Source organism: Pseudooceanicola sp., assembly GCF_029213205.1.
GTDB lineage: Bacteria > Pseudomonadota > Alphaproteobacteria > Rhodobacterales > Rhodobacteraceae > Pseudooceanicola.
The window spans coordinates 57,672-115,342 of the sequence record NZ_JARGNH010000010.1 but is presented as its reverse complement, the minus strand read 5'-3'; the positions used below and the strand labels follow the sequence as shown (position 1 = coordinate 115,342).

Below are 57,671 nucleotides of genomic sequence, written 5' to 3'. Positions count from 1 at the left end.
GTCCAGCCGCATGTTGCCGGAGGCTTCGAGGATCACCCGTCCGGCGGTCATTTCCACAGCTTTCACGAGGGTCTGGCTGTCCATGTTGTCCAGCAGAACGACATCCGCGCCGCCTTCGTCCAGCACCTCGGCCAGCTGGTCCAGCCGGTCGACCTCGATCTCGCAGCGAACCATGTGCGAGGCCTGCGCTTTAACCGCTCTCAGCACAGGGCGGATGCCCCCGGCGGCGGCGATGTGGTTGTCCTTGATCAGGATCGCGTCGGACAGGCTGAAGCGGTGGTTGAAGCCGCCGCCGTGCAGCACCGCCTGCTTCTCGACCAGTCGCAGGCCCGGCGTGGTCTTGCGGGTGCAAGTGATCCGGGTCTTCGTCCCCTCGGTCCGGGCCACGAAAGCGGCGGTCAGGGTGGCGATGCCAGACAGCCGCCCGGCGAAGTTCAACGCCACCCGTTCGGCGGAGAGGATCGATGCGGCGTTGCCGGTGATCTGCATCAGCAGATCGCCCGGAGCGATCGCATCGCCGTCCAGCTTGTGCGCGGTGGCCTCGAGCCTGGGATCGACCAGCCGGAAGGCCATCGCGGCGATCTGAAGGCCAGAGACGACGCCCGCCTCGCGCGCGTTCAGCCGCGCGGCGTAGGTCGTGCCGGCGGGGATGACGGTGCGGGTGGTGATATCGCCGTAGGTGCCCAGATCCTCCATCAGCGCGGCGCGGACCAGCGGTTCAAGGATCAGGTCGGGCAGGGGGTTTCGGGTCATGCCGGTTCCTCTTGGATGGTGGCGGCGCGGAGGGTCAGGGCGTCGGCGAGGGTGAGCCGTGATCGCGTGCCGATGTCACCCGCCGCATCGGGGTAGTCCGAGCGAAAATGCGCACCCCGGCTTTCGCGGCGCATCAGCGCGGCGGCGGCGATCAATGTCGCGGTGGCGGTCATGTTGCAGAGCGTTTCGCAATCCGGCTGGGCGGTTTCGATCCGGGCAATCTGCGCCAGCGTGCCGGACAGGCTCTGCGCGTCGCGGATCACGCCGACGCCCTCGGTCATGGACTGGCGCAGTTGCCTGACCAAGGTCGGGTTGGGAGCCTCGGCCATGGGAAGATCGGGCAGGTTCACCATCGGCGCGTCTTTCGGTGCGGGCAGTGCCGCGTCGATGGCCAAGGCGCAGCGACGCCCGTAAACCAGCGCCTCCAGCAGCCCGTTGGAAGCCAGCCGGTTGGCCCCGTGCAGCCCGGTCGAGGCGACCTCGCCGCAGGCCCAGAGCCCGGGGAGAGAGCTTTGCCCGGCCGCATCCGTGGCCACACCGCCCATGTGATAGTGCGCGGCGGCGGCCACCGGGATCGGCTGTGTCACGGGATCGAGTCCCGCCAGGCGGCAGGCGTCGGCAACGGCGGGGAAGTCGGTCAGGATCTTCGCACCAAGGGCTGTGCGGGTGTCGAGGGCGGGAGCCAACCCGGCCTTGGTCTGCGCGTAGACGGCGCGGGCCACGATGTCGCGTGGGGCAAGCTCGGCATCGGGATGCGCCGCCAGCATGAACCGCTCGCCGTTGCGGTTGATCAGCGTGGCCCCTTCGCCGCGCAGCGCTTCGGTCGCCAGCGGCGCGGGGTCGAGGCCGCAGGCCATGGCGGTCGGGTGGAACTGGACGAACTCCGCATCGGCAATCTCGGCGCCCGCGCGGGCAGCCATGCCGATGACCTGACCCCGGATGCGCGGCGGATTCGTGGTCAGGGCAAAGAGCCCGCCGGAGCCGCCACCCGCCAGCAGCACGGCGGCGCTGCGGAGGATGACACTCTCGCTTTGTTCATCATCTGCGCAGCGGGCGACGGCGACGCCGGTGATGCGCCCCTTCGAGACCTCGAGCCGGGTGGCCATCACCCCTTCGAGGACCTGGATATGAGCGGCCTCCTGCACCTGTCGGGTCAGGGCGCTCATGATCTCGGCGCCAGCCTGGTCGCCGCGCACACGGACCACGCGGGCAAAGGAATGCGCGGCCTCGCGTGACAGGACATAGGCCCCGCTGGCGATCCGGTCGAAGGGCGCGCCCAGACCGGTCAGATCGAGGATGTGCGCGCGCGCGTCCGCCGTGACCGACTGCGCGACGCGGTGATCCACCGTGCCCGCGCCGGCCAAGACCGTGTCGCGTGCATGGGCCTCGGCGCTGTCGGCCGGGTCCATCGCCGCCGCCACGCCGCCCTGCGCCCAGCTTGAGGAGGCCCCTTCGCCCAGGGCTTCGGGAGAGAGCATCAACACCGGGCGCGGGGCCAGTTTCAGCGCGGCATATTGCGCCGCAAGCCCCGCCCCGACGATGATGACGCGGGACGTTTCGATCGGGGTCATCGCCTCAGTCAGACATCTTGGCAGACAGGTCGATCATCCGCTGCACGGCAACGCGCGCCTTGTCCGCGACGGCTGGATCGACCTCTACCGCGCCCTCCATGGAGTGCAACGACCAGAGGACCTTCTCCAGCGTGATCTTCTTCATGAAGGGGCACATGTTGCAGGGCCCGACGAAATCCACATCCGGCAACGCGTCCGAGATGTTCGAGGCCATGGAGCATTCGGTCACCAGCATCGCTTTTTCGGGGCGCTGCTGCGTCACGTAGTCGATGATATCGCTGGTGGAGCCCGAAAAGTCGGCCTCTGCCACCACGTCGGGGGGGCATTCGGGATGGGCGATGATGCGGGTGCCGTGGTTCCACTCGCGGAAGTCCTTCAGGTCCTGCGCGGTGTATTGTTCATGCACGATGCAGGCGCCATCCCACCAGACGATCCGCTTTTCCGGCACCTGGTTGGCAATGTTCTGCGCCAGGTATTTGTCGGGCGTCATGATGACGGTGTCGCTATCGAGCCCGCGCACGATCTGCGCCGCGTTGGACGATGTGCAGCAGATGTCCGACACCGCCTTTACTGCCGCCGTGGTATTCACATAGGTCACCACCGGCGCGCCGGGGTATTTGGCGCGCATTTCTGCAACCCCCTCGGCCGTGATGCTTTCGGCGAGCGAACAGCCAGCCTCCATGTCGGGCATCAGCACGGTCTTGGAGGGGCTGAGGATCTTTGAGGTCTCGGCCATGAAATGCACGCCGCATTGCACAATCACATCCGCTTCGACCTTGGTCGCCTCGATCGCCAGTTGCAGGCTGTCGCCCACGACATCCGCGATGCCGTGATAGATTTCGGGGGTCATGTAATTGTGCGCCAGAATGACCGCGTTGCGCTCTTTCTTCAGCTTGTTGATCGCCGCGACATAGGGCGCAAAGATCGCCCAGTCCGGGGGCGAGACCACCCGGCTCATGTTGTCGTAGAGATGGGCGTTGGCTTCGGCGATTTCCATGGAGGGGGCGAGATCATAGTGATCGGCGAGTTCGGCGCGCAGCGCGATTTGGTCGAGCAAGGTGAGGATTCCTCAGGTTATTTCAAACCGCAACGGGTGTCGTCCGTCGGCGCTACGGCGCCCGGTGCGGTTGTGTAAGGCAAAGTATGACGTAAGGGCAAGTGTGCGCAGGTCATTGTTATTGTTGCCTGGCGGGTCTCTGCCGCCCAACGCTGCCCTTACCCCGGACGGATTCACCTCACGGCTGCTATGACAGGGATGCCAAGGGCGATATAGCCATTCATGATGACGATATGAACCTGGACCTCAGCGACCTGTCTGTCGAAGTCCCGCGCCATGAGCCGCTGGCCCCGCCGTTTCATACAGTGCATCCACGGCCCGGCAGTGGTTTGCATGCAAATCACGAGAGGGTTCGTTTCGACGCGGCTTCGTCGGTGGTCTCCGCTCCAGTTCTGCCAGATCGCGCGGTCGAGGTGTTTCGGGGCCCGCAGTGCTTCGTTTCTGGCCACGGCACCGGCAGTGACAATCTTCCACGGCGTCGCATTCTTGCGGTGCGGGATGACACCGAATTCGCCCGCGCCGACCTGCCTCCGGGCCCGGCCCGAGTGCCTTCGCGACATCCGAAATCAGACTGGCGGCCCAAAGAAATTGACGACTGCGACACTTTTTCGGAGTGGCGGGGCCGGACCTTTGAGGGATAGACTGCCGGCATGATCCGCGGAGCCCCACAGATCTTCATATCATGGCTTGCCATCGTGTTGATCACGGCGGTCAGCGTGTTTTCGGCTTCCGCGATGGCACCCGACCGCGGCGACCCGGCAGCGCTTCAGATCTCGCTGCTGACGGGGTCGGTGGATGACTTCTGTGGCGATGGCATAGACCCTGACCATCACTGCCCCTTCTGTCGTTTGCTCTCCGACACAGTGGCGCCGGAACCCGCCGGTTTTGCCGCGCTCTTTCGCCCCTTCGATGCCTGGCGGCAGTCTGCCGGGCTGTTGCGGGCGGCGCAGGCCCGGAATCGCAACCACGCGCCACGCGCGCCTCCCTTCATCGCCTGATCGCGCCCGGAAACGGGTTTTCAAAGACAGGCGCGGCCCTCTGGCCGCCAGTTTCGCAAGTCGCGGTGCGTCCGCATGCGTTCCTTGATGGAGAATGAAAATGTTCAAACCCTTCCTTTTTGCCGGTGCCTTGCTGACGCTCGCCGGCTCCGCCTTCGCCCATGCCACCCTCGATCAGAAAGAGGCCGCTGCCGGGTCCACGGTCAAGATCACCCTGCGGGTGCCGCATGGGTGCAATGGCGAGGCGACCCACACCGTTCGCCTGACCCTGCCGGATGGCTTTTACGCCGCCAAGCCGATGCCCAAACCCGGCTGGACCCTGAGCCTCGACACCGGCAACTACGCCACGCCCTATGACAATCACGGCACCAAGATGACCGAGGGCCTGCGCGAGGTGACCTGGTCCGGTGGCCATCTCGAAGACGATTGGTATGACGAGTTTTCGGTGCGCGGCACCTTTGGCGCCGATATCGCCGCCGATACGGTGATGTATTTTCCGGCCCTGCAGGAATGCGCCAATGGCGTCGCCGACTGGACCGACACCTCGGGGGCGAAGGGCGTGCCGAATCCCGCGCCGAAACTGGTGATAGTGGCCGGAACCTCAGGGCACCACGGGCATGGTGGACATGGCGGGCATGGTGGACATGGCGCCAACAAGGCGGCCGCCGATCACGCCATGGCCGCGCCGATCAAGGTTGGTGATCTCGAAATCTCTGGCGCCTTCGCGCGGGCCACCCTGCCGAATGCCCCTGTCGGCGGCGGCTTTCTCAGCGTCACCAACACCGGGACGACGGACGATCGGCTGATCGGCGCGTCGACGGCGGTTGCCGGTCATGTCGAGGTCCATGAAATGGCGATGGAGGGCGACGTGATGAAGATGCGGCAATTGCCCGACGGTCTGGCCATCCCCGCTGGCGCGACTGTGGTTCTGAAGCCCGGCGGCTATCACCTGATGCTGATGAAGCTGAAAGAACCGTTGGTCGAAGGCACCAGGATCCCCGTCACGTTGATGTTCGAAATGGCCGGACAGGTGGAAATCCCGATGTCGATCGGGGCGCCGAATGCGAAATCCGGGGCGGGTCATACCGGGCACGACCAGGGTGGCATGAAGCACGGCGACATGAAGATGGGGGATCACGGCAAGATGAAAGGCCATGGCGGCCATGGCAACATGGGCCGGTCTGATTGAGCCGCGCCATGACCTTGTCCCGCAAGCACGTCGCGTTCATCACACTCTGGGGGCTGGCAGTGCTGGCCCTCATCCTGGTCGCCTGGGTTCGGCTGATCGGGCCGATGTTTGCCCAGAGCCTGAGCGATACAATCGGGCCGGGCGAGTATCACCTGACCACGACCAAGGGCACCGCCTTTACCGAGGCAACGCTCAGGGGCCAGCCCTCGGCGGTCTTCTTTGGCTTTACCCATTGCCCCGAGGTCTGTCCGACCACCCTCGGCGACATTGCCACCTGGAAAGAAGAGCTGGGCGACACCGTTCCGCTGCGGGTCTTCTTTGTCACTGTCGACCCCGAACGCGACACCGTGGATCAGTTGCGTGACTATGTGTCCTGGGTGCCGGATGTGCAGGGCGTCTCAGGCCCACGCGAAGAGATCGACAAGGCGATCAAGGCCTTTCGGATCTACGCGCGCAAAGTGCCGCTTGAGGATGGCGATTACACGATGGATCATTCCGCCAACGTGTTGTTGTTTGACGACAAGGGCCGGTTTTTTGAGCCGATCGGCTATCAGGAAGACTATGACCGGGCGCTGGACAAGATTCGGCGCCTGAACGCCAGCTGAGGAACTGGCACCGACCATTCGGTTGCGCCTGGTCGGTGCCGCGCCGCGTGGAAAGCGCGACCTCTGAAAATCCCTATCCCGGAGTCAGGCGCAAGCCGCAGCTTTGCCCGGCCAGGATCCTGCCCTCGGGGTTCGGCAGCGCGAGCCGGACACCGAAGGTGCCGGTTGCCGCGTCGAGCACCGGGTCGATGACCTCAAGCGTGGCAGATGCAACGCCACCGGTTTCGAGCGTGACCTCGGCAATCTGGCCAACCGCGACATCGCGGCGGCGGGCGGCGGGCAGGTAGGCCTCGACGTTCAGCGGGTCGATCCGGGCCAGCACCATGATTGGCCCCTGTTCGTTATAAAGCTCGCCCGCCGACAACAGCGTGTCGGTCACCACCCCGTCAAAGGGTGCGCGGATGCGTTTGCGTTCACGGGCGGAAAGGGCGGCGGCCAGCTGCAGCTTGGCGACTTCCAGTTGGTAAATGGCTTCTTCTTCTTCCAGCCGGGCGGATTGGGCGGCCAGGATCGCCGCCTCCTGATCCGATTTTGGCACCAGATTGCGCTCGACCAGCGTCGTCAGGCGCTCGGCGTTCAATTCGGCCGCCGCGACCTTGGCGCGGGCCAGCCGCACCGCGATATCCGACCCGACCCTGAGCCGGGCCAGCGCGACCTGCGCATCCTCTTCGGTCGCCTCCAGTTCCGCCAGGATCTGATCGCGGCCGACCTTGTCGGCGCGTTCAACGTGAACCCGGGCAAGGACGCCCCGATCCGCCGCGCCGATCCGGGCGACCTCCTTGGCCTGGATCAGGCATTCGGTGATGGTTTGTGCAATTGTCCGATCAGGCAGCGCCGCGATTGCCAGGGACAGCGCAAAAGCAAGCCAAAGTGATAGAAAAAGTGATAGAATCGGAACACATTGTTTCATCTATGGATGTCTTCAACTGATTGCCTGAATGGGCCAGATCATGATACTTAGAATCAGTTATTACAAGAATTTCACAGGATCGACTTGGGGGACGCCAGCGTCTTTTCGGCCTGATCGAAGTCCTTTTTTCCCGTCGGCCTGTGAATGCAGGGGAAGACCTTGAGGGGGAACGTTATTCTCTGCGGCGTGATGTTCAGTCGCCGCGTCGCCACGTGACCCGCTCGGGCGAGCCACGGTTCGGTAAGGCTCCGGGCATTGCCCAGGGCGATCCCTTCGTGCGCTCGTACGCCACGTCTGATACCGCCCTCGGAACCCATCTGCGGCACCCGGTTTCCCGCCGGGTGATGATGGAGACTTTCGAGCCGCGGCTGCTGCTCTCAGCGGATCTGTTTCCGATTGCCGGGACCATCGCGGCGCCGGGCGAAGAAGACAGCTATCTCATCACCTTTGCCGAGCCGACCCGGGTCAGCTTTGACGCGCTCACCGAGTCCGAGCTGAGCTGGCGATTGCACGGACCGGGCGACATCGATGTCGGCAGCCCCCTGAACCAGGCCGACGGACGCAGCCGTACGGCGCCCGCGGTGCTGGATGTGGCGCGCGGCACTTACACGCTCAGCATTTTCGGGGCCGAGTCTCAGACCGGCGATTACGAATTTCGGCTGAACGATCTGTCGGACGATCCGGTCCTGCCGATGGGCACCCCCGAGGCGGTGGCGCTGGCGCGAGGGACCGAGGGGCTGGGCTATCAGTTCGACGCCCTGGCCGGGCAATATTTCGACTTGCAACTGACCGGTGTGAGCAATGCCAATGCCGGGTCGATCACACTGGTGTCGCCGAGCGGCCAGGTGATCACCAGCACGAATTTCGGCGGGCTGAGCACGGTGCTGAGCGAAAGCGGTCGGCATCGGCTGCTGATCGACGGCGGGGTGGATCAGACCGCCGCCGCCGGGTTCAGCATGACCGCGACCCTGGGCAGCGCCGAGCCGCGTGAATACACCTTTGGCAGCCTCGCCAGCGACAACTTTGACACACCGGGCGAGCGGCATCTGCATCACTTCACCCTGGCCACCGACACAAGGATCGGGCTGACCGGGAGCACCGGGTTCGGACTGCCCAGCTGGGAGTTGCGCGGGCGCAGCGGTGTCGTCGGCTCTGATCTGCTGTTGCGGGCGACGCCGGTCAATTTCGACCTGCCGGCGGGTGACTACTGGCTGGTCACCAGCAGCTATTCCGCGCACACCGGCGCCTATGATTTCCAGATTGTGCAGGATGGCGCCTATACCGCGACGCCGCCACCGGTGAGCGACCGCGCCGGAACTCTGGGCGCGCCCACAACCGGCAGTTTTGGCAGCACCATCGGCGAGGTGCATCGCTATCAGTTCGACATCGCGGCACCGACCGAGCTGATGTTCAACCTGCTGGATCGCAATTCCGATATCGAGCTGACGCTTGAATCGGCGCAGGGTCAGCATTTCGCATTCAACAACAGAAGCCAGAGTGCCAACAGCCGGATTGCCGCGCATGTCCCGGCTGGCACCTATTGGCTGAACATCCGTTCGCAGACGGCTGCGGCGGGCGCGTATCGGTTCCGCCTTTCCGATCCAATGTCCGAGGCGCAGCCGATCACCCTTGGCACGCCCTTCAGCCTCGACCTCGGGACGGATCGGGCGGTGCAGGTGGTCACCGTCGACCTGACTGCTGGCCAGCGGGTGTTCCTCGACCCGACGGCGTTTGATCCGACAAGTTACAGCAGCGGCTCTCTGCGCATCAACGCCTATGGGCCGGATGGGCGTTACCTCGACCAGCTGACGACCAGCCTGAGCTCGGGCGAGGTGCTGCGCGCGCCGTTGGATGGTCGCTATCGGCTGGAATTCCGCCGTGACGACAACCGCCCACTCACCGCCGTTACCGCGACGCTGTTTGCGGCGGATGAGATCGCCCAGCCGCTGGCGCTTGAGGTGCCGACACTCGTCAGCCTGGATACGCCGGGCAAGGTCATCGAGTATCAGGTCGACATCGACGCCGCGACGATGCTGACCTTTGACCTGCGCCGCTCGGTCGAGAACATCAACAATATCCACGCGCAGCTGATTGACCCGGACGGCAACACCGTGCTGACCCGCTATGTCAATTCGGGCGCCGATGCGATGCGCCTGCAGGTCCATGCCGGGCGCTATACCTTGCGGATGAGCGCCTATCAGGACGAGGTCGGCAGCGCCGAGATCGTGCTGCATGACGACCGCAACGCGCCGCTGATTGTCCGTGGCATCGAACAGAGCGGCACCCTCGATCCGGGCGAGGCGATGCGGCTGTGGTCGATTGACGCCACAGGTGGCGAGCGGGTGACGCTGGCCTTCTCCGACTTCACCGGCCGGGACACCTATTACAACCCGCGCCTGCGGGTCTTTGCCCCGGATGGCAGCCAGATTTTGGATGTCGGGGCGACCCCCGGGGCCTTTGCCTTCGATCCGCCACGCGACGGGCGCTATACCATCCTGATTGATGCCCAGCCCGGCCAGACCGCGCCGCTGAGCTATGCCTTCACCGCCAATACGGCGGTGTTTCAGGATGTCGACATCGCCCTGGATACCCGCGTCGACGGGTCTATCCCGGTGCCGTTTGGCCGAGTCGATCACCGCTTTACCCTGACCGAGGAAACCCAGCTCTATTTCGACGCCCTCAACGAAGCGACGGCGCAGGTCACGGTTCTGGATGCCGACGGAAAGCCGGCCGCAGACCTGCCCTATGCGGATTTCGATTATTACAATGGCGCCGGGCGCGAGTTCCGATTGCCGCCGGGTGACTATCTGCTGCGGATCACGCCGGACGGGATAACCACCCCCGATTTTGCCTTTGCCCTGCGCGACATGGCGCTGTCGACGGCGCTGGCGCTGGACAGCGATGTGACCCAGGTCTTGGACAAGACCGCCGTCTTTCGCCATTTCGACGTCACCGGTGCCGGACAGGTCTATATCGACAGCCTTGCCCGCAGTGGTGACAGCTATTGGCAGGTGCTGGACGCCTCCGGCGCGGTTGTCGTTACCGCTGCGGGCTTTGCCAATGACCTGAGCTTTTATGCCGCCGGTCCAGGGCGCTATACGCTGGTGCTGGATGAACGGCCCTCGGCGGCGCTTGGATCCGAGATCACCTTTCGGGTGACCCAGGCGCAATCGCTGACCCGCGCCATTGCCCCCGGTACGCCAGTGACCGGCCAGATCGAACGTCCGGGCGACGTGATTCGCCACAGCTTCACCCTCGCCAGCGCCCAGCGGCTGGCCTTCAAGGGCGAGACATCGACCGACAACCTGACCTTCCGGCTGGAAAAGAACGGCGTGCCGGTCAGCGATGCGGTCAGCCTGAGGCGCTATAGTTTCGATCAGGCGCAGATGGATCTGGGGCCGGGCGATTATGCGCTGGTGATCGAATCCAACGGCGGCTTTACCGGTGATTATCGGTTCGAGCTGCTGAATTTCGCCGATGCAATGCCGCTGGCCGACAATGTCGCCACCGGTCTTGTCATCGTCGCGCCCTCGACCGCCGGGCGGGTCTTCAGCTGGGCCGGCACCGCTGGCCAGATCGTCGAGTTCGACAAGCTTGCCGCCAGCGGCAACATGAGCTTTGCGATGTATGACCCGGAGGGCGGGCGGGTCTTTGAATTCAACAGCCTGCGCGACGTCAGCGATATCACCCTGCGCCAGACCGGCACCTATCACATCCTGGTCTACGGCTATACGACCAACACCGCGGATGAGATCAGCTTTGCCTTCGCGATGCGCGAAACCGGCACCAAGGTGCCCGATGCGCTGACCGGCACCGCGCTGGCGCTGGGCCAATTGGCGAGCGGCACCCTGACCGCCGCCGACACCCCCGACAGCTATGTCCTGACCCTGACCCGGCCGACCCGGGTGATCATGGACGGGCTGACCAATTCCTCGGCGATCAAGGTGAGCCTTGGCAACGCATTTGGCCAGATCATGGCGCCGCGCCAGATCTACACGTCGAGCTATGACCTCTATGCGCGCGGCGATCGCCAGAACGATACGATGACGCTGGATCTGGCCGCCGGGCGCTATCAGATCGACGTGCAATCGAGCAACGCCAGCGACGCCTATGCTTTCGCCTTCCTTGATGCCGACAGCGGTGCCGACCTGCCGCTGAACGTGACCAAGACCGTGCTGAGCGATCCGGCCAACAGCACGGTCCTCTTCGGGTTTGACGCGAGCCTCGGCGAATATGTCTCGCTCGATATGGTCAATGACGGGGCCGACAAGCGCTGGCATGTCATCGCCCCGGACGGCAGCAAGGTGGTGCAGCAGAATTATCTGACCGGGGTCGAATTCCGCGCCCGGATGGCCGGGCGTTATCTGCTGGTCATCGACGGTGATGCCGACGAATCGATCCCGAGCAACGCCCATGTCACCCGCCGCAATTCCGACCCCGAGGCGATTGCGCTGGGCGCGCTCACCACGATCAACCTGCCCATCGCGGGCGCCGTCGACCGGTTCGGTTTCAGCCTGACCGAGGCGACATCGCTGATGTTCGACAGCCGGTTCACCACCTCCAAGCGAATCCACTGGGCGGTGCGGGATGCGGCGGGCGTCGAGGTGGCCGGGGGCCGGATCGACACTGTCGAAGCCCGCGATTTCCGCCTGCCACCGGGCACGTATGAGCTGAGCTTGTCCAGTGGCGGCGCCTTTGACCCGTTCCAGTTCCGCCTGCTCGACCTCGGCGTCGGTCGGACCATCGCCTTGGGCGAGACGGTCAGCGGAACCGCCGAAGCCATGGCGGATGCGCAGGTGTTCCACTTTGATGCGGTGGCCGGGCAGGATGTGGTGTTCGACATCACGTCGTTCTCGCAATCGACCTATCTGTCGAATTACCGCCTGATCGCGCCGGACGGGCGCGAGTTGCCGCAACGGGCGGTTGATGACCTGTCGGTGACCCGGCTGGGCCAGAGCGGGACATGGACGTTGCTGCTGCTGGGCTATGACGGGCGCGAAGGGCCGCTCGACTACAGCTTCCGGCTGGCGGAACGCCAGGTTCAGCGCCAGAGCCTCGAATTCGGCAAGCGCTATCGCGATAGCCCCGCCGATACCCGCGCCCGGCTGATCTATGATTTCACCATGGCCGCGGCGGGGGAGGTCTATTTCGATTCCCTGCTGAGCGATTCAGGTGCACGCTGGGTGATCTCGGATGCCGAGGGGCGGCAGATCGTCAACCAGGCCTTTGCTTCCGACACCGGGGCCAATTCGCGGGTTTCCCTGCCGGCTGGCACCTATTCGTTGCTGCTGGAACGCCGCGATGACCAGATAACCGAACTGCCGTTCCGGCTGCTGAACCTCGCCGAGTCGGTGCAGATCACCCCGGGATCGCCGATCCACGCGGTGCTCAACCCCGGCAACGTGACCCAGGCCTATCGCTTCGATGGCCTTGCCGGGCAGCGCTACAAGCTGGCGCTGACGCAGGGGGCAATCAGCGGCGCCGGGCTCAGCCTGATTGGCCCGGACGGGCAATTGGTTCTGTCGCAATCCGGCGCGATCTCGGATCAGGATGTGCTGACGCTGCATCAGGATGGCGAATACCATTTGCTGATCGAGGGGCAGGTCGGGCGCAGCGAGCCGCTGAACGTTGCGATGAACCTGATCGAGACCCCGCGCCGGGCGCCGGTGCCCGCCCGCTCAGACGCGCGCAGCGCCGCCGACCTGGTGCCCTCGGCAGTGGCGGTCGGCGCGGCTGGGGCCGTCCAGGCGGGTAAGGATATTATCGTCAGCTGGAACGTGACCAACAGCGGCGCGGCGGCCGCGGTGCCGGGCCGTGACCGGGTGATCCTGCGCCGCGCCGACACCGGTGAGATCGTCGGGGTCCGGGTCACTGGGCCGGGGGCGACCCTGCTGGCCCCGGCGGGCACCACCACCCGGCAGGCGACTCTGCGGCTGCCTTCCGGGGCGCTGGGCGCGGGCGATCTGATCGCCGAGGTCGAGCTGGATATCGCCAATGAGGTGGACGAAACCAACGGCGGCATTGACCCGGAACGCAACAACAGCGCCTCGGTCGCGTTCACCGCGCTGAACGATCAACTGGCCGATCTGCTGGTCGAGGATATCCGCGTCGAACCGGCGACCGGCTATCTGCCGGGCGACACCGTGACGGTGCGCTGGACCCTGCGCAATGCCGGCGGTGCGGCGATCACCCAAGCCTTTACCGATCAACTGCGGCTGCGCAATCTCAGCCGCTCCGGTGACCCGACGCTCGATCTGCGCAGCCTCGCCTATGACCCGGCGACCTCCGGCGCGATTGCGGCGGGCGGCACGGTGGAACGCAGCGTCACCCTGACCTGGCCGACCGGAGTCAACGGCACCGGGACCATGGGGTTCGAGGTGACCACCGATCTGGACAACGCGGTGCCCGAGGCCAATGCGGCGGCCACCGGCGAGACCAACAACCAGACCACGCAAAGCGTGATCAACGCCCCGGATCTGGTGATCGAAGGGTTGCGCATCGACAACACCGATCCGCAGGCGGGCGACACGGTCACCTTTACCTGGACCGTCCGCAACAGCGGCAGCACCGATCTGCCGGTCCCGTTCAAATCACTGCTGCAGGTCACCAACCTCGACACCCGCGCCACTCTCCTCAATCGGCGCATTGATTTCGCCGCCGAAGCCGGGGTGCTTTTGCCCGCCGGGGCGACCCGCAGCCGCAGCTTTACCGTCGCCCTGCCCGAGGGCGCCAACGGCACCGGCGACCTGCGCTTCCGGCTCTATCTCGACAATGGCAGCTCATCCTCGGTGATCGAGGTCAATACCGCTGGCGATGCCGAGGACAACAACTTTGCCGAGCTGGTCTTTGCCGCGCGCGCAAAGACCTATGCCGATCTGACCGTCACCGCGCCAAGCCTCACCGGCACCCCGGTCGCCGGGCAGCGGCTGCAGGTCGATTGGCAGGTCAGCAACGCCGGTTCCGTGGCGGCGGGCAGTCGCAGCGACCGGCTGATCCTGTCCACCGACACCACGCTGGGCAATGCCGATGACATCGTGCTGGCCAATGTCAGCCGCGCCGGTCTGGCGGCGGGGGCGGTCGATAACGTCAGCCTCAATGTCTTGCTGCCTGCCGATCTGCTGGGCGCCTATCAGCTCTATGTGCTGACCGACGCCGAGGCCGAGGTGATCGAGGGTGATGGCGAGGCCAACAACAGCGCCGGGCCGGTGGCGATCACTGTGCAGCCGGGCGCGATTGCCGATCTGGTGGTCGAGGCGGTGGCCGGTCCGACCGCTGGCACCTGGGGCCAGGTTCTGCCGCTGTCCTGGCGCGTCGGCAACACCGGCGCAGCAGCCTCGGATGCCGCCTGGCTCGACCGGGTGTATCTGAGTTCCGATGCGGTTCTTGATGCCGGTGATATCCTGCTGGCCGAGGTGGCGGCCCCGGCCGGGCCGCTGGCCGCCGGCGCCAGCTATACCGCCTCGGCCAATATCACCATCCCGCCGAACCTGTCCGGGCCCTATCGTTTGATCGTGGTCACCGACGCCGCCGACACCCAGGAAGAAGGCGCGAACGAGGCCAACAACACCGGCGCCGCGCTTGAGCCGGTGTCGATCTCGTCCTCCTCTGCCGCCGATCTGGTGGTGCGCGATGTCCAGGGGCCGACCGACGGCTCACCGGGCGACAGCGTCCGGGTGTCCTGGCGGACCGAGAATATTGGCGAGGCGATTGCCCGCGCGCCATTCACCGACCGGGTCTATCTGACCGCCACCGGCAGTCTCAGCGGCGCCCGCTACCTCGGTGCCTTTACCCATTCCGCCGGGCTGGAACCGGGCGCCGGGACCGATGCGGCGCTGGATGTGACCCTGCCGTCGCTGGCGGCGGGCAGCTGGCGGTTCCTGGTGGTGACCGATTACAACGATCAGGTGTTCGAGGCCGGGCGCGACGACAATATCGGCCTTGCGGATGATCCCTTTGGCCTCGCCACCCCGGATTTTCAGGTGGTCAATGTTTCGGCCCCTGACAGCGCCACCTCGGATCAGGTCATCACCGTCAACTGGACGGTGCGCAACGCCGGATCCGGCAATGCCACGGCGGGCCGGATCGACCGGGTCCTGCTGTCGCGCGATGGCATCGCCGATGGCAACGATATCCTGTTGCATGCCAGCGGCGCCCGCGACGCGCTGGCGGCGGGGGCCGAGGATATGCTCAGCGCCGATGTGCGGATCCCTATAGATGCACGCGGCGATTGGCAGATCATCGTCGTCGCCGACGCCACCGACCGCACCGAAGAGCAGGAGTTCGAGGACAACAATACCCTTGCCCGGGCCTTTGCCGTGGCCCTGGCCCCGCATGCCGATCTGACGGTCACCGAGGTCACCGCGCCGCCGCTCACCGTGGCCGATCCGGCGGTCATCTCGGTCGGCTGGCGGGTCAGCAATATCGCCAGCGCCAAGGGGGGCGAGACCGGCTGGACCGATCAGGTCTGGGCCTCAAAGGATGACATTCTGGGGGATGGCGACGATATCCTGCTGGGCAGCTATCAGCGCGACGGGGCGCTGGCGCCGGGCGGCAGCTATCTGCGTTCCGAGGCGATCAACCTGCCCGCGGGCTTTTCCGAGCGGTTGAAGATCTACGTGGTCGCCGATGCCACCGGGCTGGTGTTCGAGGATGGCGCCACCGCCAACAACCGGGGCGTGGCACCGACCTATGTCGATGTGGCGCGGGCACCCTATGCCGACCTCAAGGTGACGATGATCAAGGCGGCGGCGGGGGGCCTGTCCGGCACCGACCTCAACGTCGCCTGGACGGTGCGCAACGATGGCATCGGGGTCACCGACGCGATCAGCTGGACCGACCGGATCACCCTGTCGCGCAACCCCGATGGCAGCGGCAAGGTGGCCTCGGTCGATTACACCCATCTCGGCGCGCTGGAGGTTGGCGACGGCTATCAGCGGACCGCGGTCATCGGCATTCCCAATGGTGTTTCCGGGCCGCTCTATGCCAGCGTCGAAACCGCGCCCAGCGGCGGCCCCTATGAATTCGTGTTCAACGACAACAACCGCTCGGCGGCGGTGCCGACCACCATCACCCTGGCGCCGACGGCGGATCTGCAGGTCAGCGATATCGCCACGGTCGAAACCTCGGCCGAGGGCGAAATCATCGACGTTGCCTGGCGGGTCAGCAACGCCGGTGCGGCGGCGCTGGACGGGTCCTGGACCGACCGGCTGGTTCTGGTGCCGCTGGACACCTCGAAACCCAGCATCACCGTGGGCAATTTCACCAACACCCGGGCGCTGGGCATCGGGCAGAGCTATCAGCGCACCGAACGGTTCCGCCTGCCTGCGCGGATCGAGGGCGCCTATACCCTGACCGTGGTCACCAATTACAATCGTGGGATCTATGAAGAGGGGGCGGCGGGCGACAACAACACCACCGCCGACGACCGGCCCCTCACTGTCACCCTGAACCCGCGCCCCAATCTGCAGGTGTCGAGCCTGGTGATTGCCCCCGCCGTCACCGCAGGCGGCAGCCAGCAGGCCAGTTTCGAGATCATCAACCAGGGCAGCGTCGCGGCGCTGGGCGAATGGCAGGACAGCGTTTACCTGTCGCTTGACGACACGCTCAGCAGCGATGACGTGCTGATCTCGCGCACCGGCAACCCGCTCGCCCTGGCGCCGGGCGAAAGCTACAGCATGACCTCGGATGTCGGCACCGTGCCGCTGCTTTGGTCGGGCGATGCCTATGTGATCGTCTCGGCGGACAGCAATGCCCGGGTCGACGAATATCCGTTCGACAGCGACAATCAAGCGGCAGCCAAGTTCAACGTCACCGCCCTGCCGCGCCCGGATCTGGTGACCGGCAGCGTGATCGCCCCGGTGCAGGCCGTCGCCGGGTCCGAGGTCGAGGTGCGCTATCGGGTCACCAACCTGGGCGCGGGCGAGACCCTTGATGACAGCTGGCGCGACACCATCTGGATCGCGCAGGATGCGCGGCGGCCCAATACTTCGGCCTTTGCCGATGTCGATGGCGCGGATTTCCTCAAGGGCAATTCGGCCCGGCTACTGGGCAGTGTCACCCATTCCGGCGGTCTGGCGCTGGGCGAAAGCTATGAGATGACCCTGCGGGTGCAGATCCCCGAGGACCTGCCTTCGGGCCAGTATTTCATCACCCCCTGGTCGGACAGCTACGACGTGGTGGCCGAGGACACGCTGGCGATCAACATCAACCCGGATGATCCGAACGAGCTGGACAACAACAACTACAAAGGCCGTGGCATCGACATCATCGGCTATGTGCCGGTGCGCCCCGATCTGGTGGTCTCAGGGGTGACCAGCGACGCGGCGGCCTATGCCGGGCGCGATCAGCTGAATGTAAACTGGACGGTTGCCAATTCCGGGCTGACCGGCACGCCGGAAAGCTGGATCGACCGGGTCTATCTCAGCGACAGTGCCGAATTCGGCGCGCCGGGCGAAACCCTGTGGCATCTCGGCGATCTGGCCCGCAGCGGCGCGCTGGAGCCCGGCGAAAGCTATCGCGCCAGCGCCAGCTTCGACCTGCCGCCCTCGGCGCGCGGGCAATTTGTCCATGTGATCACCGATGCCTCGGTGCGCGGTCGCCAGGCGGTGGTCGAGGCGGATGAGGACAACAACCTGGCCAGCGGCACCGCCGATGTCAGCGGTGCTGCCGCCGACCTCAGGGTGATTGCCGTCGCCGCCGCACCCGGCGCGCGCTCGGGCGAGCCGGTGCAGATCACCTGGACCGTGCGCAATGACGGCGCCGCAGCGGTCTGGGACGGAACCGAGTATTGGCGTGACGCCGTGTGGGTGTCGCGCGACCCGGTGTTCGAGCGCAGCCGCGCCACCCTGCTGGGCCAGGTGATCCACCAGAACCAGGCCGGGCTGGCCGCCGGGGCGAGCTATACCGAAACCGCCGAGATGGTGCTGCCGCCGGGCAGCGATGGCGACTATTACCTGCATGTGGCAACCGATGTGGCCTATTACGGCGGGCTGCCGCTGGGCGAATCCCTGAGCGGCGCAATCGACAAGGGGGCGGAGTATTACCGCACCAGCGCCTATGAAACCGAAGATGACCCGACCGGCAATTTTGGCCGTGGCAGCACCCGCATCACCTATGCCGAGCCGGACCTGACCGTCACCGCTTTTGAGGTGCCCGCCGGGGCCAGCAGCGGTGGCCCGGTCGAAATCACCTATACCGTCACCAACACCGGCAGCCGCGCCACCCGCGAAAGCCGCTGGTATGACCGGTTCTATATCTCGGTCGACGGCGCGCTCGATCCGCAGGACCATATGATTGGCGAGCTCCGCCGCGATGCGCCGCTGGGCATCGGCGAAAGCTATACCGAGACGGTGACCCTGGATCTGCCGCTGGGGATCGCCGGGGATTACACCATCCTGATGGAAACCGACGCCACCTCGCGCGCCGGTGGCACCTATCAGAAATCGACGATCCGCATCGGTCTGCATGGGCTCAGCGCCACCGCCGACAATGTCGATGAATTCGCCGGTGAGGGCAACAACAGCGCCAGCGCACCGATCGCGGTCGAGGCGGCACAAACCGCCGATCTGACCATCAGCGCCCTGGCCCTGCCGCAGCGGGCGGTGACCGGTCAGCCGTTCACCGTCAGCTATGCGATCACCAACAGCGGCGTGCGCTCGACCGGCGGCGGCTGGCGCGATCTGGTCTATCTCAGCCGTGATGAATCCCTCGACACCCGCACCGATTTCTTTCTTGGCTATCACGATCACCTGGCCCCGCTTGAGGCTGGCGCGCTGCGCGAGGTCGATCTGGCCACCAAACTGCCCAAGGGGCTGTCGGGGTCGTATTTCGTCTATGTGGTCAGCGATCCGGTCTCGAACAGCGCTCCGGTGGGGGCGGTGTTCGAGGACGGGCGCGAGGACAACATTCGGTCCTCGGCGCAGCCCCTGCTGATCGAACAGGAACCCCCCGCCGATCTGGTCGCGTCCGGCGTCGCGCTGTCCGGTGGCTCTGCCCCGGGCGATCCGGTGCAGGTCAGCTGGACCGTCACCAACCAATCGACAGCCCCGGCCAAGGGCGAGTGGAGCGATGCAGTTTATCTGTCGCGCGACGGGGTCTGGGACATCGGCGATACCTTCCTGGGACGGGCCACCCATGCGGGCGGGCTGGCGGCGGGGGCCAGCTATGCCGGCAGCCTGACCGCTGATCTGCCGATCCTCGGCGACGGGGCCTGGCGGGTGATCCTGCGCACCGATGCGCGCGACCAGGTGAACGAGGCCGCGTTCGAGGGCAACAACACCAGCGTCGGCGCCGGGGCGATCACCGTGGCCAGCCCGCTGATCCCGCTGGGGATCGACCGGGTGGTGTCGCTGGGGGCGGCCAGCGAACGGCTCTACCGGATCGAGGTGCCAGCGGGCGAAACCCTGCTTGTGTCACTGAGCGGCGGCGACCCCAACACCGCGAACGAGATTTTCCTCAAGGCCGGGTCACCGCCCAGCCAGTCGGATTTCGACGCCGCCCAGGGCAGCGTTTTTGGCACCCGGCAAGAGGCACTGATTTCCACGACCGAACCGGGCAGCTATTACATTCTGGTGCGCAGCTTTGGCGGTGAAGACGGGGCAGAGGACATCGACCAGGTGCTGCGGGCCGAGATCCTGCCGTTCCAGATCCGCGACGTCACCCCCGATCAAGGCGGATCGGCGCGGTTCGTGACCATGACCATCGACGGTGCCGGCATCCTGCCCGGCGCGGTGGTCAAGCTCAGCCGCCCCGGGCTGGCGGAATTCCTGCCGGTGTCGGTGAAACGCATCGACGCCACAAAGGTGATCGCCACCTTCGACCTGGAGGGCGCCGAACACGGGCTTTACGATGTGATCGTGACCAATGCCGATGGCGCCGAGGCGATCCTGCCCTATCGCTATCTGGTCGAGCGCCAGATCGAACGCGACGTGACCGTGGGCTTGGGCGGGCCGCGCGTCATTCCGGCGGGGCAGGCCGGGGTCTACAGCGTCGTGCTCGACAGCCTCACCAATGTCGATACGCCCTATGTGCATTTCACCTTTGGCGCGCCCGAGATCGGCAGCAACGATTTCGCCTATAACCTGCCGTTCCTGCAATTCACCACCAATGTCGGTGATGGCTCGGACACGCCCGCCGAGGGGCTGAGCGGCGCGCAATCGGCCCTGAACCTGGGCGGGCGGCTGCTGGCCCCTGGCTATGCCTTTGATCTGGCCGCCGAGGGCCAGGCGCAGATGAATTTCGCGGTGCAGACCTATCCCGGCCTGCAGGCGCTGATCGACCGCGATTTCGAGGGCATCAAGACCTATCTCTATGCCCGCTTCCCGGATCTCGCCGCAGCGGACGGGCTGGCCGGTGGTGTCGATGCGCTGGCCGCTGTCGATCCGCTGATCCACGAGATTTTTACCGATCCCGGTTTCGAGGTCGTGCATGGCGATCTGCCCTGGTATCTGCCGTTCCAGTTCAACGTGGTCGCCGCCGCCACCCCGATGACCCGCGACGAATTCGTCACGGCGCAGCGCGCCGAGGCCGAAAAACTGCGCCAGGCGGTGCTGGCCGATGCCGATGCCACGCCGGCGCTGCAAACCCTGGCGGCGGATCAGGCGGCCTGGACCGATGGCTTCCTCGCCGCGCTGACCTCTGCCGGGCTGCTGCGCGAAGAGGCCGACGCGCCGCCGGTGTTCGAACAGACCCGGGTCACCAGCCTGGTGGCGCAGCTGTCACAGGGCCTGCTGATGGGCCCGGCGGGGGATGAGATCCGCAGCGGTGGCGATCTGGTCGACTTCTACGCCGCGGTGCGCGGCTGGTATGGCTCGACCCCCGCAGCCCTGGCGCCGATTGCCCGCTATGACATCCGCAACCCGCCGCGGGGCCTGCCCTATGATGTGCCGGTGGCGGCGCTGCCGGACGTCGCCGAGTTCGACCTGGGCCTCAGCCGCCCGACCACCTTTACCGCCTTCAATGTCTATTCGCCCTGGCTGGGCGAAGGCGCGGTGGATCTGCCGGATTTCGGATCGGATGCGACGACAAGCGAGCTGACCGCGCTCGACCTTGACCGCTTCCGCGAGATCGCGGGGGTGGCCCAGGGCGACGGCGCCGCCTGGCTGCGCGGCCCGCTGGGCGCTGGCGACGAAAACTGGGTGCCGGCGCAGACCGCGCTGCCGCATGAGATCGGGTTCGAGCTTGACGCCGCCAGCCCGCGCCCGGCGCGAGAGCTGCGCATCGTCACCACGCTGGATCCGGGGCTGGACGCCCGCAGCTTCCGCCTGGGCGGGCTGAGCATCGGTGATCTGAATATCGAAATTCCCGCCGGGCGGCTGCTCTATCAGACCGATATCGACCTCAGCGCCAGCCGTGGCTTTGTGCTGCGGGTTTCGGCGGGGGTCGATCTGGCCAGCCGCACCGCAACCTGGCTGGTGCAGGCGATTGACCCGGCCACCGGTGAATTGCTTGAAGGCAACGGGCCCGAGGGGCTGCTGCGCGCCGGTGAAAGCGGATCGGTGCGCTATCAAGTCGAGGCCAGCAAAGAGGCCGTCAGCGGCGCCGAGATTCTTGCCGAAGCCCAGGTGATCCTGGATGTGAGCGCACCCGAGGTTACCGAGGCGTTTGGCTACCGGCTCGACCAGGGCGCCCCGATCACCACCTACAACGCCCGCCGCATTCCGGGCACCGAGGACACCCGCATCACCTGGTCCGCGACGGACGAGGCGGGCGGATCGGGCGTGCAAAGCGCCAATATCTACGTCTCGGTGAACGGCGGAGATTTCCGCATTGTCGCCCGCGACGAGACCACCGGAGATTTCACGTATTCGCCGCCCGACGGCACCCCGGCTGGCGCGACTGTCGACGTGCTGGTGTTGGCGCGCGATCTGGCGGGCAATCGCGACGCGGCGCCGCCGGGCCTTGCCGCCAGCGGCGATCTGGTGCCGGAGGTGATCGATCTGGGTGGCAGCAGCGTGACCGACACCACCGAGGCCGCGCCGCTGAATGTCGCCACCCCCGCCCTGCCGGAGCCGCAAAACCCGCTGTTCATCGAGGCGCTGGGCGGCATTCCGGCCACCATCTCGCCGCTGCGTCCCGGTGCCTATGCCACCGCGGTCGCGCCGTTTGCCTTTGAAACCTTCATCGCCGGGCTCCCGGCCAGCCAGGGCGGCATCGGCGCGCTGGCGGTGCTGGGGCTGGCGGATGGATCGGTGCTCTATTCCGGCGGGCCGGACCGGGCCTGGCTTTACCATGTCGACGCCAATGGCGCTGGCGGCGAGGAACCGCTGGCCCGGCTCGACACGCCGATTTACGATATGGCGCAAGCGCCGGACGGGCGGATCTGGGCGACCTCGGGCGGCGGCGCCCTGCTGGAATTGAGCGGCAGCACCGGCGATATCCTGAACCGTTATGGCGATGGCATCACCCAATCGGTCGCGGTGACGGCGGATGGCGCGATCTATGTCTCGACCGGTGACGGGGTGGCGCGGTTCGACGCGGTCACCGAAACCTTCATCGCCTTTTCCGACCGCCGCGTCGATGATCTGGCCGTGGCCCCTGACGGCAGCCTCTGGGGCACCAGCTGGCCCGACCGGGGCCGGGTGCTGCGCTTTGATGCGGATGGCACGGCGCGGGTGGTGGCCGAGGTGCAGGCGCCGCTCGATTCGATCACCTTTGGCACTGCGGGCAGCGAATTCGCCGGGCTGGCGCTGCTGACCAGCGTCCGGGACGGGACCGGGACCGGCGCGGTGTCACGGATCTTTGCCGTCGATGTCGCCAGCCACGAGATCGTCAGCGTCGCCGCCGCGCCGATCCGGGGCGAAGGCATCGCGGCGCTGGCCGATGGCCGGGTTCTGGTGGCGCATGGCCTTGGCCTTGACGTGCTGCGCCCGCTTTATGCGCCCAAGGTTGTCGCCAGCACCCTGGCCGATGGCGCGATCACCGCGCAGCCGGTCGCCGGTTTCTCGTTCCGCTTTGACGATGACATGGCGGTGAGCGGCGCGGGATCGGTGCTGAACCCGGCGAATTTCGCGCTGATCGACTCGCACGGGGAAATCCTGCCGATCACCTCGGTGGAGTATGCCGCCGACAGCCGTGAGGTCACACTGCGCTTTGCGGCGTTGCCGCGCGGTGTCTTTGCGATCTCGGTCTCGGGCGATGTGCAAAGCGCCCGCGGCGTGGCGCTGGGGGCGCCCTATAGTGTGGAATTCACCCGGCTGCAGGATGTCACCGCCAATGTGCGGATCGAATATCAGAACACCCGCTTTGACCGCCAGACCGGCACCACCACCTATGAGGTCATTGTCACCAATACCGGCACCCGGCCATTGCTGGCGCCGCTGCAACTGACGCTGGACACCTCGGACCCGAGTGGCAGCGGCACCCCGCTGAGCGGGGTGCGGGCCAATGACATCTGGCTGATCGACCTCAGCGATGATCTCGGCGCGGACAATATCCTCAGCCCCGGCGAGACCGCCACGGCCCATGCGGTGACCCTGCTGCTTGACCCCGAAGAGCGCGGGGCCTTTGCCCATGGCGTGCGGATTCTGCCGGGGGTCAATACTGCGCCGGTGATCCTGGAATCGATGCCGGGTGAGGCCGAGGTCGGGGTGCTCTACCGTCACGACTTCATTGCCGCCGACCTTGAGGGCGACGCCATCGGCTGGGTGCTGGTCAGCGGGCCTGAGGGCATGGTGCTCGACCCCGAAACCGGGGTTTTGACCTGGACCCCGGGCCGCGACGCGGCGGCGACCACCCCGGTGGTGGTGCGCGCCTATGACGAGGCCGGTGCCTTTTCCGAGGCGACATGGGACATTGCCATCGACGCCGGGCTGAACACCGCGCCGCAGATCGAGGCACCGAGCGCGGTGATCGAGCTGTTCGAGGGCGAAGAGATGCGCCTGCCGCTGCTGGCCTTTGATCCGGACCTCGACCGGTTGCTGCTGTTTGCCGACAACCTGCCGCGCGGGGCATTCCTTGACCAGGACACCCAGGAGCTGGTCTGGACCCCGCAACCCGGTCAGCGCGGCCTCTATCAGGACGTCACCATCGGGGCCAGCGACGGCGCTGCGCAGAGCACCCAGAGTTTCGATATCCTGGTGCGCCCCGGCAATGCCGCGCCGGTTGTGGCGACGCCGCTGCCGCTGGAGGTGCGCGAGGGCGAGCCGCTGCGGATCCCGATCACCGCCGAAGATCCCGAGGGTGGGGTGCTGCGCTATTCGGCGCCGGTGTTGCCCGCAGGTGCCGCGCTGAACCCCGATACCGGGGTGCTGGAATGGACGCCGGGCTACACCCAGATGGGCGAATATACGGTGCCGGTCGATGTCACCGACGGGCTTGGTACCACCCGCATCGTGCTGCGCATCAACGTCGCCAATGCCAATGGCGCGCCGAGCCTGCGCGGGCTCGACGACTGGACCGCGACCGAGGGTCAGGCGCTGTTCTTCCGCACCGAGGCGTTTGATCCCGACAACCCCGATTACGTGATGCCGGAACGCGACAGCGACGGCTCCCTGATGCACTACGAAGGCTCACAGCGCAGCTCGGTCAGTTACGAGATGACCGGCCTGCCGAGCGGTGCCAGCTATGATCCGGGCACCGGGCAATTCCATTGGCAGACCGGCTTTGCCGATGCCGGGCTCTATGTCATGCGGCTGACCGCGACCGATGATGGCGACGGCACCGGTGTTGCCGCCTCCCGCAGCATCGACATCACCCTCACGGTCGAGGATCTGAACCGTCCGCCGGAATTGCCGGACCTGCCGAACCGCAGTGTCGAAGGCGGCGGCACTCTTGAGATCCCGCTGAGCTCGGTCGATCCCGATGGCAATGTGCTGCGCTTCACCGCCACCGCGACCCGCGCCGCCGGGGCCGATCAGATCGACCTCGATCCGACGCCGATCCCGCTCGATGGCTCCTCACCCTTCGGGGCGCTGGTGATGGCGGCGGACGGCGGCGCGACGCTGCGGCTGACCCCCGCCGATCTGGACCGGGGCGATTGGCGGATCGACCTTGAGGTCGAGGATGACGGCAATGGCACCGCGGCCAATGCGCAGCGCGATCAGGGCAGCTTCATCCTTTCGGTCGAAGCGGCGAACCTGGGTCCGGCGCTGGCACCGGTCGCCGGGCTTGTCGCGGTGCCGGGGCAAGAGTTGCGCTATGAATTCACCGCGCTGGATGCCGATCGCGATCCGCTGACCTTTAGCATCGAGGGCCTGCCGGAGGCGGCGGTGATCTCTGCCGGGTCGAGCTATGGCCGGGCGCTGCTGCGCTGGACGCCGACCAGTGCTGATATCGGCGATCACAGCCTGACCCTGCGGGTGACCGACAGCGGCGCCGGGGTGCCTGCGGATGCGCTGAGTGATACATTGACCCTGCCGGTCAAGGTGCGCGCGGCCAATGGCGCGCCGATCCTGCAACCGGTGGGCGATATCACTGTGGCCGAGCTGCAGGAGTTCAGCCTGACCCTGGGCGCCGCCGACCCGGATGGCGATCCGCTGACCTGGTCCGCCACCGGCCTGCCGCCGGGTGCCAGGATCGACGCGCTGACCGGCACCCTCTCCTTTACCCCGCACAGCTATCAGGCCGGGCGTTATGAGGGCATCACCATCCGGGTCACCGACGGCAACAAATTCGCGACCGAGACTCTGGCGCTGATCGTCACCAACACCAACCGCGCGCCGGTCTTTGTGCCGACCCCGCCGCAGACCGGCCGCGAAGGGGTGGCATTCGGCTTCCGCCTGCTGGCGGGCGATATCGACGGCGACGGCATGGTGTTCGAACCGGTCGGGGCGCTGCCCGCCGGGGCGCGGCTGAACGCCAGCACCGGCGAATTCCGCTGGACGCCGGATCATACCCAGGCGGGCAGTTACACGATCAAGGTCCGGGTGCGCGACGCGGCGGGCGCGGCGAGCGAGCAGGCGGTGGTGACCCGAATCCTCAACCAGAACCGGGCGCCGGAGCTGGCCCTGCAAAACCGTGCCGTGGTGCTGGGCGAGACGCTGCAATTCAGCCTCGGCGCCAGTGACCCGGACGCCGATGACACGCTGATCCTGTCGGTCGAAAACCTGCCCGACACCGCCAGCTTCGATCCCGCCAGCAATGTCCTGACCTTCCGCCCCGAGGTTGGTGATCTGGGCGATCATGTGGTGCGGGTCAGCGCCTTTGATGGCACCGACACGGTTCCGCGCAACATGGTGCTGCGGGTCAGCCGCAGCCCGCAGCTGCCGATTGCGGTGCTCGATGTTACCCCGGGATTCCCGGCGCGGCCGGGCCAGTTGGTGACGCTGTCGGCGGCGGGGTCCGGGTTCGTGCCGGTCGCCTCCTATCGGCTGACCATCGACGGGGCCGAGGTGCCGCTGAGCGATCTCAACCGCGCCAGCTTTATCCCCGAGGCCCCGGGGCGGATCACCGCCGTGCTTGAGGTGACGGATGTCGACGGTCGCGTCGGGCGCGTGGAAAAGGTGATTGCGGTGCGCGATGCCGCCGACCGCGCCGCGCCGGTGCTGGGCCTTGCCATCAACGATGGCGCGGTGCTGCAGGCGGGCGCGATCATCGGCAGCGTGACCGATCCCGGTATTGCCGATTGGCGCGCGATCCTGGTGCCCGCCGATGGCCCCGCGATCATTCTGGGCAGCGGCACCACCCAGGTCGCCAATGGCGTGATCGGCCATCTCGATCCGGGGTTGGTGCAATCGGGATTCTACCGGCTGCGGCTTGAGGCCGTCGATATCGCCGGTCTGACCTCGGTTCTGGAGCGCCAGGTCGAGGTGCTGCCAGCGCCCTCGGCGACCCTGCGCCGGACCGAGGTCGATGCCCGTGTCGATCTGGGCGGTGTCAGCCTCGACCTGACCCGGACCTATGACGCCCGCGACGCCGGTCGCGCCGGGGATTTCGGGTCGGGCTGGGCGGCGGGCTGGAACGATCTGCGGCTGGATGCCGGACCGGCGAATGCCCTGAACCGTGCCCTGCAGACTGGCGACCGGGTGCATCTGAGCGCGCCGGACGGCACCAGGCTGGTGTTCACCGCGCAGATCGACACCGAGGCGATTGCCGGGCTGGATCGCGCGATCCTGCGCTTTGTCTCGGAAACCCCGGGCTATACGCTGACCCACAACGGCCCGCTGCTGACCGAGGCCGAGGGCGGGCTCTATTCGGTGGTCAGCGGGTTGCCCTACAGCCCGTTCGGGCGCGGCGGCGAGGTTTTGACCCTGACCAGCCCGGATGGCACCATGTGGCACGCGGACGGGTCCGGCGCGGTCAAGGCGATCACCAAGGACGGCACCCGGCTGATCGTTGCTGACAGCGGCATCATCGCCCCGGATGGCAGCGCGGTGCAGATCGTCACCAACCCGCTGGGCGGGATTGCCGGGCTGCAACTGCCCGATGGCGGGCGGCGCATTTATCTTTACGACGACGCGGGCCGGCTCAGCTTTGCCGGCGGTGGCGCGGCGCCGATGCTCTATGGCTATGAAACCGGCGAAGGCGGGCGGCTGATCGCCGCGACCGGGCCGAGCGGGGCGCAGTATCGCTATGCCGCAGATGGGTCGGTCACCAGCAGCGCCGCGCAGCATCATTTCGGGACCCTGGCCGAGGCGCAGCCGCGCAATGTCACGCTGAGCGCGGGTGCGGTGGACGGCAGCACCCTGGCGATCCGCGACACCGAGCTCGCCTCGGCGGGCGGGCGGATCCTGCTGCGGGTCGCGGTTGAGGGGCCTGCGCCCACGGCCCTGACGCTGAGCGGGATGACGCCGCTGACGCTGCAGCGCGCGGGCGGGGTGAGCACCGCGATCTTTGCCATCGAAACCGCGGGCCTGTTCAGCCTGCAGCTGACCGGCGCGGCGGCGGGGGCCTATCGGATCAGCCTCGGCGCGGCGGGCGATCTGAACGGCGACGGCAGCGTGAACGGCACCGATCTGGGCGCGCTGGAAACCACGCCGGTGGACCTGAATGGCGACGGCCTGGCGACTGCGGCGGATCGCGGGCTGTTGATGCAAAACTTTGGCCTGCTGGCGAATGCCGCGCCGGTCATCACCCCCGAAACGCAAAAGACCTATACCGATCTCGCCATCGAAATCCCGCTGGCCAGCATGACCAGCGACCCCGAGGGCGATCCGATTTTCTATGAGCTGATTGGCGCGGTCGGCGGCACCGCGTCCCTGACGCCGGACGGGCGGGCGATCCGCTTTACCCCCGAGGCCGGACGCAGCGCGCCGGGCCGGGTGATCCTCCGCGCCAGCGATGGCTATCGCCAATCGGCGGCCACCAGCCTGGCCATCGACATTTCCGGCGCGGCACTGACCAGCATCGATTTCGCCACCCGCGCGCCCTATCTCGCCGATGGTCAGCGTGTCGATTTTGCCATCACCGGTCAGTTTGCCGATGGTGGCAGCGCGCAATTGCCCGAGGGCTATGTCACGGTGAATTTCGCCGATCCGGCGGTGGCGCGGATCCGGGCCGGGCAGCTTGAGGCGCTTGGCGACGGGTTCAGCCTGCTCACCGCGACGCGCGGCGCGGCGACGGCGGCGACGGTGGTGCGGGTTGGCCAACTCAGCGAATATGACGAGGCGCTGATCACCTATGGCGCCGATGTTTATCCGGATGCGGTGATCGTCACCCCGGGGGCCGAGCGGCAATTGCTGCTGTTCGATCCCTTCGATGAAAACGTGATCGCGACCCGCAATGACGAGGTGCGCAAATACGTCGTCAACGGCGATATTGTCGAAGTAACGGCGGATGGCCGGATCATCGGCAAGACGGTGGGCGAGACCCTGGTGCAGGTCATCTATCGTGCCACCGAATTGCTGGTGCCGGTTCGGGTGCAGGCGCCGGTGGTCGGCGAAGCGGTGCCGGTCGGGCGCGCCGGCGGCATCGTGCAGAATGCCGATGGCTATCAGGTTGCGATTGCCGAGGACGCCCTGCCGCGCGATGTCGCGGTCAGCATCGAGACGCTGAACCAGGCCGATCTCGATGTGCCACCGCTGCCAACCGGTGTCGGGCTGACCTTTGCCGGGGCCTTCCGGCTTGATACCGGCGATGCGCCGATGCGGATTCCGGCGCAGCTTGCGATTCCGACCGATGCGCCGGTCGGATCCCGGATCATCTTTTACCGGATCACCGATTTCGTCACCGAAACCGGGCTGGTCCGCGGCTATCAGGAGGTCGAAAGCGGCCTCGTCGGCAGCGATGGCATGGCGCGCACCACCTCGCCGCCCTGGGACGGGGTGCAGGCGGCGGGCGAATTTGTCCTGGCGGCTGCGGATTCGGCGCTGACCCAGGTCAGACAGGTCGAGGTCGATATCAAGGCCAAGAATGCCACCGATGCGGTGCAGACCGGCGGCTTTGTCGCCGGGACGGCGGGCGGTGCCTTTATGGGCGCGCTCAGCGCTGGCGGGAAAATGACGCTGACCCTGCCGAACCGGGTCAGCAATATCATCACCACGATCTTCAACGCCGACAATTTCGAATACATCACCAGCAAGGCGATCGAGCTGATCGCCGGGATCGGCGATGTCGTGGTGTCGCTGGTCGGCAGCGCCGCCGCCGAAGCCATCGCTGGCACCGCGCCGCTGATCACCTCGACCAATACGCTGCTGGAATCGGTGAACGGCAATTCAGCGGTGGTCGATCCAAGGCTTGAGATCCGGGGCAAGCGGCTGGTGGCGCCCAGCGGGTCGACAAACCCGCTGCCCAGCTGGGTGGTGTTCGGTGAATTCGACCGCGAGGAATTGCAGCAGGCCATGCTGGAAGTCGGAGCGGCCCCGGCCGATACCGTCCTGCGCGCCAGCAAGCAGAACGGCATCGCGGTGCTGGCTGATTACCGGAGCGACGGCGGCGACGATGTGCTGACCGTGCGCCCGCCGAATGATATCGGGGTGCGCGACGCCATCGTGGTGCGCCCGGATTCCGCCTTTCAAACCTATGGTTTCAAACCGAGCCCGACCAAATACGCCACCAGTGATCCCACCAGCGGCGGCTATCGCGATGTCACTTGGGAATTCTCGGATCGGGTGCAGATCCGGGGCCGGGCCGAGGACACCTTCATCAGTGTCGAACGGGGCGTGCGTCAGCCCGACGGGGTGGACATCGCCGCCACCGGCGAGGTGCTGGATCAGCTCGTCGTGGTGCGCGAACGCCCGTTCGAGCCGCCCTTGGCAGGCGATGCGACCGCCCGGCCGGTGATGATCGGGCGGATTCCGATCGGCTATCTTGACGGGAACGGCGAGCCGATCGCCGAAAAGGGCAGCGCCCGCCCCGACAAGGTGGTGCTGAACAACGATTCGACCCGTGCCTATGTCGGGCTGACCGGCGCTGGCGGGATCGCCGTGGTCGATACCGTGCTCTACCGCCAGATCGACGTGAAGCCGGAGGACGAGGCCCACACCAATTTCATCGAAATGTCGGATGCGCGGATCGGCGAGCTGTTCCTTGATCGCAACAACGATTTCCTGATCGCCACCGACACCGCCCAGCCGGTGATCTATTTCATCGGCATAGATCCGGACGATCCCGCGACCTATCACAAGGTGGTGCTGACCCGCACGCTGGACAAGGACTGGCCGGTGACCGGCGCCACGCTAACCCCGGATTTCAAACAGCTGGTGGTCACCCAATCCGACCGCTCGGCCGGGTCAACGCCGGACGCGAACGGCAATGCCTATCAGCCCGGCAACGGGCGCATCGCGATCTATGACCTCGCCAAGCTGATGGACGAGAACGAGCCGGTCGAGGCCCTGTTCGCCTTTGGCGAGCGCGGCGCCACAAACGGCACCTTCCTGCGCAACCCGACCGGGGTGCAGACGCGCGTCGCGATTGAGGATAACCGGTTCAAGATCATCGTCCTGGATGGTGGCCGTCAGACCGGCGAGACCACCGGCTCTGGCGCCTATAACGGCAGTGTCGTTGTCCTGAGCATGAGCGCCGTGGGCGATCTGGGCGGTGCGGGCATCTGGACGGTCGAAGACAATGTGCCCTTCAACTTCCCGCTGGGCAGCGACCATGACAGCGGCAGCGATCCCTTCGACATCGCCGACCCCACCGACATCGTGTTTTCCGCCGATGGCAAGACCGCCTTTGTCCTGGGCCAGCGTCGCTTTGACGAACGCTTTGTCGAACGCAACCCGAACCTGACCGACAATTCCGAGGTCGAGCGCTATCGCAACAACCAGGCCGGGACCAATATCGCGGTGTTCAAGGATCTGCTGGGCAGCAGCACCGGCAAGACCCCGCGCGTCGTCGCGGCCACCCGTGGCATTCCGAAAAGCTGGGGCACCGACATCGGCCTGTCGTCGGATGGCAAATACCTGTTCATGTCGGGCGGTCGGCTGGGCACGGTGCTGGTTTATAACATCGACGCCATCGACGAATTGCTCGACAATGCCGAGGATCCCGCGCTGTTCGTCGATCACCCGATTGACGACCTGCGTAGCTCTGATGGCGGTCAGTTGGTCGAGGACGGGGTGATCCGCACCCTGTTCAACCGCGATATCGACTCCCGCGCTGCCTTTGGCCTGTTCGGTGACGGCAATGGCGAACAGATCCGCGGTGCCGGGGGGGCCTTTGCCGGTTATGCGCCGATCTATACCGGCGGCATCACCCGGGCGGTGGCCGAAGGCCGTTCGCCGATCGACCTCAGCCCCGAAGGGTTCGATGGTCCGCTGGACGTGACCGCAGGCAAGGGGTTGATCACCCTGCCAAGCTATACCGCCAAGGCCAACCCGCAGCCGACCTTCCATTTCAATATCGACAATCTCGATGAGGTCACCGAGGTGGTGTTTACCCTTGCCGTCGCATCGCCGCGTGAGGGGCTGTATGTCGGGGACACCAGCGCCACGGATGTCGCCGCGCTCGAGGCGCTGGGCTATGCGGATGGCGCGGGGGTGTCGGCGCTGGCCGACAGTCTCGGGGTTGGTGGCAGCCTTGAGGGCACCGGCATCCGCGAGCTGCTCCCGGTCGAGGGCAACCGCAACCGCATCTACACCGAGCGGATTTCGCTGGAGCGGATCCGGGCCGAATTCCCCGATGGCAATTTCGCGATCACCCTGCCCGAAGGCACCGTGCTGACCCGGGGCCAGCAATATTACTGGGGCGTCGAAACCGTGCTGCAGGGGTCCAACAACCATCCGCGCGCCGCCACCCTGGAGGCGAGCCTGGTGATCGCCCCGGACAAGCCCGCCCTGGACGAGAGATATGCCGGTGTGACCGTGCTGACCCATGGCTTCAGCGCGCCGCTGCTGGGGCCGGATGTCAGCGAGACCACGATGTTCGACCTGGCCCGCGCCATCGCCGATGCCTCCAACGCTGCGGTGATGCTGCACGATCCGGGCACCGGATCGGACGGCGGGCGACGTTTGGGCAATTGGATCACCTTGAGCGGCGATCCGAAAACGGCGGATTCGCTGGTCCTGATCACCGACTGGACCGAGGCGACCTCGGTCAATGACACCGGTTTTGCCGAGGCGGCGGGCGACAGTTTCTATGCCGATCTGATCGATCTGGAATTGCACCACCTGACCGGCATGCTGGGATCGCCGCTGCATTTCATCGGTCAGGATCGGGGCGCGGTGGTCAATTCCGAGATCGTGCAGCGCCTGCTGGTCAATGAGGGGGCCGAGGCGCTGGGCAAGATCCATGTGACCACGATTGATCCGGGCAGCGTGCAGCCGCAGATGAAAGTGCCGATTGCCGATTTCCTGGGTGCGATCGAGGATATGAGCAAGCTCGTCGCCGTCGGCTTTTTCACCTACGGGCTGGTGCAGGCCTATGGTTCGGTTCAATCCTTCGGCACCCTGGCCCCGGTGACGGTGCCGGCGTCGCTGGCGGCCTTCCGCTATGCCAAGACGGCCAAGGAGTTTTCGGAAAAGGTCGCCGCGGCCAAGACCACGGTGACCCGGCTCGGCTTTGATACGCTGGATTTCAGCAACTTCCAGGATCCCAAGGTGATCAACTGGAAGGGCGTCGATTTCGCCGACAATTATTACCAGCAGGCGGTCGATCCGACCCGCGCGGTGTCGTTCAGCTGGCGCGGTCTGCCGCTGGACACCGCCGATGTGAACATGAACCTGACCGGGCTGCCCGGCTTTTTCGAGGATGACGCGGTTCCCGATTTCTCGTTCGGGCTGCTGAACAAGACCCAGCTGGGCTTCGGCGTCGGCACTGTCAACGCCCGCGCGGTCGGCTGGTATCTGGGCACCGCCGATCTGGGGGCCGAGGAATACAACGGCGTCGGCGACGCGCCTGACAACATCTGGCGGCAGGCCTCGGACCGGTTCATCGAGACCAAGACCGCCTTTCCGCCCGACACCAGCCTGTGGGAATTCGGCAAGCTGGCCCGCTATTACAACGACAAGACCGCGCCGGTGCCCGAGGACATCGCCAAGGCCGCCGCGGGCTACGACAAGAACCTGAAAAGCTGGTACATCGCCCGCGAATTCGAGGGCAGCGACACCCGCACCGATACCAAGGCGGCGCTGGATCAACGGGCCTGGGAAGGCGTCGGCACCGGCTGGTTCTATTCCTCGCTGGGCGGCGGCGAAGGGCTGCGCAAGTACATCCCCACCGTGGACCGGTCGAAATACGACCCCGAAACCTTTGACAACACCACCCAGGGCGGCCAGCTCGAGGTGATCGAGGATGTCTTTAACGGCGATTTCGAAAGCACCTATCGCCCGTTCTATGGCCGGGTGCCGGTGCCGGGGCGCAGCGCCTATGAGATTGCCGGCTGGTCGTTCCATGGTGGCGGCGTCGCCTCCGAGGACAACCCGAACCCGGATTATGACGGGTTCGACGCGGCGACGCTGGCGGCGTCGATCCCGTTCCCGGGTCTGAATTCGCTGAAGCCGAGCCTGTCAGAGGACAAGATCGAGGCGAAATTCGCGGCTCTCGCCAAGGCCGATCCGGCCGCCGTCGCCGGCACCAGCGCGCTGAAGTTGCAGGAGGCCGTCAACTTCCTGATGAACGAGGCCTTTGCCTTTGACGAAGGCGTCGCACTCATCGACGCGATCTCCAAGGCCAAGATCAGCGATCTGCCGGGCCTGCTGAGCAATTTCGTCACCAAGTCGGGGACCAAGCTGTTTGACCTCGCCTTTGGCGGCGGCGCCATTGACGTGCTCAAGGAAATGGCGCTGTCCGACCTCGCCAACAACACCGCCAGGCTGAGCCTGAAAGGCCCGGTCGCCGCGACCGGGTTCGGCGCCATCGGCACCGAGCTGAACAACGCCGCCGAAGCGCGTGAGCGGCTGGCCAAGGAAGCGGCGCTGAAGAAATGGCTGGGCGACGAGACCGCCGAGACCCGGGCCGGGCCATCGGTCAAGGACGCGACCAAGAAATTCCTGGTCGACGAGTTGGTCAAGCGCCTGCCAGCGATCATGAAATACATCCAGGCCGAGCTGATGACCTACAGCTTTGAGCTGCAGGAAGGTCGGTCGCTGGTCCACAACACGCTGAAATTCCCGAAAGACAAGGATCTGCTCGGGATCGACATCACCTGGCTGCCGCCCTTCATCCCGCCGTCGCCCGGCACCGTCATTGGCAACGAATTGGAAGTGTCGGTCGAGGTTGACGACGTGCTGTATCGCCTGACGCCCGAAAACGCGGGCGCGGTGCTGCGCGGCTATGCCACCGAATACGAAACCAAGCGGGTGATGTTCAAATTGCCCGCCGAGGTGGTGGGCGAAGTCGGCCGGATCGTCATCGTCAACGGCACCGCATCCGGGGTTGATCGCAGCCCCTACCGGGTCGAGCTGGACAATATCAGCTTTGACGGCCGGGTGGCGATGACCGACAGCCAGGGCGACGCGCAGGATCTGAACATCCTGTTCCATGACAGCGGCCAGGAGTTCGAGAATGCCGATGGCATCGACACCTTCCTGAAGGCCGAGGCCAGCGGCACCGGCATTGATCGCCACGAGCTGACGATCCAGAACAACAACGACCGCGCCATCGACGTGACCCTGCGTATCCCGCAGAATGATTTCCTGACGCTGAACGTGGCCGAAGGGGTGTGGTTCTCAGGCGCGGAAGCGGTTTCCGGCGTGCTCGACATGCGCTCGGGCGCGGCGCCGCTGACCCTGACGACGTCGCTGGAACCGGGCAAGAAAGCAGCGCTGTCGCTGGCCGCCTCGGTCAACCGCGACCGGCTGGAGGAATTGCTGGGGGTGGACGGGCTGGCACTGCTGACCGCGCAGGCAACGATCAGCTATGTCATCCCGGGTTCGCCGCAGACCGGGCTGCAACGCGCCAACCTGTTCTATATGCTGGACGGGGGCGATGACCTGGCCAATGACGGCAGCTTCGGCTTTGCCGATACCACGGACCGGACCGAGCGCCAGATCGTGATCCCGGTGCGCGGGGTTCTGGCCGATAATGCCGGGCTTGAGGCCAGCATCACCGACGAGCGGCGCGATGACTGGATGCTGGTCGACACCGGCACGGTCGGGCGCATCACCCTTGGTTTTGCGCCGCATGGGGTGCTGGCAACAGCGGGTGGGGCGCAGCCGATCCTTGAGGATGAGGCCACCCTGCGGCTGACCTGGCAGGGCACCGAACTGGGCGATTTCCAGCTTGCCGGCCGTGGCACCGCACCGCAGGTGATCAACCTCGATATCGACGCGCTGCGCCTCGCGGTGCGGGCCCGGATCGCCGCGCTGCAAGAGCGCGACACTGCCGACGAGATCCCCGAGGCCGACAGCTTTGCCGCGCTGTTCGACACCCTGGCCGAGGCGGATTGGGATCGCGTGGCGGCCGAGATCGAGGCCCAGGTGATGGCGCTGGTCGCGGCGGCGGGAGCCAAGGGCTATACCATCCTGCGCGGCGCCGAGGGCGATCTCAGCTACAGCTTCACCTCGGGCAGCGGCCTTGGCGCCAGCCTGCCGGTGGCGCCTTCGGACACCGAAAAGGCGGCCGCCGAAGTCAACGATACATTGAACGAAGCGGTCGAGGCCGAGGCCAAGCGGGTCGCCGATCCGAAAAAGGATTTCGACCAGGCCGCCGACCTGCTCGCCGGTCTCTTTGTCGGGGGCGAGGACGATCTTGCCACCCTCGGGGCGCTGGCCGGGGATTTTGCCGCATCCGCGGATTCCGCCGTATCCAAGGCCCGCGCGGCCCGCGATGACTTTGTCCCGGAAGCGGATGACTTCACCGATATGGTCGATGCAATCGGCGGCGATACGCCGGCCTTCGGGCGGCTGGGCGCCAAGGTCCAGGAGGCCTTTGGCCAGATCGACGCCAAGGGCGCGCTGCTGGAACCGACCCTGACCGATCTGCTGGATCGTCAGGTCGCGCTGCTGGCTGAGGCCGAGGCCATGGCCGACACCCCGGACACGATCCAGGCGGTGAACCTGTTCCGCGATCTGTCGGAGCAATTGCAGACCCTTGGCGGCAATCTGACCAATACGCTGCGCAAATCCGGCTTTGGCTCTGGCAGCAGCTTTGAGGCGCGAACCGGGTTCAGCGACACGGTCAACAGCGGGCTGGCCAGCATCATGGCCGGGCTGAAACAACCGAGCGGCGGCAGCTCGATTGGTGGCATCCTCGACAACCTCGCCAATACTCTGGGCGGCAGCCCGGCGGGGGATGCGCTGCACAGCGCCTGGGGCACGGTTCAGCAAGAGAACACCGGGATCCTGAGCAGTCTCAAGGGCGTGCTGGGGCAAACCCAGGGGGCCTTTGCCAATCTGGACGATCTGCTGGCCGGACTGTCTGGCAACATGACCGGTGCGACCGGCGCGGGGCTGGCGGAATTCGACACGCTGCTGGGGCAACTCGAATCCGGGTTCGGTGAGTTTGATACCGCTTCGCTCGGCATGCTGGGCGCCACCACTCAGAGCAGCGCCGCATTGCAGGCGGTCGGCGCCCGGGCGATGACCAAAGGCAATGCGCTGATCTTCGAGGTCGACGGGGCCGGTGCCGATCTGGCGGCCTCTGAAGTGACGCACAAGCTGATGCAGGGTGTTGCCAGCGTGACCGCCGACCCGGAAACCGCCGCCGCGATCAAGGCGGTGTTTAACCGGGTGCAGGGCGAAAGCACCGGCCAGTTGCAAGAGGTCCGCACCCGTGGCGGTGGGATGCTGGGCGGGGTGACAAAACTGCTCGACTCCCTGGCCGGCCTGACCGGCACGACGCTGCAGGACCAGCTGCAGGACGTGGGCAATCCCGACAGCATTGGCGGCATCTTGTCGGGGATCTCGGAATCGATGCAGGGGCTGAAAGGCAGCTTCGACCCGATGATCGCGGCGCTGGGTGAATCGGCAGAAACCGGCACTGTGCAGATGAATGCCGCTGGCGGGGTCGGCGGTATTGGCAAGGCCATCGGCGATCTGGGGGCAATGGCCAAGGCGCTGCTTGAAAACGCCGGTCAGAGCGCGCTGATGACCGAAGGGGCCAGCGGCGGCCTGCTGTCGAAAACCGGGATGACGACCATCCTCAACGCGCTGAAATCCGACGAGTCGCCAACCGCGCCGCGGACCGGTGGCGGCGGTGGCTTGCTGGGCGGTTCCGGGCGTCTGCTCGATCAGGTCAGAGATCTGTTTGAGGGGTCGGAGACCGGCGCGCGCGATGCGAATAACCCCTTTGCCCTGCCGCTGGATGAAATTCGCGGCAGCTTCAGCAAGATGCTGGAGGGCACCTCCGGCCTGGTCGAGGCGCTGAAAGGCAGCGCGCCGGACAGCGCTCTGCCGCCCGGGATCATGGAGACCCTGCGCGAGATGAAAGAGGCCGGGGCCTCTGGCAAGGCCTGGTTCGCCGAGGCCGAAGCCGCCGTGGGTCAGCCCGAAACATCGGGCGGCGGGCTTGACGGTGTGCTTGGCCGGTTGGTCAAGGATCTCTTCCCCGGGGCCAAGCCGCAGGACGAGACGCCGCTGTCGAATCTGACCGCCAACATCGGCAAGCTGTTCGAGGGCAACAACGACGCGCTGGGTCGGATGCGCGATCTCCTGTCGGGCATTCAGGAGGACGGCAGCTCGATCCTCGACCAGATCGCCAATGGCACGCCGCCCGACCCGAGCAAACGGCGGACCTTGTCGGGCAAGCTGATCGACGTCGACGCCGCCTGGGGGCGCACCGATGCCGAACTGGGCCTGACTGAAGCGCAGTTGAGAGGTGCCGGCAAGGCCGCCGACCTGGCAGGCGCCGGGGCCGGTGGCGCCCTGGACGCATTGGATGTGATGATCGACAGCACCCTGTCGGCGCTGGCCGGGCAGAGCGAGCTGATGAGCGCCGCGCTCGACGGGGTGCGGGCGCTGATCGACCAGATCGACGCGCTTGACCCGGCGGATGCCGCCGGTGCCGCCGCCTTGCGCGCGCGATTGGACGAAAAGGTCGAGGCCGCCAAGACCGAGGCCGAGGCCACCAGGCAGAAGGTCGAAGAGGCCAAGGACGACACCGAAGAGCCACTGAAAGAGATCGTCGACGAGATTGCCGAGATCGACGCGGCCACCCGGCTTGGTTTTGGCAGTTTCGATTTCACCCCGGTCAATCCCGGCCCCGCCTTCGACCTGGACAAGCTGCTGCGCGACGATGTTGACGATCTGCTGACCGAGGCGCAGCAGAAATTCCGGCTCGACGCGCTGTTCAACGCCGATCACCTTGAGGATCGCGTGGTGATCGACATTGGCGCGCTGTTCGACGCGCTGCGGGCGCCGGCCAAGATCGACGGCTTTGACCCGGTCACCGCCTTTGCCGAAACCGTCGCCTGGACCTATGCGCATGAGATTGCGCATACGCTGGGCCTGCCGGATCTCTATGATTTCACCAATGGCGCGCCGCTGGCGGGTGCGGGCCTGATGGGGCTGCGCAACGATTTCACGCTGTCGACGGCGCAGGAGGACGTGATCCGCTACGCCTCGGATTCACCGGATGCCGGTCAGGATGCGGGCATTCTGTCGGTGCTGAACATGCTGCGCATCGCGCGGGAAGGCGGGGTTCTGAACCTCACCGAAGGCACTGGCCGCGACTACCTGATGGCGCCGCCGGTCGGATCGGTGCCGTTGCTGGACACCGGCTGGAATGTGCTGGGCCGGGTCGCGGCCTTGCCGGGGGGCGGTATCGAGCTGACCGAGGGCCTGACCAGCCGGACATCGGCCTATCGCGCCCTGACCCCGCCCACCGGCGCGAGCCAGCTCAGCTTTAACCTGCGCAGCCTGTTGCCGGTGTCCGGCGACACGCCGCCCGATGCCTTTGAGATGGCGCTGCTGGACAATCTCGGCGCGCCGCTGGCTGTGATCCCGGGCCTCACCGACACCGACGCGGCGCTGAACCTGCAGGCGAATGGCGCGCTGCGGTTGGCGGCCGGGGTGACCGCGGGGGCGGAAACCGTCAATGGCGACGGCACCGTGACCCGCAGGATCACCATCGACCTCACCGGGTTGGGCAATCCGGCGCGGCTGGCGCTGTCGCTTGATCTGATCGGTTTCGGGGCGCAGGCCTCGCAGGTTACGATCACCGATTTCGCCTTTGACGTGCCGGGCGGGTTCACCAACACCGCGCCGGTGCTGACCCAGGGCGCGGTGGTGCGGCTGGACGAAGACAGCTCGGCGCTGATCGACCTGCGCCTGCTGGTCAGCGATGCCGAGGGCGATCCGCTGACCTATGAGATCGACAGCCAGCCGCAGCACGGCAGCCTGACCGCGGTCGAACCTGGACTCTGGCGCTATACCCCGGCAGCGGATTTCAGCGGCAGCGACAGCCTGCGCTTCACCGCCCGCGATGCGGTGTTCCGGCCCTTGCCGGCGGTTTTGAACCTGAGTGTCGCGCCGCTGAACGATGCCCCGGCGCTGGCCGCGACCCGTCAGGTCAGCCTGACCGAGGGCGACACGCTGAGGCTTCAGGTTCTGGCCCGTGATGCCGATGGCGACACGCTGACCTACACGCTTGAGGATGGGCCCGAGACGGCCAGCCTGACGCCGCAGGGCGTGCTCGGCTGGGTTGCGCCGGATGGCCCGGCAAACAGCATTTTCCGGATTCTCGTCAGCGACGGGCAGGGCGGCAGCGCGCGCCAGACCCTGAGCGTCGATGTCACCAACGCCGCGCCGGAGATCGCGCTGATCGCGCCAGAGGTTTCGGTGGTCGAGACCCTCGCCAGCGTAAGTGTTGCCGTCAGCGATCCGGGCGGCGATGCGATCAGCCCGGTGAGCATCGACTGGGGCGACGGCAGCAGCGAAACTCTGGCGGCAGGCGCCAGTGGCGCGACCCATCGCTATGAGCGGCTGGGCCGTTTCACCGTCACCGCCTCGGCCAGCGACGACGACGGTGCCACCGGCACCGCCACCAAGGTGATCGAAGTGGTCACCCCGGGCCTGCGCGTCACCCGTGTCACCTCGGGCGCCTGGGGCGTGAATGTGCGCTTCAACGAACGGGTCGATACCGGCCTGCCCAACCCCTACCGGTTGGATAGCCGCCCGGCGGAACCGGTGGATGTGGTCCTGCTGGATGCGGCGGGCAACCCGGTGCGTGGCTCGCTGGTGCCGGATGCGGATGCGATGGGCTTTACCTTCCTGGCCAGCGCCGATGCGCTGCCGCCGGGCATCTATCGGTTGCGGCTGACGGCGGATGATCTGGGCTGGCGCAGCCGCTGGGATGTGCTCGAGGCCGGGCCGCTCGGCTATGAGGAACGCAGCATCACCATCGTCGAGACCCCGGTTACCCTGCGCCTGCAAAGCGCTGTACAGATCGCCGGTGAGGCGCTGGGCCTTCGCGGCGACGGTCTGGCCCTGAGCATGGATCAGTCCGGCGGGCTGCGCAGTCTGGTGGTGCAGATCGGCTGGGACAGCACGGTGATGGCTGTGACCGGGCTGTTGTCGTCGATCCCCGGCGTCAGCGTCAGCCGGGTCGATGACGGCGGCCTGGCCGGGCAGGCGCGCTACCGCATCGGTTTTGAGACCGCGCCCGAGGCCGGGATGTTGGAGCTCGGTCGGCTGATCGGGCGGACGCTGGCCGGGGCCGCCTATGCCACCTCCGGCGGGCCGCTGTCGGTCCGGGTGGTCGAGATCAACGGCGAGGCCACCGCCGATCCGGCGCCACAGGAGAGCCGTCTGGCGGTCCCGTCTGTTGCCAGCTTTGCTGCCGCGCCGACCAACCCCGCCGCCTCGGAAGCGCGGGTGATCGCGCTGATCGCGCGGCGCGGCGACGCCGATGGTGATGGCCGGGTGACGACCTCGGATCTGGCGCGCTTCGCCGCCTTGCCCGAGGATGAGCTTGTCGGTCTCGACGCCTGGCGCTTCATCGACCCGAACCTGTTGCGGCCGCTGCCCGGAACCTCGGTCACCCCGGTCGATCCGCCGGTCTTTGGCGGCACGCCCGGCAGTGGCACCGATGGCGCCAGCGACGACATCACCGCCGCTGGCAGCGGCAGCGCGGCGGATCTGTTCAGCTTGCGGATGTCGTCCGACAGCCAGCAGGGTGATGCCCAATCGCTGCTCAGCGCGGCGCAGGAGGATAGCGCGGGGCGCAGCGACGGGCTGCTCTATCTGCGCTACAGCCTGCCGGTGCCGCTTTGCCTGGTGCCGGTCGAGGACGGGGCCGACAGCCAGGGCGCGGCGGCGCGGGCGGCCCGCGCTGGGCTCTGCTTTGACGGCTCGCCCGCTGATCTGGCCGACCCGGATCAGCTGTGGCGACTGAACGGGATCACCAGGGTGGCGCCCGATGCGACGCCGATCGCGGTCAGCGCCGAGGATGGCGCGCTCTGCCTGATCGGCACCGCGCCCGAGAACGCGCAGGCGGGTGACCTCTATCGCCTGACGCCGCTGCCGAAAGGGGCCGCAGGCACAGATCCGGCAGCTTCATCGCCACTGCCCGCGCAGCACCGGATGTGTTTCGATGAGGTTGAGGCCGATCTGCCCGACGCCGCCGCGACCGCCGTCGAAACCCAGGACGACGCGGCACTGCATATCGCGCCCGCCGAGACCACCGACCTGTCGCCCTTCACTGCGCTGGCGCTGATGAGCGGCACGGTTATCGCCCGCCCCGGCACCACCTCTGGCGCGTCGGATCGCAAGCGGGCGCGTCATGCTATGCTGTTGTCGGACATGAACGAATCGAGTGAAGGCTGAACCATGGTCAAGAAGAACGGAACCTCCCAACCCGCCGCTGAGGGGGCGCAGGATACCGGTCCGGTCGCGGAACCGGCCCCCCGAGACGAGCGCCGGGTGCGTCTGGACACCAGCCATATGAAAAGCTCCTATTGCAACGTCTGCAACGCGACCAGCACCCGCGAAGAGGTGGTGATCAATTTTGGCCTCAACCAGAGTTGGGACCGCAGCGACGGCGATCTGGAGATCGAGATCCAGCACCGCATCATCATGAGCCCGCATGCCGCCGGAAAACTGCGCGAGGTGCTGAATGAGCTCATCGGTGAATACGAGGGACGGTATGGCCCGTTGAAGGACTGAGTCCGCTTTGGAAGGCCGGAGCACACCGCAAGACAACCCCGAACCGGAGGCATCGACCGCCGCCGCCCGGCCAGCTCCGGCGGATCCCTGGCGCGCATTCCTCGACCCGGTGGACGGGGCGGAATTCCTGCAGGGCTGGCTGGCCATCGCCGCCAACCGGATCGCCACCGCTCAGGCTGGGGCGCTGTTCCTGCGCGGTGACGGCGGCCGTCTGGGCCTGGCCGCGCGCTGGCAGGTGGCGGAGGCGGAAACCGACCGGCTGGTGACCCTGGCCGAGGCGATGCTGCGCAAGCCCGAGCCTTTGTTGCAGCGCGGCGAAAGCGACACCCTGCTTGGCTACCCGATTGACAGCGGCGGCACGGTGCAGGGGATTCTGGTGTTGGCGCTGGGTCAGCATCCGAATGGCGCAGCGATGCGCGCTCTGATGCGTGAATTGCACTGGTCATGCGGTTGGATCGAGGCGCGGCTGATGCAGGGGCAGGCGGCGCTGGGGCGCAAGCAGGCCAGCAGCGCGCAATTGCTGACCGGTCTGCTGGCGGCCTGTGAGTCACATGCGCGGTTCGACGGCGCGGCGCTGGCGCTGGTCAATGCGATCCCCGATCTGACCGGGTTCGACATTGCCGCCATCGGCATGCAGCGCCGGGGCCGGGTCCGGCTTGAAGCGTTGAGCCGGGTTGCCGCCTTTGGTCGCAAGGCGCAGGCCGTCGCCGCCTATGAGGCCGCGATGGACGAAGCGCTGGCGCAGGGCGTGCCGGTAACCTGGCCCGCACCCGAGGCCGGGCGGCAGATGATCGACGCCGCGCATCGGCTGTTGGCGCGGGATCTGGGTGCCGGGGCGCTGATCTCGGCGCCGCTGCTGGTGCGCGGTCAGCCGGTCGGGGTGCTGTTGCTGGAACGCGGCCGCGCCGGTGACGCTGCAGTGGCTCTCGCCGATGGCACCGCAGAGGAATTGCAGCTGGTGGCGGCGGCGCTGGCGCCACTCCTCAAGGCCAAATATGACGAAAGGCGGCTGCTGTCGGGCCGGTTGCGCGACTGGGCCGGGCGCGGGCTGGGCGCGGTGTTCGGGCGACGTCCGGCGATCAGCCTGGCGACGCTGACCCTGGCCCTGGCGCTGACCTTGCCATTCCTGATCCAGACCGGGTTGCGGGTGCGCGCCGAGGCCACCCTGGAGGGCGCCGAGCAACAGGCCGCCGTGGCGCCGGTCGACGGGTTCCTGGCCGAAGCGCCCGCCCGGGCCGGGCAGCAGGTGCGGGCGGGAGACAGGCTGGCGCGGCTGGATTCGCGCGATCTGACGCTTGAGGCCGCCGCCGCTGCCGCCCGGATCGACGAGGCGCGGCAAGCCCTGCGCGCAGCGCTGTCCGAGGGCGATCGGGCCGCCGCCGCCATCGCCACGGCCGATCTGGCCGAGGCCCGCGCCGCCGCTGACCTGACCGCCGCGCGGCTGGCCCGGCTGACCATCACCGCGCCGATTGACGGGTTGATCGTGTCGGGCGATCTGAGCCAGCGGATCGGCGCGCCGGTCAGCCGTGGCGATACCTTGTTCGAGGTGGCGCGCCAGGACGGCTGGCGGCTGCGCATCGAGGTGAGCGAATTCGACCTCGGGCTGGTCGCCACCGGGCAGCTGGGCCGCGCCGTGCTGGCCGGACTGCCCGACCGGCCGGTGCCGTTCACCGTGCAGTCGATCGCGGCGGTGTCTGACCCCGGCGACGGCGAGAACCGGTTTCGTATCGAGGCGCTGGTGAACGACCCGCCCGCCGGGCTGCGCCCCGGCCTCAAGGGGGTGGCCAAGATCGAGGTGGGCCGGAGCTCGCTGGCCCATGCCTGGCTGCGCGGCACCCTGGTCCGGCTCAAACTGCTCAGCTGGCGCTGGCTGCCATGAGCGACAGCCATCATTCCAACGACTGGTATCGGATCAGCAGCGCCAGGCCCCGGCTGCGCCGCGACGTGCGGGTGGTGCGCAACATCTATCTTGGCCAGCCCTGGTATGTGCTGAGTGACCCGACCGGCACCAAGGTCCACCGCCTGACCCCCGCCGCGCAGGAGGTCGCCGGGCGGCTCGACGGCACCCGCACCATTCAGGCGATCTGGGAAGACCTGCAAACCCGGCTGGCCGAGGACGCCCCGACCCAGGATGAAATCGTCCGCCTGCTGAGCCAGCTGCACCAGTCCGACCTGCTGGACAATGCCGACACGCCGATGCTCGACGATCTGCTGGAGCGCCGCGACAAGGACCGCGCGCAGAAGTGGAAAAAGCTGCTGCTGAACCCGTTGTCGATCACCCTGCCGCTGATCGACCCGGACCGGTTCCTGATTGGTCTGGTGCGGCTGCTGGGGGGGCTGCCCCGCGCCCTCTGGTGGCTGCTGGCCGCTGCGATCATCGCCACGGCGCTGGCCTTTCTGCCACTGCATTGGGCGGCGCTGACCGCGCGCGGGCTTGAGGGCTTTCTCGATCTGGAAAACCTCGGGCTGATCGCGCTGATCTATCCTCTGGTCAAGGCCCTGCACGAGATCGGCCATGGTGTCGCGGTGCGCAGCCGTGGCGGCGAGGTGCATGAGATGGGGCTGATGTTCATCGCCTTTTATCCGATCCCCTACGTCGAGGCCTCGGCCTCGTTGGCCTTTCCCAGCAAGTGGGACCGCGCGGCGGTGGCGGCGGCCGGGGTGGTGGTGGAACTGGTGATCGCCGCCTGCGCCTTTTTCCTCTGGATCGGGGCCGAGCCGGGGGTGGTGCGCGCGGTCTTGTTCAACACCATGATCATTTCGGGCCTGTCGACGCTGGCGGTCAATGGCAATCCGCTGCTGAAATTCGACGGCTACCATGTGCTCTGCGATCTGATCGAGATCCCGAACCTGGCCAAACGCGGCAACGATTGGTGGGGCGAAATGGTGCGGGTCCATATCCTCGGCACCGGCGAACGGGCGCGCACCCGGATGCAGATCAACGGCTGGGAACGGACCTGGTTTGCGCTCTACCCGCCGGCGGCTTTCGCCTATCGGCTGATGATTTCGGTCAGTATCGCACTGTTCGTGGCGGGCAGTTACCGGCTGGTCGGGGTGCTGCTGGCAATCTGGTCGATCACCCTGATGCTGGCCTGGCCAATCCTCAAGACCGCGCAAAAGGGGCTGACCGATCCGCGCATCCAGCGCGTCGGTCAACGGGCGGTGCTGGGGGCGGCGCTGACCGCGCTCGGGCTGGGCGCCTTGGTCTTTGCCGCGCCCTTGCCGCATTACGCCGTGGTGCAGGGTGTCGTCTGGCTGCCGGAAGAGGCGATATTGCGGGCCCCACAAACCGCGCGGATCGTATCACTGCATGCCGCGCATGGCGCCACCCTGGCCGCGGGCGCGCCGATCGTCAGCTTTGCGGCCCCGGATCTGGAGGCCGAGGCGCGAATCCGCGCGGCGCGATTGCAAAAGGCGCAGGCGCAATATGCCGCCGCAAGGGCCGAGGGCCGCGCCAACGTGATCCAGGCGCGCAGCCGGGTCGAGGAAGCCGCTGCCGCCCGCGATGATGCCAACGCCCGGTTGGCCGAGCTGGAAGTCACGGCGGCCTTGCCCGGCAGGCTGAACCTGCCCGCCGCCACCGGGCTCGAAGGGCGGATCCTGGCGCGTGGCGCGGTGATCGGGCAGATCCTGCCACAGAACGATCCGGTGATCCGGGTGGCAATGCCGCAAGCGCTGGCCGCCCTGATGCAGCGCGAATTGCGCGGGATCGAGTTGCGCCTGGCCGACGCGCCCGACCGGGTGATGCCGGCCGAGGTGCGGCGGGTGGTGCCGGCGGGCGACGATATCCTGCCCTCGCCGGTGCTGGCGTTGGACGGTGGCGGGCCCTTTGCCACGGTGCCGGGGCAGGACGGGTCGCTGCGCAGTGCGACGCGGTTGTTCCAGTTCGACCTTGGCCTGCCCGCAGGCACCCGCCCGGCCTATGGCATGCGTGCCTATGTGCGGCTGAACTTCACCGCCAAACCGCTGGCCGTTCGGGTGGCACGCGCGGTCCGGGCGCTGTTCCTGCGGTCCTTCGATGTCTGACGCGGCGCGGCCCTGGCAGACCTCGGAACGCGCCGACACCGCCGAGCCCGAGCGGCGAGCGCTGACGCCAAGGCGATCCGACGAACTGGTGCGCACCGCCCTGTCCTATCTGCGCCGGGCGACCAGGGGGCCGGGACTGAGAGCCCGGATCGAGACCGGCGCGGTGATCCGCATCGGGCGACGGCTGGCGGCGCTTGACGATGTCGCTCTGGTGGCCGAGGTGCGGGCGCAAGCGCCGCTGTTGCTGGCGCGCGGGCTGCGCGGGCGACCGATGCGGATCGTCGCCGCCGGGGTGCGCGAGATGACCTTTCGCCGGTTGCAGATGCGCCATCATCCGGTGCAGATCACCGGTGGGCTGGCCTTGACCCGTGGCCAGATCGTCGAAATGGCCACCGGCGAGGGCAAGACCATCACCACGCTGATCCCGGCGGTTCTGGTGGCCCTGACCGGGGTGCCGGTGCATGTCATCACCGTCAACAAATACCTCGCCCGCCGCGATGCCGAGACGCTCGCCCCGGTGCTGGAGGCCTTTGGGCTGACCCATGGTGTCATTACCGAAGAGACCGAGCATCACCTGCGCCCGGCGATCTATGGCTCTGATGTCGTCTTCACCACCAATTCCGACGTGACCTTTGACTATCTGCGGGACCGGCTGGCGCTGGGCCGCGACCGCACCGCGCTGGCCGCAATTGCCCGGCGGATGCTGGGCGGGGACGGCGGCCGCGACAGCGCCCGGATCCTGACCCGGGGCCTCGGCTTTGCGGTAATCGACGAGGTCGACAGCATCCTGATCGACGAGGCGCAGACGCCGCTGATCATCACCGTCGAACGCCCCGGTGGCGATGCCGCCCGTGCGGCGGATGAGGTGATGCTGGCGCTGGCCGCGACGCTGGATCCGGGCACCCATTTCCAGTTGGATCGCAAGGCGCGTAGCCTGCGCCTGCTGCCGCCCGCCGCTGATGTTCTGGCCGGGCTGGTGCCGCCAATCCCGGCGCTGATCCCGGAAATGGCCCGGCGCGAGGCGCTGGTCCAGGCGCTTTCGGCGCTGCATCTCTATGCCCGCGACGAGGATTATATCGTCACCGAGGACGGCCTTGCCATCGTTGATGAATTCACCGGGCGGGTGATGCCCGACCGGCAATGGCAAAGCGGGTTGCACCAGATGATCGAGGCCAAGGAACGGGTCGAGCGGTCTGGCAGCCGCGAGACGCTGGCGCAGATCACCTATCAGACCTTCTTTGCCCGCTATCTGTGGTTCGCCGGGATGACCGGCACCGCGCGCGAGGTCGCGCGTGAGCTGCGCCTCAGCCACCGGCGCCCGGTGCTGCGGCTGCCAACGCATCGCCGCATACGCCGTCGAATGGCACGCACCCGGCTTTATGGCCGCGCCGAAAACCGCTGGGTCGCCGTGGCGCGCGATGCCGCAAGGATCGCCGGCAGCGGGCGCCCGGTGCTGATCGGCACCCGCTCGGTCGCCGCCTCTGAAGCCATTGCCGAACGGCTGCGCGCCGCCGGGCCGTCGCCGGTGGTGCTGAACGCCCGCCAGGATGCGGACGAGGCCGGGATCGTGGCCGAGGCCGGGGCGCCGGGGCGGATCACCGTCGCCACCAATATGGCTGGGCGTGGCACCGATATTCCGGTGACCGACGCGGTCGAGGCCAAGGGCGGGCTGCATGTCATGTTGACCGAATTCCACAGCTCGTCGCGCATCGACCGACAGCTGATCGGGCGCAGCGCCCGGCAGGGTCAGCGCGGCTCCGCCGCCGCCTATGTTTCGCTTGAGGATCCGCTGTTTGCCGATATGGCGCCGGGGATGGTGCGGGTGCTGCGCGCCCTCTCGGCCCGCTGGCCCGGCCGTCTGCCCAGCCCGCTGGCCGAGCTTCTGCGCAACCTCGCCCAGGCCCGGTCAGAGCGGCGCGGGCGCAAACGCCGTGCCGACACCGTGCGCCGCGCCCGCAAGCAGGACAAGGCACTGGGGTTCCGCCCGGACAACATCTGAGAGCGGCGGGCTCTCGGCAGAGTGTTGGCGCGGTGAGGTCCAGTCAAACCGTGATGCCGGATGGCATCGGCTGAGCCGCGTCTTACCGCCATTGTCCGATCATCTGGAACCCGGCCCAGTAAAACGGATGCGACACGCCAACAAGGTCATGCCCGCCCTGAAATGCGGGTTTCAGCGCGGTGCCGCCACGGGTGTCGCCAGTGGTCATGGCATCCTGGTTTCCGGCAAAGGCGACCTGCACTGCCCGCAGCGCCTGGGCGCGACCATCGCCGGCCTCCAGCCGCCCATAAAACGCCTCCATGAACCTGGCGGTGGAGCGATCCGCCACTGGCCAGAGTGTCGCCAGCACCGTGCGCACCCCCTCCCATTGCACCTCGGCGGCGAGACTTTCCAGTTCCGAGCCTTCCGACAGGGCCGTCTCACAAGCCGACAGCACCAGCATATGCACATCGGCAAGATCATAACTGCCGCGCCGCACGCCCCGTTTCAGATCGGCGACCGACAGGGTCTGACCATCACCGAGCAGCATTGCCGAGCTGTCTTCGCGATCGGTCAGCCGAAAATGGGTGGCGACATGGATCACCGGCGCGCCCGAGCCAAAGGCGCGGCTCAGCGCGTCGGCGTCAAAGGCATCGTCGAGCCAGCTTCGCCCGGCGACGCGCCCCTTGCCATTCTTGTCGCCGACGATCGAGGTGACCTCGTTGCGCACATAGGGCAGGGCGCTGAAGCCGCCGCCACCGCGTGTCGCACCCAGCGCCTCGACCTCGATCCGGTCCAGCGCCTCGTTGTCCAGCAACAGATCGCGGCTGGCGCTGGTAAAGGTTACGTAATCGCGCCGCGACACCAGCCAGTCGGTGCCATCATGCAGCGCCACAATCGGCACATAGCGCATCAGCCCGTCGAACGAGAGCAGCACCTGCTGCGCGCCGATGTCACTCAACGCCGCCTCAACATCGGCCCAGATGTCGGCATAGAACGCCTGCGCCAGCGGCCTCGGGTCACGCGCCGGGTTCGACAAGGCCGCGCGCAGCGCGCGGATGCGTCCATTCAGATCGGCCTCGGACATTTCGACGGTGCGATGTTCGGTGCCCTGGCCGGTGACGATCAGGAAATGCGTGCGTTCAGGCAGGGTCACCGAATAGACCATCGCGACCCCGTCCAGCCGGTCCAGCCGCCCGCCCAACCGCCGCAGCGCCCGCGCCGACACTTCACGCGGGATCTCGCTCTCACCGGCAATGTCCAGATCCTCGACCGCCGCGACCAGCGTATCGAGGCTGTCCGCCAGCGCCTCCTGCGCCGCCTCCAGCCGCTGCCGCAGCGCCTCGGCCGCGTCGGCATCGCCTGCGGCCTCCAGCGTTTTGACCTGTTGCGCCAGGCGGATGGTTTCGGTCAGTGGCAGGCCGTGGATCCTGGCCATGACACCGGCCTGCGCCGCCGACATCTGCAATTGATCAAACGACCGCCCGGCGCGCTCCGGGGCGCGGTTGGCATAGCGGAAGCTTTCGAAATCCTTGAGCTGATCGAGCACCCATTGTGCCTCGTTCAGATGGGTCTGTTGGATCAGCAGATCGGCCATCCGCCGGTATTGCGTGCTCAGCAGATCGCGAAAGCAGTTTTGCAGGTTTTCCGGCAGGCCGACAAGGGTGCCACGCGCCGCCTGCAATTCGTTCACCGCTGCCTTGGCCAGCGTCAACCCGGCGGCATCGGCGCCGATCGAGAACAGCAGATCGCTGCCCTTGCGCTGCCAGCAGGCCATTTCCATGTGATAGACAAGCGATCCGTTCAGGTGCCGGACCCCATCATTCATCTCGCGCGCTGCGCGCATCGCCTGATAGACCGAACGTTCGGCGCTGGCGGCATCGCCCGCCTCGGCCTGAAGCTGGGCCAGATGCTGATAGAGCGGCACCAGATGCGGCGACAGCCCGCCTTTGGCCAGCTTGGCGTCGATTCGTTTCGAGGTGGCGGCGATCCGCTCGGCCAGTGGCAGGCCGGGGGTGATCGTCAGCGGCTCATAGCTGTCGCGGGTCTGCAGGCGCAGGCGCACCTCGTCCAGCATCTGTTTCAGCTCGCGGGCGCTGCCGGGTTCGCGGGTTTCAAAGGCGGTGATCAGCCGCTCCATCGCCGTCAATTGCGCCTCGGTCGGGGTGACGTCATCGCGGACGTTGTTCATCAGAAAGCGCAGCGCCTGACGCAGGGAATAATCGACCTCGGCAAGCTCGATATCGACATTGTCCGGCAGATTGTTCAGATGCGTTGCGGCCTCGTCAAAGGCGCCGAGGAACATCGTCACCACGAAGCGCCCGAGATTGGCCTGCGCGTCACCGGCGGCGGCCCGCACCTCAAGCCAGCGCCAGCCCGGCGCCATGGCCGCATCGCCGAACCGCCCGATGGTCGCCAGCGCCGCCAGAAAGGCGGCGTTCTCAGGGGTTACATCATGCAGCGCGGCAGCAAAGCGGGTGTCGGCCTGCGCCGGGTCCAGATCGATCCCGGCGGGCAGCGCCAGCAGGATCTGCGCCTCTGGCTGACCCGTCGCGGCGGCCACATCCAGCACCGCCCGGCCTTCACCTGTCGTCGCTTCGAATTCCGGATGCGCTGCCAGCAGTCGACCCAGCCAGAATTGCGCCTTCGGCAATTGGGCGCTGGCCCGGCGATACCATTCGGCGGCCTGCGCCAGATCCAGCCGTTGCCGCCCGACCTTGCCGCAATCGTCCAGGAACACGCCGCAATCGACAAAGGCGCGTTCGTAAAACAGCCCGAGGTCGAGATAGTGCTCCGCCAGGGCGGAATCCGGGGCGATGACCACCGGATGCAGCGGATCGCTGGCATCGCTGAACGCCGCGTTGAGGCGGGTCTCGGCCTTTTCCCAGCCGTCCACCGCGGCCTTGGCCAGGTTCTGCGCCGCTTTGGTCAACTTGGCCGCGCCGCCCTCTTCAATCTGATACAGCGCCACCTTGTAGAGCGCCCGCGCATGATCCGCCTCGGCCGCTTTTTCATACCATTTCCGTGCCTGGACCGGATCGGGTTCGCCGTGAAGACCGGTCTCGAACATCTCGGCCAGATTGGACGCTGCCACTGTCGAGCCATGCGCCGAGGCCAGCGTATAGAGTCGCGCCGCCTCTTCGCGGTCGCGCAGGGGCTCGTCGGCATTGACCAGGAAATAGGCCAGATCGAAGCGGCCTGCTTTATGCCCGTCGCTGATCGCCTCGCGCGCCATGTCGATTGCCCGCGCCTGGTCCTTTTCCAGGCCTCTGCCCTCGAAATAGCTCCAGGCCAGTTTGACGCGGGCAGCGGAACTGCCCAGCTCGGCGGCCTTTTCAAACAGGCCGTTGGCCACGGTCTGGTCGCGGAACCCGAGCTGCCCCTCGGCGATGTTATTCGCCAGCTTGAACGCGGCGAGGCTGTCGCCCAGCCGATAGGCCTTTTCATAGAGCCGCGCGGCTTCGATGGGATCGACCGGCACGCCTTGGCCCAGGGCATAGAGCGTGCCCAACCGTTCATAGCCCGCCGGGTCATTGCGGGCGACGCTCTCACGCGCCCAGGCGACGGCCTCGGGCAGTCGGTCGGGCAACTCCTTGCGCACCAGATCAAAGGCGCGCCATAGGGAATATTCAAACCCGGCCTTGGCGGCGCGCAGATACATATCGACCGCAGTCTCAAGATCCTTTTCGACCAGCCTGCCCTCGGCCAGAAGCGTGCCGTATTCGTCGAGCGCATAGCTGTCTTCTTCTTCGACACCTTTCAGCAGGTGCGGCAGCCCGCGCGCGCCTTCGCCGTTTTTGTCCAGCAGAGAGAACAGGGCGAAATGCGCCCGGGCGCGGCCAGCTTCGGCGGCGCGGGTGAAATAGAGTTCGGCCTTCTTGCGGTCCACGGGCACGCCGGTGCCATTCAGATAGATGTAGCCGAGGTAAAGGCTGGAATAGGCACTCCCCAGATCCGAGGCGCGAGACCAGAACGGGATGGCCTTGGCCGGATCGGCCTCGATCCCGACGCCCCAGCGATAGGCACGGCCCATTTCGGCCATCGCCCCGACTTCGCCGATCTCGGCGGCGCGCCGGTAATAGGTGATCGCCCGCGCCTTGTCGGCGTCGCTGCGGCCGTCGTCATACATGTAAATATCGCCGAGCAAAGCCAAGGCATAGGGCTGGCCGGCCTCCCCCGCCTGTTCCAGCAGGCGCAGCGCCTCTGCGGGGTCGTAAAAGCCGCTGTCCTTGACCCGCAGCACCCGCGCCAGCCGGTAGATGCCATAGAGATTGCCGCTTTCCGCCGAACGGCGGGCGAGGCTTAGCGACAGGTCAAGATCCTTGTCCGCCCCGCTGATGAAATAGCGTGACGCCATCGCCTGTGCATCGGGATTGTCGCTGTCGCGCAGCAGGCGCATATGTTGGGTGACCAGATCATCTTGACCCGCCTGTTCATAGGCATCGGCCAGATAGGCGCGGCTGGCGTCATCCTCCGGATCTGCGGCAATTGCCGCCGAACAGGCCGCGATCGCCGCGTCCGTGTCGATGTCATATGTCCAGACCCCAACGCCGGGAACCTGCAATTGCCGGGCCAGGTCCGAACAGGTCTCACGCGCGGTTTGCGCCGTTACAACGCAGGGGAACATACAGAAAACCAACGAGAAAATCGCGCGACGCATCGGAAAATACCTGTTTCGTATGACTAATATCGATGCTGCAATATTGCACTGACCGGGCGTGTCGAATCAACCAACATAGACGTTATGACGATTGGCCTGGCCTCGGCTGGTGCCCCTCCGGGAGTTCACGCACGCAGCAAGAAACCGATTGGCGTTGACTCCGCCGTGGCGCAATGTGGAAACTGTTCCGGCACTATGGGGAGGAAAACTATGTTTATTGCCATCGTACAAATTCCGGGTGTTCTGCGCAGCGAAGAAGTTGCCATCGAAGCCGCTCGGAAATCCGTGCCGACCTATGTCGACATGCCCGGACTCAAGCGCAAATATTACCTGAACGGCGAAGCCGGTGGCGGCGGCGTCTACCTCTGGGAATCGCGTGAGGCGGCCGAGGCCTGGTATGACGCCGATTGGGCGACGAATATGGAAAAGCGTTTTGGCGCCCGTCCGACCCTGACCTATTACGACAATTACGTTGTCGTCGATAATGACGCCGATGAGGTCAGGATCAATGACGTGGTTGAACCGGCAAAAGCGACAGCCGCCGAGTAACGCAGCGCTGCGGCCCTGCGGCCCGGCATGATCGGATAGCGCTCGCGTCGCCCTCGGGCGATCGCGGGCCTGACCGAAGACTATGGAACATCCGGGGCCGGGCGCCAGCGGGCTGCGCCCGCCACCGAACTCCGTGAGTTGAGGAGAAAATGCATGGGGTCGGATTCGACGGATGCGGTTGTAATTGGCAGCGGGTTCGGCGGCTCGGTCACCGCTGCGCGGCTTGCTGAAAGCGGGGTTCAGGTCACGGTGTTGGAGCGTGGGCCCTGGTGGGACACGGTGCCGGTGCGTTCGATGGGGATCAAGGACCGCACGCCACTGCCGCGCGGGATCAGCCTCTTTGCCCGGGCCATGCGCTCCGTCTATCACCCGTTGTTGCCCTGGGGGCGGACACGGATCAACCGCAAGGGGCTGTTCGAGGTCTATTATTCACGCGGGATGGAAGTGGTCTGTTCCTCGGGCGTCGGCGGCGGCAGCCATGTCTATTCTGCCCTGCACCGACGGCCCGCGCGTCCCGATTACTGGGACGGCCATTGCCCCGACCTCAACGAAGCCTCGATGGCCCCGCATTATGCGGCATTTGTCGCGCGCGTCGGGTCGACCCGGCCTGGTCCGGACAACGCCCCGCCGCATAGTGCGATGGAGATCTATTCCAACCATCCGGAATTCACACCGGTGGTCCCCAAGGACGAGGTGCGGGTCGGGTTCAGATTTCCCGAGGACCCGGCGAACCCCAAGCTGACCCAGACCGAGGCCGGCATCGAAAGGTGGGAGACGGATTACAGCACCGGCGATCACGGCTTTCTCGGTGCGCCGTCGGGATCGAAATCGACGATGGATTTCGTCTATCTCGGCCCGGCCATCCGCAAGGGGCTGGAGGTGCGTGCACTCTGCGAGGCGATCTCGATCTCCGCGCAAACGGGCGGCGGGCGGCGGTTTCGGGTCGATTATTTCGACCACAACCAACGCGTGCGGGCGACGATCGAGGCGGATAACGTCTTTCTCGGCGCCGGCACGATGAACACGCTGCGGCTGCTGCTGGAAAGTCGCGACCGTTATCACGGGCTGTCGGGCATGCCGAACCTGGGCAAACGATTCAGCGGCAACGGCGATATCCGTGGGTTCTGGGATCTGAACGACCAGGATCGCGACTATTCCGAAGGGGTGCCGAGCAAGGGCGCGATCAAGCTGCGCGACGAGTCGTTGCCGCAGGTCGGGATCGGCCGCAACAACCTGCCGAGCGTCAATTCCTATCCTTTCCCCAAGTTCATCCGCGAGCGGTTGAAACGCGGCATGGTGGTCAGCGGCATGGGCGAGGATGCGATGGATGGCGTTGCAACCTCCGAAGGTCGGCGATTCCGCATTCATTTTGATCCGTCCAACAGCCCGATCTACCGGCAAATCCATGACGCGCTGATGGAAATGGGGCGCCGGTCCGGGCGGCGGATCTATGCGGGCAAGACCCCGGCTACCGTGCATCCGATGGGCGGCGCCTGTGTCGGCGAGGCCGATGCGGGCGGGGTCATCGCGGCGAATGGCGAGGTGCATGGGGTGCCAGGGCTCTACGTTGTCGATGCCGCCGCCTTTCCGCGCCCGACGGCGTCACCGCCGACGCTGAGTATCGGCGCCTGGGCCGAAAACGTGGCGGCGCGGTTCCTTGCCAGGGGCTGAGGCGCCGGGCGCCGCCAAAAGGGAGTGAGAGATGCTGTGCACCAGCCAATGGTTGCAGGACAACCGCGACGATCCGCGGCTGCGGATCTTTGATTGTAGTGTCGAGATGCAACCGCAACCGGTCGGAAAATCGGTGCTGATATCTGGCCGACCAGATTGGCAAAAGGCGCATATTCCTGGCGCCCGTTACCTGTCGATGGGCGATGACCTTTCGGCGCCCGAGGGATCGGTGCCCTATGGTCTGCCTCCGGCGGCGACAGTGCAGCGGCTGATGCGTGCAGAGGGTGTCAATGAGGACAGCATTATTGTGCTCTACGGCCGCGGCTATCCGGTGCCGGTGATGCGCTGCTGGTGGGTGCTGCTGGCCTCCGGCGCGCGTGATGTGCGCCTTCTCGACGGCGGGCTTGAGGCCTGGGTCGAAGCCGGTCTGCCGCTCACCGATCAGGATGAGGGCGCGCCGGAGCCCGGTGATTTCGTCGCCCGCCCGCGCCCTGACCTGCGCGTTGATGCCGGGGCCGTTGCCGCCGCGATGCAGGATCCCGCCACGGTGCTGGTCAACGCGCTGTCGGCCGAGCAATTTGCCGGAACCGGCGGCGCGCATTACGGGCGTCCGGGGCGGATCCCGGGAAGCGTGAGCGTGCCATTCCGCGATCTGCTGGAACCGGGAACCACGCGCTTGCGTCCCGCCGAGGCGCTGCACACGATATTCGACGCCGCCGGGGTGCTGAACAGCCCGCGCATCATCAATTATTGCGGCGGCGGGATCGCTGCCAGCGGCACCAGCTTTGCGCTGCATCTGATCGGGCGCAGGGATGCCGCACTTTACGATGGCTCGCTCATCGACTGGGCGTCGGACCCGGCGCGCCCGATGGAGTCAGAGGGCAGTTAGTACCGGGTTGCCCGCCACCACCTGCCGTTGAGGGAGAAGACATGCATCACGACCATTCGCATTGGGATTTTCAGGCCGGGCAGGGCGCCTCGGCCCATCTGACACCGGAAAAGACGTTGGCGGCCCTGGCCCTGGTCAGCCAGGGTCAAATTCACGACATCAGCCAGCAGATCTATTATGGCGCCCCCTGCATGGGGCCGAACCAGTCGCCGTTCCTGATGTCGATCTTTGCCAATTGGCGCGACACCATCCGCCGCCGCCGCGCCACCGGGCACCGCAACGAGATGGGCACCAATCTGGAACGGATCGAGATGACCATGCACACCGGCACCCATGTCGATGCGCTGGGCCATGTTTCGACCGGGTCACGCATGTTCGGGGGGCGAAGCGCCGAGGACGAGGTGACCAGCTGGGGGTTGGAAACCCTCGGCGCCGAACAGATTCCGCCGATGATCACCCGGGGTATCCTCTTTGACGTGGGCGGCGCCGAAGGCCTGAACACCGGCGATCTGGTGACGGCTGCGGATCTGGAACGCGCGGCGGGGCGCGGTGGCTTTCAGGTCGAACCCGGCGATGTTGCCTTGATCCGCACCGGTTGGGGGCGGCATTACGAGACCGACAATGCGCGCTATCTGCAGGGCGAACCGGGGATCGGAGTCGAAGCGGCGGCCTGGCTGATCGAACAGGGCGTGGTTGCCATCGGTGCCGACAATATGGCGGTCGAAGTGCTGCCCGGCACCGACCCCGAGGTGATCATGCCAGTGCATCAACTGGCGTTGGTCGAGCATGGCGTCTGGCTGATCGAGAACCTCGCGCTCGAGGGCGTTGTCCGCGACGGTCTGGCCACCGCCTGTTTCGCGATGCTGTCCCCCAAGATCAGAGGCGCAACCGGCGCGCCGGTGCGGCCCGTCCTGCTGCGCTGAGCCGCGTCTGTCGTCTGTCTGGCTGGGGGAGGCTGCGTGCGCTGGGGGGATTACCCGCGATCCGCAATAGAAAATGCCGACCGGTTTGATCCGGTCGGCATCATTGTCTTAGCCTTTGATCAGTTCATGCCGTAATCGGCAGGAAGCTTGCTGAACACGTCTTCGTTCAGCTTGGCGATGATCGTATCGCGGTCGCCGTCGGCGTCTTCAACGACCTTGCTCCATTTGTCGATCAGGCCCAGCAAGGTTTTCACCTTTTCGGCCGCGTCGGGAACGCCATAGTTGGAAATGGCGTTGGAGACGATGACATCGACATCGTTTTTGACGAATTCATCCTTGGCTGCCTTCATCTCGTCCGAGGGTTCGATCAGCTCGATACCATGCTCGTCCAACTGGGCCAGAACCTCGGCGTCGGTCTTGGTGTAGAGCAGGGTGGTGTCGGTCGCGGCGCGGGCGGCATCGTCACGGATCAAAGCGCGTTGCTGATCGGTCAGATCGGCCCAGAAATCGCGGTTCGTGCTCAGCAGTGACAGCG

18 protein-coding genes and 1 pseudogene (2 of these 19 cut by a window edge) are annotated in these 57,671 nt (G+C 66.5%); 12 read left to right on the top strand and 7 right to left on the bottom strand.

The features are described 5' to 3' along the window. From nadC to P1U48_RS09885, 4 genes and pseudogenes are all read right to left on the bottom strand, one after another. On the bottom strand, positions 1-753 hold the 5' portion of the coding sequence (gene nadC, locus P1U48_RS09900) for a carboxylating nicotinate-nucleotide diphosphorylase (RefSeq protein ID WP_301068816.1). 96 nt of this gene lie to the left of the window's left edge; only the first 753 of its 849 coding nucleotides appear in the window; its start codon is at positions 751-753; its stop codon lies beyond the left edge, outside the window. After that, positions 750-2,324 (bottom strand): L-aspartate oxidase, encoded by a 1,575-nt coding sequence (locus P1U48_RS09895; RefSeq protein WP_301068815.1) that lies wholly within the window; start codon positions 2,322-2,324, stop codon positions 750-752. The genes nadC and P1U48_RS09895 overlap by 4 nt, the downstream gene beginning before the upstream one ends. 4 nt (positions 2,325-2,328) lie before the next feature. Further along, positions 2,329-3,321, bottom strand: a complete 993-nt coding sequence (gene nadA / locus P1U48_RS09890; protein WP_301068824.1) for a quinolinate synthase NadA — start codon at positions 3,319-3,321, stop codon at positions 2,329-2,331. A 233-nt stretch (positions 3,322-3,554) separates the two neighbouring features. Continuing rightward, positions 3,555-3,884, bottom strand: a pseudogene (locus P1U48_RS09885) (hypothetical protein); the annotation flags it as partial. Positions 3,885-4,079: 195 nt separating this feature from the next. Between P1U48_RS09885 and P1U48_RS09880 the strand changes: the two are divergent. The 3 genes from P1U48_RS09880 (at position 4,080) to P1U48_RS09870 (ending at position 6,173) form a co-directional block, all read left to right on the top strand. Continuing rightward, positions 4,080-4,379: a hypothetical protein gene (locus tag P1U48_RS09880; protein WP_301068814.1), complete on the top strand. Its 300-nt coding sequence runs from the start codon at positions 4,080-4,082 to the stop codon at positions 4,377-4,379. 100 nt (positions 4,380-4,479) lie between these two features. Beyond that, positions 4,480-5,568, top strand: a complete 1,089-nt coding sequence (locus P1U48_RS09875) for a DUF1775 domain-containing protein (RefSeq protein WP_301068813.1) — start codon at positions 4,480-4,482, stop codon at positions 5,566-5,568. Positions 5,569-5,576: 8 nt separating this feature from the next. After that, positions 5,577-6,173 (top strand): SCO family protein, encoded by a 597-nt coding sequence (locus P1U48_RS09870; protein ID WP_301068812.1) that lies wholly within the window; start codon positions 5,577-5,579, stop codon positions 6,171-6,173. A 73-nt stretch (positions 6,174-6,246) separates the two neighbouring features. Here P1U48_RS09870 and P1U48_RS09865 read toward each other — a convergent pair whose 3' ends face one another. Then, the gene (locus P1U48_RS09865) at positions 6,247-7,083 is read right to left on the bottom strand and encodes an efflux RND transporter periplasmic adaptor subunit (RefSeq protein ID WP_301068811.1); all 837 of its coding nucleotides are present in this window, start codon (positions 7,081-7,083) and stop codon (positions 6,247-6,249) included. Positions 7,084-7,427: 344 nt separating this feature from the next. On the opposite strand from P1U48_RS09865, the gene P1U48_RS09860 reads away from it, so the two are divergent. The 5 genes from P1U48_RS09860 to P1U48_RS09840 are packed head-to-tail and all read left to right on the top strand — an operon-like array spanning position 7,428 to position 48,465. Further along, positions 7,428-42,101, top strand: coding sequence for a CARDB domain-containing protein (locus P1U48_RS09860; RefSeq protein WP_301068810.1), 34,674 nt, complete (start codon positions 7,428-7,430; stop codon positions 42,099-42,101). A 3-nt stretch (positions 42,102-42,104) separates the two neighbouring features. Next, positions 42,105-42,440, top strand: a complete 336-nt coding sequence (locus P1U48_RS09855) for a DUF3467 domain-containing protein (protein WP_301068809.1) — start codon at positions 42,105-42,107, stop codon at positions 42,438-42,440. A gap of 7 nt (positions 42,441-42,447) precedes the next feature. Further along, entirely contained in the window at positions 42,448-44,319 is a 1,872-nt protein-coding gene (locus P1U48_RS09850) for an HlyD family efflux transporter periplasmic adaptor subunit (RefSeq protein ID WP_301068808.1), read from the top strand. Next, positions 44,316-46,466 carry a PqqD family peptide modification chaperone gene (locus tag P1U48_RS09845; RefSeq protein ID WP_301068807.1) on the top strand — a complete coding sequence of 717 codons (2,151 nt, stop codon included), beginning with the start codon at positions 44,316-44,318 and terminating at the stop codon, positions 46,464-46,466. Before P1U48_RS09850 ends, P1U48_RS09845 begins: the two co-directional genes overlap by 4 nt. Then, positions 46,459-48,465, top strand: coding sequence for a translocase (locus P1U48_RS09840; protein ID WP_301068806.1), 2,007 nt, complete (start codon positions 46,459-46,461; stop codon positions 48,463-48,465). The genes P1U48_RS09845 and P1U48_RS09840 overlap by 8 nt, the downstream gene beginning before the upstream one ends. Positions 48,466-48,547: 82 nt before the next feature. Here P1U48_RS09840 and P1U48_RS09835 read toward each other — a convergent pair whose 3' ends face one another. Beyond that, positions 48,548-53,104 (bottom strand): CHAT domain-containing protein, encoded by a 4,557-nt coding sequence (locus tag P1U48_RS09835; protein WP_301068805.1) that lies wholly within the window; start codon positions 53,102-53,104, stop codon positions 48,548-48,550. Between the two features lie 210 nt (positions 53,105-53,314). Between P1U48_RS09835 and P1U48_RS09830 the strand changes: the two genes are divergently transcribed. The 4 genes from P1U48_RS09830 (at position 53,315) to P1U48_RS09815 (ending at position 57,136) form a co-directional block, all read left to right on the top strand. Beyond that, on the top strand, positions 53,315-53,653 hold the full coding sequence (locus P1U48_RS09830; RefSeq protein ID WP_301068804.1) for a hypothetical protein: 339 nt from the start codon (positions 53,315-53,317) through the stop codon (positions 53,651-53,653). A 153-nt stretch (positions 53,654-53,806) separates the two neighbouring features. Then, positions 53,807-55,324, top strand: coding sequence for a GMC oxidoreductase (locus P1U48_RS09825; protein ID WP_301068803.1), 1,518 nt, complete (start codon positions 53,807-53,809; stop codon positions 55,322-55,324). 31 nt (positions 55,325-55,355) lie between these two features. Beyond that, complete coding sequence (locus P1U48_RS09820) at positions 55,356-56,213, top strand: sulfurtransferase (RefSeq protein ID WP_301068802.1); 858 nt, start codon at positions 55,356-55,358, stop codon at positions 56,211-56,213. Between the two features lie 41 nt (positions 56,214-56,254). Continuing rightward, a complete protein-coding gene (locus P1U48_RS09815; RefSeq protein ID WP_301068801.1) occupies positions 56,255-57,136 on the top strand; it encodes a cyclase family protein in 882 nt (293 codons plus the stop codon). A 119-nt stretch (positions 57,137-57,255) separates the two neighbouring features. Here the strand turns inward: P1U48_RS09815 and P1U48_RS09810 are convergent, their stop codons facing one another. Further along, positions 57,256-57,671, bottom strand: the 3' end of a protein-coding gene (locus P1U48_RS09810) for a C4-dicarboxylate TRAP transporter substrate-binding protein (protein WP_301068800.1). Its footprint extends 691 nt past the window's final position; 416 of the gene's 1,107 nt are visible here — the last part of the coding sequence; the start codon falls outside the window, past its right edge — the gene reads right to left on this strand; it ends in the stop codon at positions 57,256-57,258.

Coding starts and splice junctions, on each gene's coding strand:
- P1U48_RS09895 (WP_301068815.1), bottom strand. CDS start 2,324: ATGACCCCGATCGAAACGTCCCGCGTCATCATCGTCGGGGCGGGGCTT.
- nadA (WP_301068824.1), bottom strand. CDS start 3,321: ATGGAAATCGCCGAAGCCAACGCCCATCTCTACGACAACATGAGCCGG.
- P1U48_RS09875 (WP_301068813.1), top strand. CDS start 4,480: ATGTTCAAACCCTTCCTTTTTGCCGGTGCCTTGCTGACGCTCGCCGGC.
- P1U48_RS09870 (WP_301068812.1), top strand. CDS start 5,577: ATGACCTTGTCCCGCAAGCACGTCGCGTTCATCACACTCTGGGGGCTG.
- P1U48_RS09865 (WP_301068811.1), bottom strand. CDS start 7,083: ATGAAACAATGTGTTCCGATTCTATCACTTTTTCTATCACTTTGGCTT.
- P1U48_RS09860 (WP_301068810.1), top strand. CDS start 7,428: ATGATGGAGACTTTCGAGCCGCGGCTGCTGCTCTCAGCGGATCTGTTT.
- P1U48_RS09855 (WP_301068809.1), top strand. CDS start 42,105: ATGGTCAAGAAGAACGGAACCTCCCAACCCGCCGCTGAGGGGGCGCAG.
- P1U48_RS09845 (WP_301068807.1), top strand. CDS start 44,316: ATGAGCGACAGCCATCATTCCAACGACTGGTATCGGATCAGCAGCGCC.
- P1U48_RS09840 (WP_301068806.1), top strand. CDS start 46,459: ATGTCTGACGCGGCGCGGCCCTGGCAGACCTCGGAACGCGCCGACACC.
- P1U48_RS09835 (WP_301068805.1), bottom strand. CDS start 53,104: ATGCGTCGCGCGATTTTCTCGTTGGTTTTCTGTATGTTCCCCTGCGTT.
- P1U48_RS09830 (WP_301068804.1), top strand. CDS start 53,315: ATGTTTATTGCCATCGTACAAATTCCGGGTGTTCTGCGCAGCGAAGAA.
- P1U48_RS09825 (WP_301068803.1), top strand. CDS start 53,807: ATGGGGTCGGATTCGACGGATGCGGTTGTAATTGGCAGCGGGTTCGGC.
- P1U48_RS09820 (WP_301068802.1), top strand. CDS start 55,356: ATGCTGTGCACCAGCCAATGGTTGCAGGACAACCGCGACGATCCGCGG.
- P1U48_RS09815 (WP_301068801.1), top strand. CDS start 56,255: ATGCATCACGACCATTCGCATTGGGATTTTCAGGCCGGGCAGGGCGCC.